This is a genomic window from Schlesneria paludicola DSM 18645, from assembly GCF_000255655.1.
Lineage (GTDB): Bacteria > Planctomycetota > Planctomycetia > Planctomycetales > Planctomycetaceae > Schlesneria > Schlesneria paludicola.
The window spans coordinates 173015-230685 of record NZ_JH636435.1 but is presented as its reverse complement, the minus strand read 5'-3'; the positions used below and the strand labels follow the sequence as shown (position 1 = coordinate 230685).

General features: G+C 55.0%; 42 protein-coding genes and 1 tRNA gene (2 of these 43 running past the window's edge). 18 read left to right on the top strand and 25 right to left on the bottom strand.

Annotated features, from left to right (window positions below):
- A protein-coding gene (locus OSO_RS0118270; RefSeq protein ID WP_010584649.1) for a DUF1553 domain-containing protein crosses the window boundary here: on the top strand, positions 1-614 show its 3' end. 2524 nt of this gene lie to the left of the window's left edge; the window shows 614 of its 3138 coding nt (coding positions 2525-3138); the start codon falls outside the window, past its left edge; its stop codon occupies positions 612-614.
- A gap of 35 nt (positions 615-649) precedes the next feature.
- Here OSO_RS0118270 and plsY read toward each other — a convergent pair whose 3' ends face one another.
- Entirely contained in the window at positions 650-1324 is a 675-nt protein-coding gene (plsY, locus tag OSO_RS44080; RefSeq protein WP_010584648.1) for a glycerol-3-phosphate 1-O-acyltransferase PlsY, read from the bottom strand.
- 550 nt (positions 1325-1874) lie between these two features.
- On the opposite strand from plsY, the gene OSO_RS0118255 reads away from it, so the two are divergent.
- Entirely contained in the window at positions 1875-4466 is a 2592-nt protein-coding gene (locus tag OSO_RS0118255; protein WP_010584646.1) for a PAS domain-containing sensor histidine kinase, read from the top strand.
- A gap of 38 nt (positions 4467-4504) precedes the next feature.
- The gene (locus OSO_RS0118250; RefSeq protein WP_010584645.1) at positions 4505-5218 is read left to right on the top strand and encodes a response regulator; all 714 of its coding nucleotides are present in this window, start codon (positions 4505-4507) and stop codon (positions 5216-5218) included.
- Between the two features lie 48 nt (positions 5219-5266).
- Here OSO_RS0118250 and OSO_RS44075 read toward each other — a convergent pair whose 3' ends face one another.
- The 3 genes from OSO_RS44075 to OSO_RS0118235 form a co-directional block, all read right to left on the bottom strand.
- On the bottom strand, positions 5267-5689 hold the full coding sequence (locus OSO_RS44075; RefSeq protein WP_040592557.1) for a BlaI/MecI/CopY family transcriptional regulator: 423 nt from the start codon (positions 5687-5689) through the stop codon (positions 5267-5269).
- A 152-nt stretch (positions 5690-5841) separates the two neighbouring features.
- Complete coding sequence (locus tag OSO_RS0118240; protein ID WP_010584643.1) at positions 5842-6858, bottom strand: isoaspartyl peptidase/L-asparaginase family protein; 1017 nt, start codon at positions 6856-6858, stop codon at positions 5842-5844.
- 173 nt (positions 6859-7031) lie between these two features.
- On the bottom strand, positions 7032-8321 hold the full coding sequence (locus tag OSO_RS0118235) for an AraC family transcriptional regulator (RefSeq protein WP_010584642.1): 1290 nt from the start codon (positions 8319-8321) through the stop codon (positions 7032-7034).
- Positions 8322-8548: 227 nt separating this feature from the next.
- Here OSO_RS0118235 and OSO_RS0118230 point away from each other — a divergent pair, with 227 nt between their 5' ends.
- From OSO_RS0118230 to OSO_RS50845, 3 genes are all read left to right on the top strand, one after another.
- Positions 8549-9082, top strand: coding sequence for a YceI family protein (locus OSO_RS0118230; protein WP_010584641.1), 534 nt, complete (start codon positions 8549-8551; stop codon positions 9080-9082).
- 198 nt (positions 9083-9280) lie between these two features.
- Positions 9281-10291 (top strand): hypothetical protein, encoded by a 1011-nt coding sequence (locus OSO_RS0118225; protein WP_010584640.1) that lies wholly within the window; start codon positions 9281-9283, stop codon positions 10289-10291.
- A 913-nt stretch (positions 10292-11204) separates the two neighbouring features.
- The gene (locus tag OSO_RS50845) at positions 11205-11351 is read left to right on the top strand and encodes a hypothetical protein (RefSeq protein WP_157605332.1); all 147 of its coding nucleotides are present in this window, start codon (positions 11205-11207) and stop codon (positions 11349-11351) included.
- Between the two features lie 301 nt (positions 11352-11652).
- On the opposite strand, the gene OSO_RS0118200 is transcribed toward OSO_RS50845, so the two are convergent.
- Positions 11653-11725 (bottom strand) — tRNA-Ile (locus OSO_RS0118200).
- 32 nt (positions 11726-11757) lie between these two features.
- On the opposite strand from OSO_RS0118200, the gene OSO_RS50840 reads away from it, so the two are divergent.
- A complete protein-coding gene (locus tag OSO_RS50840; protein ID WP_157605331.1) occupies positions 11758-12222 on the top strand; it encodes a hypothetical protein in 465 nt (154 codons plus the stop codon).
- Positions 12223-12622: 400 nt separating this feature from the next.
- On the opposite strand, the gene OSO_RS0118185 is transcribed toward OSO_RS50840, so the two are convergent.
- Together OSO_RS0118185 and OSO_RS52630 are read right to left on the bottom strand one after the other, a co-directional pair.
- Positions 12623-13057, bottom strand: coding sequence for a hypothetical protein (locus OSO_RS0118185; RefSeq protein ID WP_029247179.1), 435 nt, complete (start codon positions 13055-13057; stop codon positions 12623-12625).
- Positions 13058-13520: 463 nt separating this feature from the next.
- Positions 13521-13661, bottom strand: coding sequence for a transposase family protein (locus OSO_RS52630; protein ID WP_390510910.1), 141 nt, complete (start codon positions 13659-13661; stop codon positions 13521-13523).
- A gap of 1162 nt (positions 13662-14823) precedes the next feature.
- Here OSO_RS52630 and OSO_RS0118175 point away from each other — a divergent pair.
- Positions 14824-15597 (top strand): FkbM family methyltransferase, encoded by a 774-nt coding sequence (locus OSO_RS0118175; RefSeq protein WP_010584633.1) that lies wholly within the window; start codon positions 14824-14826, stop codon positions 15595-15597.
- 250 nt (positions 15598-15847) lie between these two features.
- On the opposite strand, the gene nadB is transcribed toward OSO_RS0118175, so the two are convergent.
- The 4 genes from nadB to OSO_RS0118150 form a co-directional block, all read right to left on the bottom strand.
- Positions 15848-17506: an L-aspartate oxidase gene (gene nadB, locus OSO_RS0118165; protein ID WP_010584632.1), complete on the bottom strand. Its 1659-nt coding sequence runs from the start codon at positions 17504-17506 to the stop codon at positions 15848-15850.
- Positions 17507-17511: 5 nt separating this feature from the next.
- Positions 17512-18753, bottom strand: coding sequence for a hypothetical protein (locus OSO_RS0118160; RefSeq protein ID WP_010584631.1), 1242 nt, complete (start codon positions 18751-18753; stop codon positions 17512-17514).
- A 124-nt stretch (positions 18754-18877) separates the two neighbouring features.
- Positions 18878-20161 carry a metallophosphoesterase family protein gene (locus tag OSO_RS0118155; RefSeq protein ID WP_010584630.1) on the bottom strand — a complete coding sequence of 428 codons (1284 nt, stop codon included), beginning with the start codon at positions 20159-20161 and terminating at the stop codon, positions 18878-18880.
- A gap of 120 nt (positions 20162-20281) precedes the next feature.
- Positions 20282-21823 (bottom strand): UxaA family hydrolase, encoded by a 1542-nt coding sequence (locus OSO_RS0118150; protein ID WP_010584629.1) that lies wholly within the window; start codon positions 21821-21823, stop codon positions 20282-20284.
- Between the two features lie 415 nt (positions 21824-22238).
- Between OSO_RS0118150 and OSO_RS0118140 the strand changes: the two genes are divergently transcribed.
- The 6 genes from OSO_RS0118140 (at position 22239) to OSO_RS0118100 (ending at position 33048) form a co-directional block, all read left to right on the top strand.
- Complete coding sequence (locus OSO_RS0118140) at positions 22239-24137, top strand: ATP-binding cassette domain-containing protein (RefSeq protein WP_010584627.1); 1899 nt, start codon at positions 22239-22241, stop codon at positions 24135-24137.
- 114 nt (positions 24138-24251) lie between these two features.
- Entirely contained in the window at positions 24252-25670 is a 1419-nt protein-coding gene (locus OSO_RS0118130; protein ID WP_010584626.1) for a DUF1501 domain-containing protein, read from the top strand.
- Between the two features lie 378 nt (positions 25671-26048).
- Positions 26049-26717, top strand: coding sequence for an RraA family protein (locus OSO_RS0118120; protein ID WP_010584624.1), 669 nt, complete (start codon positions 26049-26051; stop codon positions 26715-26717).
- Positions 26718-27021: 304 nt separating this feature from the next.
- A complete protein-coding gene (locus tag OSO_RS0118115; protein ID WP_010584623.1) occupies positions 27022-27876 on the top strand; it encodes a right-handed parallel beta-helix repeat-containing protein in 855 nt (284 codons plus the stop codon).
- 556 nt (positions 27877-28432) lie between these two features.
- Entirely contained in the window at positions 28433-28837 is a 405-nt protein-coding gene (locus OSO_RS0118105) for a BlaI/MecI/CopY family transcriptional regulator (protein WP_040592555.1), read from the top strand.
- A 125-nt stretch (positions 28838-28962) separates the two neighbouring features.
- Positions 28963-33048, top strand: coding sequence for a M56 family metallopeptidase (locus tag OSO_RS0118100; RefSeq protein WP_010584620.1), 4086 nt, complete (start codon positions 28963-28965; stop codon positions 33046-33048).
- Between the two features lie 21 nt (positions 33049-33069).
- Here the strand turns inward: OSO_RS0118100 and OSO_RS0118095 are convergent, their stop codons facing one another.
- The 3 genes from OSO_RS0118095 to OSO_RS0118080 all read right to left on the bottom strand — a co-directional run bounded on the left by OSO_RS0118095 (position 33070) and on the right by OSO_RS0118080 (position 35342).
- The gene (locus OSO_RS0118095; RefSeq protein WP_010584619.1) at positions 33070-33999 is read right to left on the bottom strand and encodes an ADP-ribosylglycohydrolase family protein; all 930 of its coding nucleotides are present in this window, start codon (positions 33997-33999) and stop codon (positions 33070-33072) included.
- A gap of 316 nt (positions 34000-34315) precedes the next feature.
- Positions 34316-34732 carry a transcriptional regulator gene (locus OSO_RS0118085; RefSeq protein WP_010584618.1) on the bottom strand — a complete coding sequence of 139 codons (417 nt, stop codon included), beginning with the start codon at positions 34730-34732 and terminating at the stop codon, positions 34316-34318.
- A complete protein-coding gene (locus OSO_RS0118080) occupies positions 34722-35342 on the bottom strand; it encodes a hypothetical protein (protein ID WP_040592554.1) in 621 nt (206 codons plus the stop codon). The genes OSO_RS0118085 and OSO_RS0118080 overlap by 11 nt, the downstream gene beginning before the upstream one ends.
- Positions 35343-36059: 717 nt before the next feature.
- Here OSO_RS0118080 and OSO_RS0118070 point away from each other — a divergent pair.
- On the top strand, positions 36060-37904 hold the full coding sequence (locus OSO_RS0118070) for an OprO/OprP family phosphate-selective porin (RefSeq protein ID WP_157605329.1): 1845 nt from the start codon (positions 36060-36062) through the stop codon (positions 37902-37904).
- A gap of 48 nt (positions 37905-37952) precedes the next feature.
- On the opposite strand, the gene OSO_RS44065 is transcribed toward OSO_RS0118070, so the two are convergent.
- From OSO_RS44065 to OSO_RS0118045, 5 genes are all read right to left on the bottom strand, one after another.
- Entirely contained in the window at positions 37953-38837 is an 885-nt protein-coding gene (locus OSO_RS44065; protein WP_010584614.1) for a bestrophin family protein, read from the bottom strand.
- Between the two features lie 258 nt (positions 38838-39095).
- Positions 39096-39995, bottom strand: coding sequence for an alpha/beta hydrolase (locus OSO_RS48215; protein ID WP_010584613.1), 900 nt, complete (start codon positions 39993-39995; stop codon positions 39096-39098).
- A 142-nt stretch (positions 39996-40137) separates the two neighbouring features.
- Entirely contained in the window at positions 40138-40680 is a 543-nt protein-coding gene (locus tag OSO_RS0118055; protein ID WP_029247172.1) for a GrpB family protein, read from the bottom strand.
- An 86-nt stretch (positions 40681-40766) separates the two neighbouring features.
- On the bottom strand, positions 40767-41969 hold the full coding sequence (locus OSO_RS0118050; RefSeq protein ID WP_010584611.1) for a M20/M25/M40 family metallo-hydrolase: 1203 nt from the start codon (positions 41967-41969) through the stop codon (positions 40767-40769).
- Positions 41970-42370: 401 nt separating this feature from the next.
- Positions 42371-42814 (bottom strand): VOC family protein, encoded by a 444-nt coding sequence (locus OSO_RS0118045; protein ID WP_010584610.1) that lies wholly within the window; start codon positions 42812-42814, stop codon positions 42371-42373.
- 327 nt (positions 42815-43141) lie between these two features.
- Here OSO_RS0118045 and OSO_RS0118040 point away from each other — a divergent pair, with 327 nt between their 5' ends.
- Entirely contained in the window at positions 43142-43495 is a 354-nt protein-coding gene (locus OSO_RS0118040; RefSeq protein ID WP_010584609.1) for a beta/gamma crystallin-related protein, read from the top strand.
- Positions 43496-43591: 96 nt separating this feature from the next.
- Here the strand turns inward: OSO_RS0118040 and OSO_RS0118035 are convergent, their stop codons facing one another.
- From OSO_RS0118035 to OSO_RS48210, 3 genes are all read right to left on the bottom strand, one after another.
- On the bottom strand, positions 43592-44644 hold the full coding sequence (locus tag OSO_RS0118035; RefSeq protein WP_010584608.1) for an LLM class flavin-dependent oxidoreductase: 1053 nt from the start codon (positions 44642-44644) through the stop codon (positions 43592-43594).
- 352 nt (positions 44645-44996) lie between these two features.
- Positions 44997-46580 carry a Na+/H+ antiporter gene (locus tag OSO_RS0118025; protein WP_010584607.1) on the bottom strand — a complete coding sequence of 528 codons (1584 nt, stop codon included), beginning with the start codon at positions 46578-46580 and terminating at the stop codon, positions 44997-44999.
- Positions 46581-46643: 63 nt separating this feature from the next.
- Positions 46644-49316, bottom strand: a complete 2673-nt coding sequence (locus OSO_RS48210; protein WP_162130552.1) for a PAS domain S-box protein — start codon at positions 49314-49316, stop codon at positions 46644-46646.
- 578 nt (positions 49317-49894) lie between these two features.
- Here OSO_RS48210 and OSO_RS0118010 point away from each other — a divergent pair.
- The gene (locus OSO_RS0118010) at positions 49895-51343 is read left to right on the top strand and encodes a sigma-54-dependent transcriptional regulator (RefSeq protein ID WP_010584604.1); all 1449 of its coding nucleotides are present in this window, start codon (positions 49895-49897) and stop codon (positions 51341-51343) included.
- A gap of 194 nt (positions 51344-51537) precedes the next feature.
- Complete coding sequence (locus OSO_RS51735) at positions 51538-51846, top strand: cupin domain-containing protein (RefSeq protein WP_029247168.1); 309 nt, start codon at positions 51538-51540, stop codon at positions 51844-51846.
- Positions 51847-52029: 183 nt separating this feature from the next.
- Here OSO_RS51735 and OSO_RS0117995 read toward each other — a convergent pair whose 3' ends face one another.
- From OSO_RS0117995 to treY, 3 genes are all read right to left on the bottom strand, one after another.
- Positions 52030-53310, bottom strand: a complete 1281-nt coding sequence (locus OSO_RS0117995; protein WP_157605328.1) for a GNAT family N-acetyltransferase — start codon at positions 53308-53310, stop codon at positions 52030-52032.
- A 68-nt stretch (positions 53311-53378) separates the two neighbouring features.
- Positions 53379-54569 carry an MprF family protein gene (locus tag OSO_RS0117990; RefSeq protein ID WP_157605327.1) on the bottom strand — a complete coding sequence of 397 codons (1191 nt, stop codon included), beginning with the start codon at positions 54567-54569 and terminating at the stop codon, positions 53379-53381.
- A gap of 502 nt (positions 54570-55071) precedes the next feature.
- A protein-coding gene (gene treY / locus OSO_RS44045; RefSeq protein WP_083842919.1) for a malto-oligosyltrehalose synthase crosses the window boundary here: on the bottom strand, positions 55072-57671 show its 3' portion. It continues 427 nt past the right edge of the window; only the last 2600 of its 3027 coding nucleotides appear in the window; its start codon lies off the right edge, out of view; the stop codon is at positions 55072-55074.

Below are 57671 nucleotides of genomic sequence, written 5' to 3'. Positions count from 1 at the left end.
GCGCGACGTATCGTCAGAGTTCCAATGTGACCGATGGTGCAGCCGAGGCGACGATCGACGCCGGGAATGTCTACCTGTGGCGAATGAACCGACGTAAGCTTGAGGCAGAGGCAATTCGAGACTCTGCGCTCGCCGTCGCGGGGATGCTGAACCGGAAGATGGGTGGTCCTGCGTTCAAAGATTTCGTCGTCGAAAAGCCAGAGCATTCACCGCATTACGAGTATCAATTGCACGACCCCGAAGACACTCAAATCCATCGCCGGTCGGTTTACAGATTCCTCGTCAGGTCGCAACCCCAGCCCTTTATGTCGACGCTCGACTGTGCCGATCCTTCGATGAGTGTCGACAAGCGGAACGAAACCCTCACAGCGCTTCAAGCACTAGCCCTTCTGAACAATCGACTAATGCTGACGATGGCAAAACATCTGGCCATGCGTGTCGAGTCCGAGAAAAGCTCTCAACACGAGCAGTTGGAGTGGGCATTTGAGCTCTCCTTTGCACGAAAGCCGACGGTCGATGAACAGTCAGAACTGACGGCCTATGCCCAACAGCACGGCCTGATCAGCGCGTGCCGGCTCTTACTTAACTTGAATGAGTTTGTCTTCGTTGACTGAGTTTGCAGGATCGCAAGATCAAGAATCAGCGTCTCTCATTTGACGATCGTCGCCTGAGTTACTGCATCTTGTTGGGAGACCCGCTTTGAGCCGAGCTTCGACTCTTCGCCTCGTAACAATCGACCGATGTTCGCTCGATGGCGGATGATAATCAGCAATGGAATCATGATGGCGAAGATCGACTGGCTCCATGAGGTGGGCCCAAATGGCGCGGGAAGGTGTCGGCAGAGCTCATAGCCACCATAGCCGATGGCTGCGATCATCGAACTGAGGGATACATATCTCCAGATTCCGAGCGTCACGAAAAAGAGTGCTGCCGCCAGCAGGACACCATAGGGGCTGAGGATCATCAGCACGCCCAGCGACGTTGCGACACCTTTGCCTCCGCGAAAGCCCAGCCAGCACGGGAACATGTGCCCGATGATGGTCGCGATCCCGGCGACAACGAATGCGTGGGGGAATTGCGGATCCGATGCCGCGAAAAAGATCGGCGGAAAAAACGCAACAGGCAATAACCCCTTTAATGCATCCAGAAGCAGACAGACAAGCCCCCACCCTTTCCCGAGGACGCGCCAGGCATTTGTCGCCCCAATATTCCCGCTTCCATGATTCCGTAAGTCAATTCCCTTGATTACTTTGCCGATAATCAATCCAAAGGGAACGGAACCTGCCAAATAACTGAGTAATGCCAAGAGAATCATATTGACCATTGCGTTAACGTGCACTTAAATTGAGCAAGCACCTGTCGAGATGTCTATTTTTAACGAACATTCAACCGAGGCAACAACCGGCGTCTGCAGTTCCGGCAATCTTCGCCCCAAGGACACCCCAAGGGACATTGCCTGGATGCTCGACCTGTTCATCACATCCAGGGACTGGGTATGTCGGTTCCACGTGACGCTGATATTACCATGAAGTCAATGCTGCGTCCCTCATCCACGGTGATCGCCCGTGTGAGCGTGCGAGCAATTCATGGGGAATGTTGCGTCCAAGCCATTCGGATGCCTGTCCGCACGAACGTTCTCGTCTCGCATTCAGAATCGATTCGAATTTGCCTCGTATCAGGTGGCGGACTTGCTATTGCGCCGAGCGTCGGCCCAGAATCAGACGATCACGAGGTTCACTGGTGGAGTGACGACTGAATGCGAGACGGCTGAATTGAAGCTGGATTTCGTTTGCGAGCGGTTCAATCAGGCGATCTGATCAACAATCAACAATCGGCGGGGCATTCTTGTGGTTCAATCGCAATTGAAAGTCCTCATGCTGGGCCATCCTGAAAGGGAGACCCAATGCATCGCCGACGCCTTCCGCAGTGCCCGCTATGTCCCTTCAGTGACTCATGTGAGCGCGACCGAGTTGAGAGCCGAGTCGGTTCCCGGGTACGACATCGTCGTCAGCGATTTCGAGTGCGCTCGGTTGCTGAAGGCAAGTTCTTGGCTATTAGACGGTCCTCCGTGGATCGTCGTTGCCGATCAAGGTGGAGAGGCGCTCGAGCAATCCGCGATTCAGGCAGGAGCACAAGAATATCTGGCGCTCAATCAGCTGGGCCGACTTGGACATGTGGTCAAGCGAGTCCTCGAACGCGACCAACTCCGCCGAACGGAACAGCGGACTCGACAGTCCGAATCGGACGCGCGACGAAGTTTGGCACTCGCACTCAAGACGGCCAGGATGGGCGTCTGGGAATGGGAACTTGAAACGAATGTCCTGCATTGGTCTCCGGAATGTCTGGAAATGATTGGTCTCGCGACGTTCGACGCGACGTTCGAAGACTATTACAAATTACTTTCGCCCGTCGATGCGGATCGACTCAAGACGGTGATTGAATCCGCGCTCGCCAAGCGAGAATCCTTCTCGGTGGAAGTGCGGCTGAATCGACCAGACCGGAAAACCTGCTGGCTTTGGAATAGCGGGCAATTTGACGAAGGTCACGCCGGAATCCCTGGTCGGTTCGTGGGAATTGTGCAAGATGTCACCGAGCGGGTCACAGCGCAGCATACTCTTGCGGAAAGTGAATCCCGCCTCAAAGCCGCCCAACGGATGGCTGGGCTCGGCGTCTGGGAATGGGATTTCGATCAAACCATCTGGTGGTCTGAGGAAGTCTACCGAATTGCCGGGTACGATCCCAGGAGTATTGTTCCGACACGCGAAGAGTGCCTGCGAGTTCTTCCAGACGAGGCTCAGTCGTTCATTCGCACTGCAGTTCGCGAGTCGATTGACTCAAACACTTCGTATCGGTTGAAACATCAGATTCGTCGCGCCGATGGCGAGTTACGCTGGCTCGATTCGTTCGGTACCGTTGAACGAGCCTGTGATGGAACGCCGGTCCGCTTGTGGGGAATCTGCAAGGACATCACCGACCAACAACGTGTCGACAATGACCTGCGAGAAAGCGAACAACGTTTTCGCGAAAGCGAAATGCGTTACGCGGCAATTTCTGAAATTACCCGAAGTGTCACGTTTGCCGGTCGCTTCAGTCAACCTGCGATGTTTGAAGTCGAATGGGTACGACCGCGTTACGGAATGCTGAGCGGTTATACAGACGAGGATTTGAAGCGAGACGGCTGGGGGGTCTTGTTTCATCCCGATGATCACGGCAAGGTTCTGCAATTGCTGAACAACGCCAGCCAGGGGCGAATTGATCGCAACGAAGCTCGATTGATTACCAAGTCCGGCAAGCAGCTGATTGTCCTGATGCAGGTCATGCTCTTTGAGCGTGGTCCAGGTGTCGGCGAGGGACTTATCGTCGGTGGAATTCTGGATATCACCGCCATTAAGGCCATTGAAGTCGCACTGCGAACCAGTGAAGAGCGTTTTCAATTGGCATTGCGTGGCGCGAATGAGGGTTTGTGGGATCTTGATCTGGAACGAAAGTGCATTTTTTACTCCCCAAGATGGAAGTCAATTCTCGGCTATCGCGATGAGGAGGTGTCGAATGAATTCGACACCTGGCTGGAACTGGTTCACCCAGAGGACCGGTCATCTGCCCGCGAGCACCTGCGATCATTCCTGAAAAGCACCCAAGAGAATTACGAATCCGAATTTCGCATGCGTCACAAATCGGGCGAGTATCGCGATATTCTTTCACGCGGTTTCGTCAATCGTGATGCGCAAGGTCGGCCAACTCGGATGGTGGGAACGCATCAAGATATTACGGAGCGCAAGCAGGCGGATGAAGAACTGCGTGCCAGCCGCCAGCGGTTAGAAGTCTTGTCGCGGCAATTGATCACGACGCGCGAAGCCGAATTGCGGCACTTGGCCCGTGAATTACACGATGAAATCGGCCAGGGATTGACCGCGACCAAAATGAATCTTCGTGCCATCCAGATGTCGGTCAGTGAACAGCTTAAGAAGCGTTTAGAGGAGAGCGTCTCGCTGATTGATCATACCGTGGATCAGGTGCGCAACCTGTCCCTGAATATGAGGCCGCCGCACCTCGACGATTTGGGGCTAGCGGCGACCCTTCATTGGTATTTGAAGCAGCAGGCAAAGATCGGTGGCTTTGTCGACCATCTATCGGTCACCCCCCCCGATTTGGTTGTCCCTACTGATTTGGCCACCGTTTGTTACCGTATTACTCAAGAAGCCGTGACAAACGCCATGCGCCATGCGGGCGCACGACAAATTGAGATCCAGTTGCGGGAAGCTGACGGAGAATTGACCCTCAAGATCCAAGACGACGGTGCGGGCTTCAATGTGGCTGCGGCACGCGAGCGCGCTGCAGAAGGAAATAGCCTGGGACTGATCAGCATGCAGGAACGAGCCAACCTTGCAGATGGTCAGTTCGAGATCGTTTCAGAACCCGCGAAGGGAACGACCGTTTTTGCTCGATTTCGATTAACACGCTCCTGACCGGCGATAGTAGGCTTCGTGAAGAAAGTGCCACTCTTATGACATCTATCCGGCTGATCGTCGCTGACGATCATGCGCTAATCAGGGCGGGATTTCGGTCGATCCTACAGAGTGTCCCTGAATTTGAAGTCGTCGGTGAAGCAAGCGACGGTTTTCAGGCTCTCGAACTTGTCGCGCGACTGCGGCCCCACGTGCTACTGACCGACATTGCCATGCCCAATATGAATGGGCTGACCGTTGCGGAGCGTGTCTTCAAGGAATTCCCTGAAGTTCGCGTGATTATCGTCTCCATGCATGCCAATGAGGAGTTCGTAGGACAGGCCGTGCGTTCCGGCGCCGCCGGATATCTGCTGAAAGACGCCGATGCCGCGGAGCTGCAATTTGCTATCAATTCGGTAATTCGCGGTGAGTCCTATCTGACGCCAGCGGTCTCGAAACAGATGATGTCCAGTTACATGCAATTAATGGGCGAGACGCAGTCGACGGCGGCGGCGGCGGACCCTCTGACGCCGCGGCAGCGTGAGATTTTGCGGTTGATTACCGAGGGTCAGACGACGAAGGGAATCGCCAGAATCCTCGAAATCAGCGCCAAGACCGTCGAAACCCATCGTTCACAGATCATGGATCGATTGGGAATCCACGACATCCCTGGCCTGGTTCGTTACGCGATGCGACGAGGATTAGTTCCAGGCGAGAAAGGCGAGATTCCGTCCAAAGACGCAGGCCCTCTTGAACGTCCGCCTACGGAATGAGGCTAGGGCAGGCGGGACAATCGATTGCTCGCGTGCATTCAATTCGACTTACTTCGCTTTCCGTTTTGCGGCAGCCTTCTTCGGGCGTTTCGTCGGCTTGGGCATTGATTCATCAACCAGAGCCTTCAGTTCCAGGGCCACTTCCATCGTAAGCGATGTGCGTGCGATGAGCTGCGCGACGAGCGGTACGATGCTTCCTTTGCCGACGGTATCGACCAGAAGCTGCAGTAGGCTGTCACCGGCGACCTGCGGATCGACAAGTGCGCGATACCTCATGGGTCGCTCTTTGGTTCGAGCAGCAACGCCTTTGTCGACCAGACGATTCAATTGGGTCTGAATCGTTGTGTATCCGAGCTGTCCAGGCTGGGTCTGATACGCCTCGCCCAGGGTAAGCGGACCATGCTCCCAGAGCACGCCCATCAACCGGAATTCACCGGCCGAAAGCTTCGGCGTTCGTTTCTTCTTTGCCATAACTGTTCCGGATCGGTTCAACGATTCAAAGCGAGACTCCAACAAGCCAGCGAGACATCGCGCCAACATGATGTATCCGCGGTCATTCGGCCGATGCCGCTACCGCACAAGTGCCTCAAACGAATGTCGAGTCCGAATGTTCGTTGTTGTGATTATTCGTAAATTCGAACCGTGACTGCACCATCGGCTGTAATCCAGCCGCGATAGAGTCCCTCACTATTGCGAGCGGTCGTAAACTGACCGGACTTGTCGAGTACGATCGCAGCGCCCTCTGCATTTAACTCCTTCAATTGCCGATTGATGACATCTTCCGCAGCTTCTTTCGACGACACTTTCTTGTACTTCATCTGCGCCACGATCTCGTGCGAAACCGAAAAGCGAATAAAGAACTCGCCCGTACCCGTACACGAAATGGCGGCCGCTTCGTTGTCTGCGTACGTCCCTGCTCCAATAATAGGCGAGTCGCCAATCCGACCATGCATTTTATTCTGTAATCCACCGGTCGATGTTCCCGCAGCCAAATTTCTTTGAGCATCAATGGCGACTGCTCCGACCGTTCCCAAGTGCGGTTTCGCGATCGCGGGGATCACGGCTTGTCCGTTGTTTCTCGCGGCGGCCTCCTTCTTCCAGATGTCCAGAATGGCTTTCCATTCGTGTTCCGTCCAGAAGTACGAGGGATCGACAATCTCCAACCCTTGCTTGGCGGCGAAGACTTCCGCCCCTTCACCGATCAGCATCACATGCCTTGTCTTCTCCATGACAGCACGCGCGGCAGAGATGGGATTCTTCACCGTCGTGACACTCGCAACGGCTCCGGCCTTTTTTGTTTTCCCATCCATGATCGATGCATCTAGTTCATTGCGGCCCTCGTGCGTGAACACGGCTCCTCGACCTGCGTTTAAGATCGAGTCGTCCTCCATAACTCGAATCGCTGTTTCCACGGCATCTAAGCTGGTTCCTCCAGTATCGAGCTTCGCCTTTCCTGCTTTCAGTGCGGCATTCAAGGCGGCGCGAACCCTCGCTTCAATTTCCGGCGTCATGTCCTTCTTGTCTTCGCCGATCCCCCCGTGAATTCCCAGGACCACGTTTGGGATGACATCATCCCCCGCCGACGCACAGTTACCGAGTGCCAAAATCGCCACCCCAATTGACAAAAGCCAGCGAATCATCAATCACCTCAAACGAAGTTCCCATCCCGGGCCTAACTTACCAACGGGCGCGTCGACAGACGACAGTGCCGATTATAGCGTACCGGGGCATGCCAGATAGCGAGATGAGGCAGAGTTCGAAATCATCAGGGTGTCTCGCAATATTTGCCTTCAGTAACTCTTGACTGTTTTCATCATGAGCCATCCCGTCGGCGGGCCTTTACAAGCAGACGATCGAGCTCCGCCAATTCGCCAGGGCTCAGGTGCCCGAGTTGTCGGCGATGAATATCGATCAACGTGCCATCAATCCCAGCCAAAGTGTCCAGTCCGCGCTGAGTAATCGCGAGTGCTCGACGTTCATTTACGAATTCGAGATAATTCGCACTGGCAATCTCCTCAAAGAGCTCAAGCGGTCTTGCATGTGGTACAACCAAGCGAACGGCCACTTCATCAAGCTCGACAGGCGTGCCGACTCCACGCAAAATTCGCAGAACGTTGTACCACGTGCTGCGGATTCCATGACGCGTGAAGAGTGCCTCGTAGTCTCCCTGAAAAAATGCAGCCGTCTTGAACAGGTTCAGCCCCGTCTCTTGCTCGGGGAAATCAAATGGCAAGCGTTTCTTGAGTTCGAGTTGTAGTGGCGAGCGTGTACGCGAGGAGCCTTCGCGTCGTAACGCACCAGGAGTGCGGCCAAACTCTCGGCGGAACGCCTTTCCGAACGAGACGTCAGAATCGTAACCCGCATCCCTCGCAATCTGCGCCACTGTTGAACCGTCTCGTCGACGAAGGCGTGCCGCCGCGCGGTACAACCGCCACCAGGTCAGATACTCCAGTGGCGGCCGGCCTGTTACAGTCTTGAAGCGAGCCGCAAACGCCGAACGGGAAATCGACAGTCGCTGCGCTAGTTCGGCGACGGTCCACCGATGCGACGGTTGCTGGTGCATCAACTGAAGAGCCGCCGCAACATCAGCGTCGGACAACCCGCGTAGCCAGCCTCGCGATCCATCCTCGACGGATGCGCCGTGAACTCGAAGAGCTTCCACAAAAAGTGCGATCACAAGTCCCGCTGTGACCGACTCCCAGCCCGGTCTGGCCAACGTGACCTCGCGAATGAGATGCTCAAACAACCCCAGTGTCGTCGATTCGGCGGAGGCGGTCAGTCGCAATAGGGACGGTAACTCCAAAATTGTGTGCCCAGACGTCCCGGACAGAAATTGGATGCGTCCCGACACCAGAACAGTTTGGCCGATTTTAGAAGCCTGAATTCGGTGAGACACCCCTTGGTTCACGATTACCAATTCACCACGGCCGAGACTGATCGACTTCGAACCCCACTTCAATCGACACTCGCCCCCCGCGACGGCATAGCAGGTCAGATGGTCCGCAGTCCGAATTTCGGAACGCCAACCCGCTTCCGCTCGGGCCAGTTCATCAACATGTGCCGAGGTCCCCATGATGTTTAGCAAATCCGTCAGCACATCCATTCGAAGCCTTCCTGGACGATTGGACTAGAAATCAATCGCTTTGATCATTCTGAATCCACTTCGATCCGGTTACAACACTGAGCATGTCGAGGATGCTTTGACAGACTTAGAATCTGTAGGACGCACCTCTGAGGTTCGCTCCGATTTCACAGGTCTGGTCGACGTGCTCTCAATCGGTGACACAGTGTGTGCCGACCGATGTCATGACCCGTTTTCAGGAGGTTTTCATGCGTCAGACTTTCGCTGCGTTGATGGTGGCTGTTGGGGCTTGCGGTCTCGTTCAAGCCGAGGAAACGAAATACTCGTTGAATGGTGAGAACACCAAGATTGAATGGACCGGAACGAAAGCCGACGGCAAACATGATGGCGGTTTCAAACAAGTGAAGGGCACAGCCACGTTGTCAGACGGATCGAATCTGAAGTTCGACGTTGAAATTGATTGTGGCTCGTTGTACTCCGACGATCCGAAGCTGACACAACACTTGAAATCGCCCGACCTCTTTTCGGTGAAGGATCACCCAAAGGCCAAATTCAAGAGCACAAAAATTGAAAAGACGTCGGACGGTACTCAGGTGACCGGCGACCTGACGATACTGGGCAAGACGAAGAAGGTGACATTTCCCGCGGAAATCAAAACCGGTGACACCCTGGCCATCAAGGCGGCGTTCAACATCAATCGCCAGGACTTCGGAATGACTTACGGCACCGGAAAGATCAACGATGATGTGGAAGTTCGAGTCGATCTGAAAGCCAAACGCTGATCTGTTCGTGTGGCTGAGACGTTCGTTTTCAAGATTCAAAGACACGATGGCAACGTGAATGCCATCGTGTCTTTCCCCCCTAATTTCGAGGGGCTGCTGACGGTTGCTTGTCAACGGCCAAATCTCCAGAGGGTGTTCCGCTCCAAACGAGCATGTGGAACGCGCCCCGATCTTCGTCTTCAGGTCACGGTGTGAAAAATGTCATCGCTGCCGCCAGTCTCCGAAGTCATCGATGCCTCGCTCAACATTGTTCTTCCGGCGTTCTTGACCACCGCGATCGCCACGGTGTGTGGTTGGAAGATCCTCAACACACGATACGTATACCTGACTGCGGCATTGGCGATCGTTCTGGGACTACTGGCTGCGAATCTTTGTCGCGGTGTGTTTGTCACGCGCTTCGATGCCGAGAAACCGCTGGCGATCGAACAGTGGGGGCGTGGACTTCTGGCTGCTCTCGTCGGTCAACCAGCCCAGCAGGAGTCTGCCGAATCGGAAGACGAAGCGACGGCCAACGGCCCTGATACAGAGATCACCTCCGCGACGACCAAAAGTCCCCGGTCCGGGCGCTATTGGATTCCTGCGGCGATCGGGATTGTTGTTGTCGTCGAATTGCTCGCGAAGTCATTGAAATGCCCGGCACGTTGGCTTCAACTTTCCCGTCTGGCCGCTTCGTTCGTCGCAGCACGACTGTTCGTTCCGGCTGATCTGGCGGTGGAATATCCGTGGGTTTCGTGGCTGGCAGGGGGGATTGTGTTTCTGGGGTGGTGGGTGGCAGATCGCCTGTCCGTTCAGATGCGATCAGGGGTCGCCTCGGTCTGTACCGTTGTGGCCTCCTTCGCCGCAGCAACAATTTTGATTCACGCGCATTCGGCACGGCTCACGGACGCGGCAACGATGCTCATGGCGGCAACTGGCGGCCTGGCGACCGCGGCTCTTTGGCGTGGCGGCCAGACCGCTTCCGCTGCGCCAATCGGCGCCGTTTTCTTGCCAGCAATTCTGCTGGCAGGTTACCACGAAACCTTCAGCGAAGTCCCCACGACCGCGTTCCTTCTTCCTGCCGTCGCGCCATTGAGTGCGGGACTCGCCCTTGCGTTGCCAGGCCCGTGGCGTCAAAGCTGGCGAGGCTTGATCACGATCGCAATCTGCGTCGGCCTTCCGGCCATGGTGTCGGTCGCTCTTGCGATGCGAGCGGAAAGTCTATCGTTCTGACTTGCAATGCATACGAATCAACCTGCGGGCAACGAGTCTTCTGATTCACGTCTTCGAGGCCTGCCGTAAACATTCGACCGCACCGACCGGGCGATATCACAGTCCTGTTGACCTGACAGCCTCTTCAAGCAAGGGGACTAGGAAACGAGTATTCACGACGTCATGGCGTCTTGAACCTGGCCAGAGTCAGCGCCTGTTATTCCAGCAGGCTGCGTCCCTCTCGATGACTCCCGCGGTAGTCATATCGCATCCAGAACAGTCTTCCACGCGATGAAACGAGGCTCTCTCGAATCATCGCGTCATTTGTTAACAGAAATTCGTCGGCAGTACGTTCACTTCTCAGCCATCCGAGCATCTGCGCGCATGCCAGCAACAGCATGACAACGCCTAGTTTGCGTCGCCTTCCCCTGAAGAACTCTCGCATGATTCTGACTCGCAGAAGACTTGTGCCGGTGAACCTCGACAGCGTCGATCACAATCGGTGCCGGATTTTCGCATTGCCGCCCGCAAGTTCCAAACCATGTCGGACACGGGCCGCGCGAACCCACCACTGAGCATGGTCTGCGTCATGCAAACACCCTTGCGAGACTCAGAAAGCGTCTGTTTGAGGGTCACTTGACCCATAGATATTTTCTATGCCTTGACGACGTCAAATCGATTAGGCGGCCTGAATGGAACGCTTCTATAGTCCGCAAAATCCTCATGACGTCAAGTGGCGAAATTGTGACGCGGCGGGTGAGTCTCGTCTCACCATGCAAGCGTGTTTCAATTAGGCACTTGCCGAATTGACGGGAGTGTCTCCACACAAATTTGAACACGCCATGACATCGTGAACACCAAGTGACTGCCCCACCAGATTTCGCAGGTTGTGAGGCGCCAAATAGGCACGATGCCGATCAAGAGGTTGGCTGAAATGAAAAAAGCAAGTAATGACGCGAGCCAGCACGACGAAGTCAATCAAGACGCGGTTAGCCATTTCAGTTGGCTGATTTTCGGCTGGATCGTGATCTACTTCGCAGTCATCATTCCCGCAGTTCGAGCCTGGACGATTCAAATCTAGCCCGCCATCGCGAGGGGACAGAAGCCAGAGTGGCGGCAGGGAAGATGCCAACTGCAATTGATGGCCACCACGGGACAATCCGAGATCCCATCTCAGAATCAGCGAAGGTGCAAACGGCCCGACTCCGTCACCGCGTGAGTGTCCCTCCATGGCACATCATCATCGCGGACGAGATCAAGCAACCTGCTTCTCTGTCGTTTTCGCCTGAACGGTCGTCCGTAAAAACCAATTCAGGATCAGCGTGTGATAGATCGAGGACGGTACAGCACAAACGGGCGGACGCGTCCCTTGCGCAGTAAAATGGGGCTGCTGGGATTCGAACCCAGAACCAAAGGATTATGAGTCCTCTGCTCTGACCGTTGAGCTACAGCCCCATGTGCCTATTTTGTAGAGTATTCGTGAGTTTTTGAAAAAAAGAGCTTTTCATCACGACCACCAATCCGACCACCGAGTCCATTCGCATGGCAAAAAAGCCAAGGTAAAACGGCCTTGCACGGACTTCCCCCTCTACCCTCGCGCCAGTGGACAATGGGCAAAGAAAATAAGAGGAAAGCTCTGCTACTACGGCGTCATCTCTGACTCCGACGCGGCGCTGGAGAAGTATTGCAATGAGCGTGACGACCTGCAAGCGGGTCGCACGCCCAAACCACAGGACGACTACCGTTCAACGGTCAAGCAGCTTTGCGATGCCTTCTACGAATCGAAGGAAAATCGCTTCAAGACCGGTGACATGGCAGCCGTCTATCTTAAGGCGATTTTCGCGGACCGTCTTGAGCGCGTTGTGAACCACATTCGCGCTTGGCTCTGGCCAAAGCCTGCGAAGAAAGCGACGTCCAGGAAGACGACTCCAAAGAAGCGGGTGGCCAATTGACCAGATCAATCGAAAGCATGATCACTGCTGCGGATTTCTCCGCGAGATTCAGGGATGGCTTGCGCTGACCGCGTTCGCACGTCAGGTATCGGTCGAAGAATCTCAGTCCGAATTTCAGTATTATCTTGCAGAATCCACGTTCTCGGCTCTGTGCAATCGTTTCGCAGATTGGCGGGAAGAGCTTGCCCAATGGCGAGGGAGATGGATGACTGACTTTTCGACTTCGTGCGTAATCAAAAATGAGTTGCAGCTGAATTTCAGCCATTGGGTAATTGCATTTGATGCGGAATCAGAGGCATTCAAATTTTCAAGTGGAATGTCTTATTGTGCATCGTGAATGCGTTTCCGCAACCTTGTCATACACTGTGCGGACTTGTGGCTTTCGCCTGCGATCCAGACCTCAGGTCGCCGTGGCGTTCGGTGATTCGCTGAAATTGGCCGGTCGTGACTTCGAAAGAAGCAGCCATGCCGACAGCAGCGTCAGCGGGATGACGAGCAACCAGTAAGAGAGCATCCATTGCTGAGGGTGCAGGGACTCAAGCGACGTCAGGGACGACTCGAACTGTTTCACCAGCGATTCGGATGTGAGGCCACTGCCAATCGTGGGTTGAGCGTTCCAATCCCAAAAGCGTTTTGTATTGGTCGTGTGTGCGTCAGTCGACTGCCATGCGAAGTACCCAAAAGCAGATCCGAAAGCATGCTCACGCCCTGTGGTGTAGATCGCCACTTCGTCGATGACACTCAGACTTCTCACCCACCCCGCCATGACCGCGCACGCCATCAGTAGAGTGACAACGCCAAACTTGCGTTTCCAACCCCTGAAAAACTCTCGCATGTTTTGGCTCGCAAAAGCGTGACGGTTTGTCTGTAGTTTGGCAGGCCCTAGGGTGGGGGGCAAGGGCGGCGGTGATTGGCATTTCACCTGCTTCGGCCACAATAGCGGACCGCACTTGAGCGCGAGTCTCGTCATCGTCTGCGCAATGAGACAGCAGAACTGCGCACTGTGCCAGCACAATGGGTATCGGCCCTCGTGACAATTGGAAATTACGATCAGTACGTTTGAGTACGCTTCAAGCATGCATTCGATGCAGATTTCATCGACTTCGACTGGCCAATGATGTTTGGGCGGAACATCAAGAAGCCCGAAAAGCGACTTCCTTGCTGCAGTATATCGCTGGCGTGTCACTGCTTGATTGAGAATCGCCTAATCCAAGTCCGGTGGATTCGCCATTGCGCCCTGCGGCCCTGTTTCTTTTGAAGGAGTCGCCGCTTTGCGATCAGTGACTGTCCCTCTCTGCTCAGGGCAATCCCAATTGCTTGACTCCATGTTCGGATTCCACTCGCGGAATCCGAACATGGAGGATCGTCGCGAACCGGCAACCGTCCAGATGCCGCCATTGCTGCTCTCGCCGTGTGGCCCTAACAGGGCCGTAATTCATCACACGCTGGACTGCAACGCATCGCCTCGCCTCCGAAAATTCTCCACGAATGCGTCCGCCTGCTGATGCTCCATCCCCAGCGCCACCTTGTGAAAATATTCGCGGGGGCTTCAAATCCAAGGTCTGCAAACACGAATTCTGTCGGCATTGTTCGCCCCTCAAAACACTAGAATCCTCACAACCCCACAAAATTCCCGGATGGGCTAAAAACCTGCAGTTTCACATGGAATCCTCTACGCCCGTTCGTTATGTTAAATCGCGCTCAATTGAGAAGCATCCGGCTTTTCGTAACTACAGGAGCAGTATTATCCTGTGTGACAAAAGCATTTCAAATTGATTGCGCCGCTCGTTGAGCTCTTGCCCCGAAAGCACGGGTTTGGCGATTGGACGACTGAAGACGGAATGTGTTTTGACGGACGAAGTACGTGAGACGCTGGAACGTTGGGTATGACACACCAACAGGAGCCAGTTCTTGGCACTGCGATATCGAGTGGTTTTGATGTGCGGGCATGGCTTGACCCGCACACACGCGTTGTCGAGGAGTTGGGTGTGACAGTGCCAATGGTCGGCAAATTGCGTCAGCGATTTGTTGACCACCGATTGGATGATGTGCACAACCAACCGCGTCCGGGAGCGCCGCGAAGATTCAACGATGCCGATGTTGAACGCGTGATGCCCCGAACCATTGAATCGAAACCACCGCACACCGCGGGTTGGAGTACGCGTGGAATGGCAAAGGCGACCGGCCTGAGCCTGACGGCGGTTTCGCGAATTGGCCGTGCATGTCACTTGCAAGCGCATCGCACGGAAATATTCAATTTATCAACGGCCTCGCTTTTGCTTGACAAAATTCGAGGTGTCTTTGGACTGCACTTGAGTCCACCCAACAAGGCGATTGGTTTGTGTATTGACGAAAAGTGCCAAGTGCAGGCACTGAACCGCTCACAACCGTCGCTGCCGGTGGAACCAAGTCGCCCCGAACACCATAGTCATGACGATGCTCGTCATGGGACGACATCCGCATTCCGCCTCTGTGTCACTGAAATGATGCTTTTCGCCCCGAACTCGACAGGGCGCTTACCGAATCCGTCGGTTGGGGCAACAGTGCTGCAACCAATTACGCCACCATGTGAACTTTCTAAGTAACGATCGAAAACAAATAATGTTGCTGGCTATCAAACATTTTGCTTACGCGTGCGCCTTTCCGGTTTACAGTCTATTCAGTCGCCGCATTCCATTCTGTGCATTTTACCCGACGCTTTCTGGTTGGCGTGTCTGGATGCGAGGCCGGACAATTGATGTCGTCGCGCCCCGCGTCTGGGTCCTTGAATACTTCCGACATTTCATGCCCAAACGGGGAGACACGATCTTCGACGTCGGTGGAGAGCTTGGGTGGGAAACGAAGCAATTTTCGGACCTTGTCGGCAAGTCAGGTAAAGTCTACGTCTTCGAGTGCCTTCCCGAACATCTCGCAGGCTTAAGGAAGATTGCTGAGCAGCGATCCAATATTGAGATCATTGATCGTGCCTGCTGGGACCAGGAAACAGAGTTGACTTTCTTCATCGGGCATACACCGGGGAGCAACACGGCGGTTCCAGATGCGCGCGGTCAGCGCGGCCAAGCTTTGGCAGACGAATCCAAGCAAACATTGGTGGTGCGAGCTGAGACACTTGACGCCATGTGGAAGCGGTTGGGCCAGAAACGCGTCAACTTTTTGAAAATGGACATCGAAGGTGCTGAGCTCGAAGCACTGGTCGGCGCGAAAGAGCTGCTGGATCACGTCGATTATGCGGTCATCGCCGCTTACCATATTCGAGATGGCGTACGAACCGCGGAACGAGTGGCAACCACCCTCAAAGCCGCTGGAATGCACGTTCGGACAGACGAAAACCATCATGTTTACGCGTCGCGAACTCCGTTTCCCGGAGCGAATTGACGATTGCCTGTATCACCAAATGGGCGGCGGCCACTTCCTCAATCGGTTGCTCAGCCCGCCGCCGCCTTCAGCTCCTCCTCCTCCGCTTTCAAAACGGAATCGACTAGCGTCTGCTGTTCGATTCCGCTGCGGAGCGGATCTCAGCAGCCAAGATCAGATTCGTCACCGTGGACAGCGCCATCGAGATCCGCATCCGTATTTGTTCGTCGGAAGCGAGGCCATTCAGGCGTGCTCGGAAAGTCGCCGACGACTAGCTGGGATTGATCAGTGAGGCATGGTTGGCCTGAGCGGGGTCCGTTTGAGGGAAATCACTGCGTGCGTGTGTCCCACGGCTCTCATTTCGCCCAATCGCGGCAGTAATCATCAGCCGTGCGACCAGCAAGAGATTCTGCAATTCCCAACCCTTCGTCGTCGAGAATTCAAACGGGCCGACGTAGCGGTCCCAGAATTCAATCTGTTGTCGAGCAGACTCAAGATCGAACGCATTGCGCTCGATGCCGACCTTACGCCACATCTCACTGTTGAGAGAGTTCAACAGGTCATCCAGCTTCAGGGAACTGTCCTCAAGTGGCACTGTTCCCTCTGTGGGGCTGGGGTCATTGATGCCGGAAATTGCCCCTTCGCGCTGAAGCGGCAATGCGGTGAATTGATCCGCTTCGCCACAGGCCGCGGCCGAGGCGTTCCTCCCGGCACGCAGGCCGAACACCAATCCTTCAAGCAGACTGTTGCTTGCCAGGCGATTCGCCCCATGTAGGCCGCTGGAAGTGACTTCGCCAGCAGCCCACAGACGCGGAACGGACGTCTGTGCGTCTTTGTCGATCGTCACGCCGCCGATCATGTAGTGAGCCCCGGGACGGACGGGAATCAGATCGCGCATCAGGTCGAGACCAAATTGGGCACAGACCTGGCGAATGTGCGGAAATCGCTCCATGACCAATGACTTGGGCAGATGCGTCAAATCGAGATATACGCAGTGGTGCCGGGTCTTTTCCATCTGACGCGTGATCGAGCGGCTGACGATGTCACGAGGCGCAAGTTCCGCCGCGGGGTCATAGTCTGGCATGAATCGATGTCCAAGGCAGTCGCGCAGCAGACCGCCCTCACCACGCGCCGCTTCCGAAATCAAGTGGCGCGAGGAACCGGCGATGTAGAGCACGGTGGGATGAAACTGCATGAACTCCATGTCCCGCAGTTCACACCCGGCGCGAAACGCCATGGCATGTCCATCGGCGGTGGCAATTTCGGGATTTGTGGTCTCGCGATACAGACGCCCCGCCCCGCCGGTGGCCAGGATCGTCTGCTTGGCCCAGACGAATGTCTTTCCGTGGCTGGCGTTCCAAACGAGTGCCCCGCGGCATTCTCCTTCATGAGTCAGCAAATCGATCGTAAAGGTTCTTTCCCAAACATCGATCTGGGGCAATCCACGAACGCGTTCGATCAACGCGCGCATCACTTCCTTGCCAGTCGCATCGCCCAGCGCATGCACCACACGACGGTGGCTGTGCCCACCTTCCTGCGTCAGCGCAATTTCGCCATCGGCCCGATCAAAGTGAGCCCCCATCGTCATCAGTTCGCCGATTCGCTGGGGTGCCTCCCGGACCACCATCTCGACGATGTCCCGATCGCAAAGCCCCTTCCCCGCGGCCAGCGTGTCCGCCACATGATTGGCGAAATGGTCCACGGGATCGAAAACCCCCGCGATTCCGCCCTGCGCATAGGCGCTGTTCGATTCTTTGAGAACATCTTTGGTGGCAAGGACCACGTTCAGCCGCGGATCAATGGCCAACGCGGCACGAATTCCGCTGATACCGGCACCGATAATCAACACATCGGTGAAGAGATGAGGCACGCGCTTCGGATTGAAGCGAACGAGATATCGGCGTTTAGGCCGAACGAGGCTTGGCGGCATAAGGTCTACTTCAATTCCACTTGAATCGTTTTGGTTTCAGCATTCCAACGAACGCTTGCCCCATCGAACTGCTTTTCAATCACGCTGACCAGCGTCGCACCATCAGCAACGGGAGAAAAACGACAACGTGTCTTTCCGTCGTTGGCGATCATTTCATAGTCAACTTCGGTGATTCCGAGCGACGCCACAATCGCGTCTTTCAGCTCGGTCTGCTGCTCATCGCTCAGAGATCGACTGATTTCGACACGTACGGCTCCGTCCGTGCGTGATCGAGCGGACTCTTCCTTCCATTGCTCTGTCGCCATTTGACTTGCAAATCGGAGGGTAAAAATCAGCGGCATCAAGTATCCAGTGAATTCATCGCGATTCATCGCACCTTGCATTCGCCCGAGCATTGCGTCGATCGAATCGAGTTGTTTTAGAGCATCGGGCTTCACTTGCTTGATCCGGTCAGGGAACGTCGACAAACGTGTTTTGAGATCGTCAATGCTGGAAGACCAGCTCGTGGCGATCGATTTGGGAAGCCACTTCCCATCGACTTTGACAAACTTCACCTCTTTGGGTTCGCTTCCTTTTGCTTCGCGGTACAAAATCGTTTCCGTCTCACCATCCGAATTGACCGTGGTGACAGTCACATCGTCGAATCGGGGCAATGGAAATCCTTGAAGCAGATCACTGCCTGCTGACAGAAGATACTTCAGATCAGCCAGCTTGAGCGACTTCAAATCTGCGACCTCGCTGGCCGCGACCGTATGAATTCCTGCCACGATGGATTCCCAATTCTCTTTCAATGAATCCGCCTGCGGTACGATTTTCATCAGGTCCATACTGAAGATCATCGCTTTCTTGTCGCGCATGACGGTCGCGGTTTTCGCGAGCAAGCCGAATGCTTTGGACCATAGTTCCGGGTCCATTTTTTCGGCGAACAGGCGAACGAGATTCTCGACATCGGCTTGATATGCGGCAGGCAGTCCGTCATACACCGTGTCAATTCGACCGGCCTGAAAGGCCGCGAGCGTCTTCAGGAATGCCTCAGCCGCCGATCCTTCCGCCGGAGCCTTTGCGGGTTGTTCGTCGCTCGCCCATTTGTCAGCCGAGGCCGTTGGAGTGACAACTGGAGTGCTGACGTTGGCTGTTGATTTCGCGGCGTGCTCGGCCGTGACAGGAAGGTTCTCTGAACTGGGCTTTCCGCAGCCGAAAGCGACCACAGTTAGAACGAGCGGCATCAAAAAAGAAATTCGGTTCATCGGCTAAGTGGCTCCCCTAAACTCGAGTGCTGGTCTGCGGGTCGCGAGATCTTGCACCCGAATATCGTACGGTCTTTGCGGTCGATCACCATGATGATGGCGTTCCGTTCCAAAAAAGGCGATGTCAACTTTCGCCCTTCAGCCGATCCAAGAGCATCGGCTTGAGATCAGGGATCAGGCTTCGAATCCAGTCAGGCTGGTCTAATCGCAATCCCTCGGCGGACTGCGTCAGTTCACCAGGTAATTTGCGAGCCAGATCTTTCAGTTCGTCGGCCAGTTGTTGAAGGGCTGCGGAATTCTCGGGCAGCTCGTCAAGATAGCGAACCAGTTCTGCAAGTGGCCCATGATCCTCCAGCGAAAGGTGTTGGGCTTGGGGGTAGCTGGTATGGAATTTCACCTGTTCAACCCAGACGCGTCCATCGGATTCTATGGCGCCAAGCGTGCGAATTTCGGCTGTGATCGCCTCGCGGTGACTGCAGACCTCCTGATGGGCCCGAGTGCGGCCTTCCAAGGACACACGCACTCCGAGAGGGAGCTCACCATGGAGCTGGAGGACACGATGAAGTTCGGTCCTTACACGCGAGAGGATTTCTTCCGAATCTTCGGCGTCCGAGCATGAGACCGAGCACACTTCCCACCGGAACACATCGAGAGGGTGAAACGTGAGATTGACCCGCCCCTGCTCGTTGACGGTCGCAAGCAAGCAGCCTCGAGATCCTGATTCGCGGATATGCCTGCCCTGGATGTTTCCCGAATACAGCGCGGGTGCCGCTGTCGTCGACATGGCATCCTCGGGAATTGACGACCGCTTGTGGATATGCCCCAGCGCCCAATAGTCATACCCCTTCGCTCGTAGATCGGCAGGCGTGCACGGGGCATACGTGTCGTGCTCGTCCGAGCCATTCAGGCTGGTGTGCAACAGACCAAGATTGAAACTGTGAGGAATCGGGCCGGGATAGTCGGGGACCATGTTCTTCAGTTCCGCGGCATTCGCGAAACTGCGTCCATGAACGGCAAGCCCAAGGTCCGGAATGTGTCGCGTTTCGGGTTGCTCGTGCGACAGCATCAGACTGTCACCTTCTGGATTCACCGGAAGCCTTAGCTTTTTGGTCATCATACTGGCGGCATCGTGATTTCCCGCGATCAAATAGACGCGGATTCCAGCATCGCGCAGCTTGGCCATCTGTCGGACGAAGAACATCCCCGTATTGAAATCGCGCCAACTGCCGTCGTAGAGATCACCAGCAATCACGACGACATCAACTCGCTCGCGCATGGCCAGCGCAACGAGATTTTCAAGAGCGCGTCGTGTCGCACCGCGAATGAGTTCGACCGGCGCACCTTCATATCGCTCCAGCCCCAATAATGGGCTATCGAGATGAATGTCAGCGGCATGCAGGAACTTCATAAGACTCTTTCGCGCAAGGCGATGGCGGCGATATGTTCTGTCAGATCACGAAAGAAAAACGATCAGCACGACGCCACTCCTGACACGGAATCGCATCGTGCTGAATTGATCCGACTCAGGTCACGTCGTGGGACCGTATGTCCACGGATGAAACTCTTCATCGCCGATCCCCTGTAGTTCGCTTTTGGTCTTTTTGCCACTGGCGACAGCAATTACCTCTTCGAAGATTTCTTTTCCAACGTCTTCCAGTGACGCCCCCTCCAGAATCGTCCCAGCGTTGATGTCCATATCGTCGACCATCCGGTTGTACATCGGGCTGTTCGTGGCAATCTTGATCGTCGGAACGGGCTTACAGCCAAAGCAACTTCCACGTCCCGTCGTGAAGCAAACGACATGCGTTCCGCCCGCGACCAGCCCCGTGACCGACGCCGGATCGTACCCCGGCGTATCCATGATCACGAACCCCTTCTGGTTGATCGCTTCACCATACTTATAAACGCCGCGAAGGGCCGAGGTGCCCCCCTTGGCAATGGCGCCCAGCGATTTTTCGTAGATCGTCGTCAACCCGCCCTTCTTGTTGCCTACGGACGGATTGATGTCGATTCGTTGTCCAAACAGGGCGGTATAGTCGATCCACCAGCGAATCCGTTCCAAAAGGGCTTCGCCCACTTCCTTTGTGACAGACCGACGTGTCAACAAATGCTCGCCACCGTAGATTTCGGGGGTTTCACTCAGGACCGACGTGCCACCGTGTGCGACCAGCATGTCGCTGCAGTATCCCAAGGCGGGATTGGCCGTCGTGCCGCTGTTTCCGTCGCTGCCACCGCACTCAAGTCCCAGCATCAGTTCCGCGAGGGGAATTGGTTCTCGCTGCGCCTTGTTGACTTCCGGAAGCATCTCGCGAATCTGATCGACCGCTCTTGCCACCGTTTTCGCCACGCCGCCTTGCTCTTGAATATTCATCACGAGCGGTTGATTCGGTGAGGGAGAATTGCCAAGTTGCAGCAGTCCACCGTTTTCCATCAGGAACGACGCCTGAGCGGTTTCGCAACCCAGCCCAATGACGATATAGGCCCCGATATTGGGGTGCCGCGCCACGTTCGACAAGACTCGCGTCAGTTGTTGATGATCTTCACCGCCGTACTGGATCGCACAACCGCCCTTGTGAATCAAAGGCACAACACCATCGACGTTGGGAAATGCGGCCAGGATCTCGTTATTGAACTTGTCTGCGGCATATTTGGAAGTGGTCGCCGAGCAGTTCACCGTCGAAACGATACCAATGTAATTTCGCGTTCCGAACTTACCGTTTGGCCGACGGTAACCTTGAAAGGTGCGGCCATGGATTGGTGTCGGCTCTGGGGGAATTTCCGAGCAAAACGCGTAGTCGAGGCTCAACTCGCCCGCTGTCACGTTATGGACGTGAACCCAAGCCCCTTGAGGAATCGGTTGTGACGCAAAACCGATTGTCTGACCAAACTTCTTAATCGGCTGACCCGTTTCGATGGACCGCAGCGAGATCTTGTGTCCCATGTCGATCGCTTCGCGAGAAAACAGTTCGCCCGTTCCCTTGAATTGAAAAGCCGTTCCCAGAGGAGAATGGCGGGAAGCGACTGCAATGTTGTCATCCGCATGCAGGCGAATGAAAGGCGGTGTGGTCATCGTCAGGTTCCAGTGTGTGGGGCTTTTCAGTCTGCAGAAATCCGTGGGACAGTCACCTTGGCACGACGAAGTCCCTGTGTTTTCGAAGTTTGGCAGAGCCATTCCCCATGATTTCAACAGGCGGTTCACTCTGCAGAGACTATTCGGTTCACCGATTTCAATCAATTCAGAACATGTCGATCCCAATTATCACGACTTTCTCGCGATGCTGCGACGTCGAGGGGACCGGCAACTCGGTGAAACTCGCGTTTAAACGGGCAAAGTTGGCCGGAAATTGCTGATTCTGCCACGCCCCACTTTCACGCCGCTGCCCGGCCTGCGATGATCCATACGGCTCTGACTCGCCTGCTGAACGTCAATTGTCGATTGAGACGAGACGGAGCCATCAGACGTATCTGAAAACACGGGGAATTGGATGGCCTTACTGAGTTTGCGAGATATCACGTTCGGGTTCGGCTCGCCGCCGATTCTGGAAGGCGTTGAACTTCACATTGAGCGCGGCGAACGTGTCGGATTACTTGGCCGAAATGGTGCGGGAAAATCGACATTGATGAAGCTGATGATGGGCGAACTGCGGCCCGATCACGGCACGGTCGATCGGCAAGCGGGAGTCCGCGTTGCCCGCCTGATTCAGGAAGTTCCGTCAGGCCGCACGGGGACAATCTTCGACGAAGTGGCCGCGGGACTGGGCCCCGAAGGAATCGCAGTTGCCGCGCAGTATCACCTGCATCATCCCGAAGCCGACCTGAGCGAGGCGGAACGGAAATCGCTTGAGAAAGCCGCAGAATCTCTGAATCACGACATCGGTTGGCAGCTTGAACATCGCATCGAGCAAATGCTGGAACGGATGCAGCTTGATCCCTTGACCCGATTTGACACCCTGTCCTCGGGAATGAAGCGACGTGTGCTGCTCGGACAATCGCTCGTCTCTGATCCCGATATCCTGCTTCTGGACGAACCAACAAACCATCTGGATCTCGATGCGATCCGCTGGCTTGAAGAGTTCCTGATGAAGTTCGGTGGGACCTTTTTGTTCGTGACGCACGATCGCATGTTCCTGCAGCGGCTTGCGAATCGCATCATCGAACTGGATCGCGGGCGACTGTTCGATTGGCCGTGCGACTACGGTACGTTTCTCGAACGTAAAGAGGCCGCGCTGGCGGCTGAAGAACAGCAACAGGCGCTCTTCGACAAGAAACTGGCCGTGGAAGAAGCCTGGATTCGTCGTGGAGTCAAAGCACGCCGCGTCCGAAACGAAGGCCGCGTGCGCGCGCTCAAAAAGCTGCGGGAAGAGCGCAAAGCGCGCCGCGAAAAGGTCGGAACCGTCAAAGTCGAACTGCAAGAAGCCGAGCGATCAGGGGCACTGGTTGTCGACACCAAGGACCTGACCTATGAGATTGGCGGCCGGACGATCATCCGGCAACTCACCACGACAGTCATGCGTGGTGACAAAATCGGGATCATTGGGACCAATGGCGCAGGCAAGACAACGCTGATTCGGCTTTTGCTGGGTGAACTGAATCCGACATCAGGACGAGTCAAACGCGGAACCAATCTTGAAGTGGCTTACTTCGACCAATTGCGGGCCCAATTGGACGAAGAAAAGTCCGTCAAAGACAATGTCTCTGAAGGCAAAGACCAACTGCTGATCAATGGTCAGCAGCGACACATTATCGGCTATCTTGAAGACTTCCTGTTCACGCCCGAGCGTTCACGCGGCCCTGCACGCTATTTGTCCGGTGGCGAACGCAATCGATTGTTGCTGGCCCGACTGTTCTCCAAACCCTCGAATGTCCTCGTTCTCGACGAACCGACGAACGACCTCGACACGGAAACACTCGATCTTTTGGAGGATTTGATTGTCGAGTACCCGGGAACCGTGCTGTTGGTCAGCCACGATCGAACATTTTTGAACAATGTGGTGACGAATACGCTGGTGTTCGAAGGCGACGGTCACGTCCGTGAATACGCGGGAGGTTACGATGACTGGCTAGATCAACGCGCACGTCAAATTGAGATTGTCCCCGAATCCAAGTCAAGAGAGGTCTCGTCACCCAGCGGTAAGCCCGCCACATCGAATGACGGCCCACGTCGTCGGACATTCAAGGAGCAGCAGGAACTGGCGACGCTGACTCGTCGGATTGATGCACTGGAAACCGAGCAACGCAAGCTTCACGATGAAATGGCATCTCCCGACTTCTATCAACAGGACAAGCTGGTGATCGCCAGCGCGACCAAGCGCAGTGGTGAAATCGAAGAGGAACTCATGAATAGCCTGGAGCGTTGGGAGGTGCTCGAAGCACTTGCCGAGTGACGCTGGCGACGAGATGATGGAAAGTCGGATGGTGGACTCACTTCGCCGGAACCTCGAACCCGGCGAACTTGATGCGGGCGAATCAACTTCACAGACGCTTGAGGGGTATCTGCAGTGACCGACTCCATTCCAATCTGGCAGCCACAATCGCGACGAGCGTTTCTCGGGCAGTATGCAGGCGGAATCGGCGGGTTGGCCATTGTGCAGTTGCTCGCGCAGCAGGCGCAAGGTGAGTCATTTCATTCAGGTGAAGTGGCGCGAAGCCGGCCCGCGCGCGCCAAGCGGGTGATCTGCTTGTTCCAGCACGGCGGCCCCAGCCAGATGGATCTGTTCGATCCGAAACCCGAACTCCAAAAATGGCACGGTAAGCCCTATCCGGGGGGCGATCTTGAAGTTCACTTTGACAAGCAGAAAGGCAACGTGCTTGGCAGTCCGTTTTCATTCGCCAAACATGGCGAATGCGGCATGGACTTGTGCGAGCATCTTCCCTACACGGCACGCATTGCCGACGATCTTTGCCTGGTACGCTCGATGTCGACCGAGTCCGTCGATCACGAAGCCGCACTGCGACTGATTCATACAGGAAAGTTCCTGGCGGGAATGCCCGCCTGGGGTTCGTGGGTGCTGTACGCATTGGGCTCCAACAACGAAAACCTTCCGGCGTACGTGGTCTTGGGGGACCCGGGTGGGCTTCCCGTCGATGGAGAAAAGAACTGGTCCTCCGGGTTCCTTCCGGCCGTCTATCAGGGGACACCGTTTCGATCCAGTGCATCGCCCGTCTTCAACTTGCATACCCCAACCGGAATTGGTGCGGGGGCGCGCCGAAATCAGCTCAAACTGCTGGACGAGCTGAATCGCAGGCATCTGCAGAGGCATCCCGAGAATCATGAACTCGCCGCACGCATCGCCAACTTTGAAACGGCGGCACGCATGCAGATGTCGGTCCCTGAAGCACTCGATCTTGCGGGGGAAACACAGGCAACTCGCGAGCTTTATGGTTTGGGGAATCCCGCCACTGAGGAGTATGGAACGCGGTGTCTGCTGGCCCGCCGACTGATCGAGCGAGGCGTACGATTTGTTCAAATATTCATGAGCGGGCAACCATGGGACACGCATAGCAAGAATGCGGAAAGCCTGACGAAGCTCTGTGCCCGCACAGACCAACCAAGCGCCGCGCTCGTGATGGATCTCAAGCAGCGTGGATTGCTCGACGATACGATTGTGATGTGGACCGGAGAATTTGGACGTTTGCCGATTTCCCAAGGTACCGACGGACGCGATCACAATCGACGAGCGTTTTCGCTATGGTTGGCCGGTGGAGGTTTCAAAGCGGGACACATCCACGGCACAACCGATGATTTCGGATATGCATCCGTCACGGATGTTGTCAATGTTCATGACCTGCACGCGACGCTGCTGCACAATCTGGGACTCGATCATCGACAGCTCACGCATCATCACGAAGGGCGCGACGCCAGCTTGACCGATGCCGATGTGACGAAGGCCAATATTGTCAAAGAGCTACTGGCCTGATTCCGGCGTCGATCCCGATTGTGCCTGCCCCGAAATCCATCGCAGGATCACCTTGATTTTCGGCTGTGCGAAGTCTGGCCAAAAGTTGTTCGCCAACCATATCAAAGTGATTGGATTCGTTCGGGCGATGGGGGTAGCATTGAGGACTTGCGGGCCGTTCGTCCAAATCGAACGAGCCCTCACTGATTGGACGTTCAGTCTGTTGGTGGACCCCAGCCGATGATTGCCTTGGATGTTCGCGACGAGTTGGAAGCCGATTCGATAGAGGACTTTTACGGCCCTCTCGAATTCTTCTGATCGCAACCGCCAGGCTCATTGAATTCCGCCATCAGCCGCCCATTTGACGTTGTTTACGCCCGAATAGCTTGAAGGAGTCACATGTCTGAATCACCGGCTTTGACGATCACCCTGGCGATGATGCGTCAGTCCCTGTACAGCGCCGTCGTCAGCGATGCCCTGGATGGGTTGGGCTATAAGCAGCAGTCACCACGATTGTCATTGAAGCCCTTCACAACCTCAGAGTTACTCGTCGGACGCTGCAAGACAACGCTGTGGGTTGACATGGCTCACGTTGACCCCCGCCCCTACGAACTCGAACTGCAGGCGGTTGACGATTGCCAGCCAGACGATGTTCTGATTGCGGCCGCTGGTGGTTCCGTCCGATCGGGGATTTGGGGTGAATTGCTGACAACAGCGGCGCTGAATCGCGGCTGCGTCGGTGCCGTCATCGACGGCGCGATTCGAGACGTCAGCAAGATTCGAGAAATTGGCTTCCCTGTGTTTGCACGAACGACGTGTGTCTACGACAGCTTCAATCGTCAGCGCGTCGTTGATGTCGATGTTCCAGTCGAGATCGATGGCGTTGCCTTTCATCCTGGCGATTTGGTCTTCGCTGATGAAGATGGCGTCGTCGTCGTTCCACAAGCGGTCGAGAACGAGGCGATTCGCCGGGCCTGGGACAAAGTCCACGCAGAGAATGTCGTTCGCGATTCGATTCGCGGGGGACTCAAAGCGGCGGAAGCCTTCGCCAAGTATGGCGTACTGTAATCAACCAATTCAGCGAGGTCATCCTGATACAGTGTGCATCGTTACTGATCGTCATTAAGGAATTTCCGCAAAACCGACTTCCCGCTCGCGGTATTCGCTAGCCATCTTGGTGAAGTCGGGTGATAAACAGGCTCCCGATTCTTATTGATCAATGAGAATCGGGGCCAAGCACTTCTGCATTCCATCAGATCGTTTTTTCCGTGATTGAACTCGCTTCTGGTCGCACCTCGTCTGGTGTCGACTGTACCGCGACATGCTCATTTCGTTTGTACTCACAAGTCTTCTGTCTCGATGCGGAGCTCTCATGTCTGCCTTCTGTCGAATCCTCTTTCTCGTCGGAACCGTTACGCTCTTGAATCTTGCCGAGGCGCGAGAAATCTATGTGGATAACCTTCACGGCCGGAATCTGAATGACGGCTTGATCCCTGACATCACTCAGGCGAAGGCCGGCCCCGTGAGGACGATTTCGCGCGCCTTGGATCTGGCAAAAAGTGCAGATGTGATCGTGCTGAAGAACACAGGCACCCCCTACTATGAATCGATCTCGTTAACCGGATCGCGTCACAGCGGAATTGATACACACCCGTTTGTCATTCAGGGCAATGGCTCGACAATCAGTGGACTTCGCTCGATTCCTCGCGATGGTTGGCGAGAAGTCGGACCGAGTCTATGGAAGCTGACATTCACCCGAAAAGGGTATTATCAAATTTTGAGGAACGGGCGTCTGGTGCCGGAATTCTTGGCGGATGGTGAGCAAGATCCACTGGCAGCACTTCCCCCTGGGCATTGGGTCTCGTGGCGCGGAAGCGTCTATTTTCGCCAAGATCAACCAGCCTATCCCAGCGATCAGGCGTTCGCCTTCTCGGCCGAGCAGACGGGAATTTCGCTGCATCACGTCAACAACGTGCTGATCACCAATGTCACGCTGCAACATTTTCGGTTCGATGGCCTGCATGCGCAGGGACTTTGCAATCAGGTCGAACTGGATAACGTCACCGCGATTGAGAATGGTCGCGCGGGAATCGTCGCCAGTAGTGCTTCAAAACTCCAAATCTTCGGTGGATCGGTCGCTCGCAACGGTCGCCACGAGATCATGGAAATTGGTAGCTCCACCGCGACACAACATCCTGCTTACGAGCTCGCCAAGGAACTGAAGTAAGCAAGAACTGGTGAATTTACTTCGGATTGGGCATTTTCCGGATCATGGCCTTTCTATCTCAGCACCAGATCTCGGCGATTGATCTAGATTCCGAACACTTGGATCTGACAGAGTGCCACCGCGAGGGGCGATTGTCCGAAAACCGAAAAGAGTCCGCACGCTCCTGATCAAACCGCTCAAAAGAAATAGCAGCAGAATTGCGCCCCCGATCAACAGTGGCGGTGCCGTGATTCTGCATTCGAGCCACACGACCTCGTCACTGTCGATACCCCATCCAAACACAGCGGTCACGGCCCCCATGACCCCGATCAGCAAATAGACGAGCGGAATCCAGAACTCCAAGACCGATGGCAGTGACAACGATTTTCGACGTCGCGCCATGGCGGTTGCCTCCTCGACAGTCGGGTCTTCGATTATCGAATTGTCGCCGCACAGATGGGACAGGTACGTGCCGTTCGTCGATGAATCCTCGCAACGCAGTTCTTGACTTGGCGACTTGACTGTTACACTGCGTAGCGTTACATTGCGTAACACTTCAGCCCACTGCGGAGCCATCATGTCAAAGCGAGGAAGAGTGAACGGGGATCTCAGTCCACTGGAAGAAGAGGTCATGGACGTGATCTGGCGGCTGGGAACTGCGCGTGCCGATCAGGTGCGTGAGGCGATGCACGCGAAACACGCATTGACAGACTCGACGATCAGAACGCTCTTACGGCGAATGGAAGCCAAAGGGTTCCTGGAGCACACCACAGAAGGTCGGACATTCATTTATCGGACTTCGGTCAAACCGTCCGATATGGCCAATCAAGCGGTACAGCAAGTCATTGATCGTTTCTGCGAAGGGTCACTTTCCAGTCTGCTCATTGGGATGGCAGGTGATCATCTGATTTCAGCGGATGAACTTCGCGAACTCGCAGCCGAGATCGAACGGGCGGAAAAGAAATCCAAACGTGCGAACTGACGCGCCGCTCAATCGTCGCAAGTCGTCTGAGATTTTCGTGTGCAGACTGAACGAAGGATGTCCGCAGCAATCGTCGGTTTCGACGCGCAATGAATGGGTTGCGATACAGAAGGGCGAGGACTTTCATGATCGAACAACTTTCCATACGCATTGCCTTCCTGCTTTTGGATATCTCGCTCAAGGCGTTCATGGCAGCTGTCCTTGCGATCGCCGCCATTTGTGCGGTTCGGCACCTCTCTGTACATACCCAACACCGAATCTGGACCGTCGTGCTTTTGACATTGGTGTTTCTGCCAATCCCCGGAATCATCGGACTCACTTGGTTCATTCCGTTGTCCATCTGGCCAACGGAAATCCATTCGGAATTCGGAAGTGAACGGGTCGCGACAACGTCGGTCGATCGAAACCGACACGATTCCGCCGAGTTGAACGCGTCGGCCTTGGCACGAGGACGCGAAACGGAATTTCACCGCGATGATGTTCGCGATCGATTCCAGGCGTTTTCCCACCTGCATCCAATTCCATCTGCGGGGGACTCACCTGCCGTAGAAAACGGCGAGTCTGCAATGAGTGCGTCGAATGTGGCGATTGCTGAGCCATCTCCAACGAGACCTGTTGGCGCTGTAAGTTCTTCTGGATTCAATCCGAAGCAGCTCCTCTTCCCGATTGCGGTGATGATTTGGTTGATTGGCGTCGGCGCAATGTTGCTTCGACTGCTAATAGCGATACAGCGAGTACGACGCTTGCTGCGAAGGTCGGCCATTGTCTCTGACCTCTCGCGACTTCGTGAACTGGTGTACGAAACTGATCAGATTGAGAGTCCCGTTGTGGTGGGTTTGTGGCAACCCTTGATTCTGTTGCCACAAACCTGGCGAAGTTGGACCGCGGGAAAATTCCACGCCGTCTTCTCACACGAGTTATCACATCTTCGACGGCGAGACACATTGGTCAGCTTCCTGGCCGAGATTGCGACGATCTTCTATTGGTTTCATCCCGTCAGTTGGCTGACGAAGCAACGACTGAATCAGCTTGCGGAGCTCGCCTGCGACGAGGCGGCGGCCGTGGCACTGGGAAATCGTATCGAGTACGCGCGTTATCTCGTCGAGATTGCTGCGGCGAATCGACACCCATCACGCCTTCAGCTTGGAACGGCCATGGCACGAAGCAGCGAGATCGGACAACGGGTGCGGGTTTTGTTGGATTTGTCGCGGCCGTTGTCGGCGCGGATTTCTGTTGTGTCGCTCGCGTTGGTTCTACTGGCGGGGTTGCCCGCGGCGGGACTGCTCTCCTTCGTTCGGCCGACATCTGCGGCATCTGTAGAACGCCTCGACGTGAATGATGCCGCTCAAGCTCCCGAAGTCGCAGACGCTGCCGAATCAACCGACGCACTGGACCCGAACACTCCACTGACTGCAGCAATTCCGTCCGATACATCAACGACCGAGGATGAAATTCCCATTTTGACGATGCAAGGTTCGGTGCATTTACCTGACGGCTCGTTGGTGAAGGATGCGATCCTGGAGCAAGGCCGAAGTGATGTCTTGAGTGCCAAGATTTCCGAAGGACGGTTTGAGATCAGATTGACGGGAACGAAACTCAACAATCCGTCGATTCTCATTCGGACGTCCGATTGGAAGTGGCAGGCCTCATTAGTGCTCAAGGGGCACACCCTGAGACGCCAATGTCTTTCGGCTCAACGCCTCGTGCTATCGCCGACGCGTGTGATTCAGGTGCATGTCACCGATGGCGTCGAATCGGTTGCAAATGCACATGTGCACTTCAACGCCGGTTCGTTTGACTATTCGGGTACAACCAATGTGAGCGGTATTGCCGAGTTCTTAGTCCCCAAGGATGAGAGCGTTTTTCTGATGTCGGCCTGGACCGACGATCACCGGATCGGTGGAGTTCATGCCGCACGCAATCCGACCCGAGAACAATTCGGTGAACATTTGAAAATTGTGGTGAGTCGTGGCGATCCCGTGCGAGTTCGCGCCGTCGATGCTCAGCAGCGGCCCGTGCCCAATGTCCTTCTTTCATTTGTCGCTGTCGATGGCCAGCACGGCGAGTCGTTTGTGGGGGAAGTTCCCGTCACGTTGCAGAGGACGAATGTAAACGGGGAAGCAACATTCGCCTGGGTTCCCGCGTGGGCGAAGGATCGGATGTATTTTTCCGTCGCTGACCGAAATCACTGGCGCGTGATTGGTGAACGATCGGTAGAGAAGGCGCCTGACGGGGCCTATCAGATCCTGGTGGCGCCATCACGGGCGAGCGAAAGAATCCTCGTGCAAGGGCGGGCTTCGGGAGTGGCGGGAAATCTGTCAGGGCTTTTAGTGGAGTTTTGGAGTTTCGACGGTGAGCAGGAGCATGAATCCGATGTGGTCTATTCGCGTACAAATGCGGAGGGGCGATTCACGGCCCGCGTGTTGCCCGGCAGTCAATACAGCGTGTTCGTGAATGACCGCGAATTGGTGAGTAACATCTGGCATGAAGCCATCGTTCTTTCCAAGGACTCGACAATCCGGCAGCCGGAACTCACGCTGACAAAGGGCGTGCCTGTCGAAATCCAGATCACACAAGGGTCCGATCCCGAACCCATGAAGAATGCCTGGATTCATTTCGAATCGCAGCATCCGTCAAACCAGGGGCGTCGATTTTGGGGAAAGACGGACGAGAATGGGCATTACGCGGCACCTGTTTCTCCAGGAACGCTTACGATCCGCGCATCCGATGGAGACTGGGAAACGACAAGAACGGTCGAGGTCATCGATGGAAAGCCACTCGCCGTCCATCTGCATCGAAAATTGACGACCGGACAACCGATCAGCGGAAAGCTGACCTTGCCTGCGGGCGCGACCGCTGATCTCAATCATGCGAGCGTCAGAATCGCATCAATGGATGGTGAGTCTAAAGATGAAACGACCGTCACAGCCGACGAGCAAGGGCGTTTCACCGCGTCAATCATGGCCACCCGTATTTGCGTTCTCGCCGCTTCCACAGATGAGAGATACTTCGGTTGCGGAATTATGGATGTTTCATCGGACTCGATCGAACTGCTGATGTACCCAACCGTCGACTATCAAGGAATCGTTCTGGATCAAGACCAACAGCCAATGCCGAACGTTGAAGTTCGCATGAATGCACGTCTGACTGATCAGTATCTCAATGCGGAAAAAAAAGCACGCTTTGAACGGCTGTACAAGGACTACTTCGAACGCCGGATGGTGACAACCGACGCGAACGGCGAATTCTCGTTTTCTTCGATTCCGCAGAAGATCGAATTGATGATGCAGTTCACATTACCGGGAGCGAAGAATTCCAATCTCTGGCAGCAACGAATTCTTGAGCCCGACGAGGCGCGCACCCGCGAAGTGTTCCACCTTGAATCCACTTCTAACTCCAAGGAGGTCGTCCCTGTCTCTTTGGAGACGGGAATGTCGCGATTGCTGCAAAACTGTCGCGTGACAGGAATCCACGCTCTCGTGATCGTGTCGGGTGAGGGTGACATTGCCGCGCCGTTCATCAAGAACCACCTTTCGGATCAAGATGGGGTGAGCGACCTTGATTCCTACCTTTCCAAACAGGTGAGCGGTCCCGAGATCCGCCAGCGTCCCGAGGATCTTCAGTTCTTCGAAGCAAAACAATGGCCGCTGCCCAAGAAAGACTCACTGTTTCTGGTGGCTCTTCACGGTCGCGGAGATGAACTCGGACGCATCACAGTCGATCTTCGTGACGACCAGAAGTCAGCGAAAGACGTCGCGCGGTTCCTTAAAGTCCATCTTCCTCCGCAACAGGATGCAAAGGCGGGGCTTGAATCGGCGCTGGCCGAAGCGAAGAAGTCAGGCCGGCGAGTCTGGGCTCGCGTTAGCCAGACGCGCTGCGGACCATGCTTTTCGCTCTCAAGATGGCTAGATGCTCAAAAAGAACTATTGGAGAAGGATTATGTCCTCTACAAGTTTGATGACGTGCGCGATCTGAATGGAGCCGACTTGAGTGTCGCATTGAACTTTGACATGCACGGCGTTCCGTGCCATGCGATCCTGGATTCGGCCGGGAAGGAACTCGTGAACAGCATTGGTCCGCTGGGCAATATCGGTGATCCCGCGGGCAGCGTCGAAGGAAAACGCCACTTGAAATTGATGTTGAAATCGACCGCACAGCGACTTACGGATGCGGACATCGAGGCGTTGCTTCACAGTCTGCCGAATGATTAGTGGGACGTTCGCCACGGTTCGTCATATTTCGTGATTCACAATCCCACCGAGTGCCTGTTCCAACAGATCCATTCGTGCGAGATTCGATCTGAGTGATTCGGGGATATGGGATTCTCCCCAGCAGGCACCGGCCAATTGTCCGCAGACGGCGCCCGTGGTATCGGCATCGTCACCGAGATTGACCGCTTTCAGGACGGCTTCTTCGAATGAGCTGGAATCGTGAAATGCCCAAAGCGCGGCCTCAAGACTTTTGACGACCCAGCCTGAACCACGGATGTCGGGTACCTGCTTCTCTCGAAAGCTTCCTTGCGCGATCTCTTCAATCAGGGGATGCAGCGGCTTAATCTCCTGAAGCTGCTTCAACGATTTCCAATCGGGCGATAGCACCACGTCCCGCTCTTCACCACGAATCAACGCCGCAACGACCGTGGCGAGATAGCGACAGGCAGACAGACACTGTTCGCTGGCATGCGTCGGCAAACTTGATTCCTCGGCAAGCTCTGCGAAATCGGCGAGGCGGTCTGGATACAGATGGCCAAAACGGATCGGCACCGGCGCCAGACGCATGATCGATCCATTCCCACTCGCCTGCTCTGATCGATCACCTGACGTCCGCGCGTCACCAGTGGCAAGAAACTGAGTCAATGCGGTCTGAGTCGTTCCGCCAATATCAAAACATCGTTGATTGACGGAATATTTTCCTTGGGTCCACCATTGGAGATACCGATCCGTTTGATCGTTTAGATCCCATCCCACCCGGGCCAGGCTATCGGCAAGGGCTAACGCCATACTGGTATCATCCGTCCACTCACCTGCCGCGAGTCGATGCGGGCCGCCATTTCGATAGCCGGTTACAGGCTCAAAGCTTCCCGGTGGTTTGAACTCAACTGCGGCTCCCAATGCATCGCCAATGGCCAAGCCAATCAAAGCCCCCCTGCATTGATCTCTCATCTGTCTTCATTCCTTCCATCAGTAGCTCGTGTCCAACAGAAATTCACTTCACGCTCAACGCAAGATGCTCTTGTTCATGTAACCGCTCACAGCCCAAAGAGAGGTGGACAGGCACATTGTCCTTTCCCAGTCAAATTGGAATCCACAGCGCATCGAATGGAGTAATCCTTCCCTTGGTCGCGGGAAAATGAGCCAGTCCCCGGCCTGTGAACGGTTAACCTTGTCCATTCCAGCGTTGACTGCCCGCAGAATCTGCATCAGCCATCGCAACAGCTTTGCATTACAAAGTGAATAGACAAAAAGAAGACTGGTCCGCTCACGCCGGTGCCCAGCCGTTCGATCGCTCTGGCTTATCGGAACTTGGTTGCAATTCGGATTGGGCATCGGTGACGACTTTCTCGAGCACACTGATGTATTCGGCGAATCGCTGTCGTCCCGTCGCCGAAAAGCGATACATCGTCTGAGTACGCGATCCGGAGGTACTCTTCCAGACTTCAATCAAACCGGCCTCACTTAGCACATCCAAATGTCGGCTGAGATTCCCGTCAGTCAACGTGCAAAGCTGCTTCAGGTCGTTAAACAATAGTCCATTCGCATTAGACGCAAGCGAAGCCAGAATTCCAAGCCGTGCTTTTTCGTGTATGACTCGCTCCAGCCCCTCGTACGAGAACCGGCCTTCCGCCGTGGGCGCCGCCTCCGCAATTCTCTTTGCGGGCTTTCGTTTACCGGCCATTGGCTCGCTCCAAGCTCCAATAGAGAATTGCCGCACTCAGGAGCTGACCGCCGCCAAAACTGACTGCCATCTGCCATGCAGCCAAGGCATTTTCACCGCGTCCCCAAAGCAGACAACCACAGCCACACATGACGTAATACAGGCCTGCCCAGATCACGGGGCGAGGCAGCGAGCGTGCCGACGCGAAGACGCCCAGTCCGAAAAGCAACGACCACAGTCCCGGCAGCATCCACGCGACATCGGGCGAACTACGGACGACGCAGAGCGTCAGCAAACCGCCGACCGCGACACACGGCAGGAATTGCTCAACCGCAAGTAACGTTGTCTGGCGAACGAAGCCCGCACCAGTTCGGCGAATCGACCAGATGAGTTCCATCCCAATGACGATCAGGCTGACCGACGCGACGGTGCACCAAAGCAGCAGAAACCGCCCAAGTTCCAGTTCGGGACGAGCGATGCAGTAAGGCTGAACGGACGCCGCGAGCAATCCGAGCATGCCCGAAAAACCGACCGTGATCGGGCGATAGCCACGAAACAACTCTGTCCGTGCCATTTGCAGACGAATATCAGAGATTTGAGATAAGGCGTCGCGAAGCTCCACGGTCCTCATCCTTGCTGGAATCCACCGAATGACTCTACGCTGCAAAGTAACATTGTGGCCAGCGAATTGCAACGGGAACTCGTCAACGAGGGGAACATCCAGAATCGACCGGCAGAGCGACCAACGATCTTTGAATCGTGGACGAGTGTCGGATTTCCACTCGTCATCGAGGCCGATGGACACGGAATTGCAGAACAACGTTGCTCGTCAATCGGACAGGCATCGTCGTTCCGAAAACCACTGAGGAATTGTCGATCGAGTGTCTCGATTAACCTGCTGCGATGGATTTTTTTTGGACTATGACACACCCCACTGGAACAAACTTCTTCGAAAGAACCCTCCCTTACGAAAACGGGAGCATCCTGGGTCAACTCTTATCAGGCAAGGCTGAGGGGATTTCGGAACAGTCAAAGTCACGAGAACAAATCCAATGGAACCTGACGATTCGGCCTTTGCCGCACTGTGTACCAGTTCCGTTTTCGTAAGGTTTCGACGTGAACTTGTAACGAAGATACGGACAGAACACCTTGAGCCTACGATAGTCTTACAAGCCTGAGACGTTGTGGTCATCCCGGTTCGTGCGCTGATGACACCTGAGCCGAATGAACCTATGCAGCGTTAGGTGTTGGCCCGCTCGTAGACGACGTACGAGGCCGGTAAACCCAAGTCTTCACGAGATCGGCAATGACTGCCGGTTACCGAATCGGAAGTGAATGGATGCACAATATGCCGGCGATCTCTCAGCTCACGTCTTCAATTCATCGTTTCGGTGTCGCTTCGTCGCTCTCTGCACTTCTCGCCGGTGTGATGTGTTTGCTGCCTGCGTCCTCTTGCCTGGCAGATGATCCGATTCAAGCGCTGCAGCAACGGCTCGACAAGCTCGAACAAGACAATCGTGAATTGCGGTCGGCGCTCAGTAAGCGTTCCTCAGACGGATTCATACCACTCCTGACCGAAACGCCGCCATCTCCCGACGAACTGGAAGATGACGATCAACAGGCGTCCGATGATCAATCCGAGATGGGTAGTCTGGTCGACGGCTATATTCGCCGGATGACCGAACAGTCTCGGGCGATGGAAGAGATGCAGAACCAGAAGATTTCAACACTCGAAAGCAAACTCGCTGGCGTGCTGAACAAGCCCGCCCCCAAAGGGACGGCAGCGAACGGCAACTTTGGGAATACCGGCCTGCTGTTCACCTCTAATGACGGCAACTTCAAAACCCATTTCGGCGGAACCGCTCAGCTGGATTTCATCGCCCCGGAGTCGCAGGCGAGCAATATCGTCGTGCCCAACGGAGCCGGAACGCCGCTGACACAAGACTCGACAAACTTTCGACGCTTGCGAATGCGAGCGGACGGAACGATGTATGGGACGATCGACTGGGTGTCTGAATTTGATTTCGCCGGCTTCGTTCAGAACACATCTCAAGCCAACGCAAACCTGGCAGACAACGGCCTGCGAAGCATCGGAACGTTGAACGGTGGAGTCCAGGGGGGAAACTCGTTGAATGTGATTCAGCCGACGACAGTCTGGATGACGTTCAAAGAGATCCCCATTCTCGGAAATGTCCGTGTCGGCAATCAACAGGACTGGTTCAGCATCGAGCATATCACGAGCGCACGATACCTCGACTTCATGGAACGCGCGCCCATCATGGATGCGTTCAGCGGACCAAACAACAACGGCTACACGCCAGGGGTGTCGTTCTTTAACAATACTCCTGACAAAAACGCCGGCCTGCAAATGGGGGTCTACAAGAACAACGCGTATGACTCCGGCTATTCTTACAGCATCGGAAACGCGTTTACCTATGGTGGTCGCGTCATCTGGACACCCTATTACGACGAGTGTTCGGAGGGCCGATATCTGGTGCATACCGGCTTTGGCGCTCAATATCGTACATTCGACACCGACCTGGCACTCAATCAGAACGGCCAAAACGTTCGTCTCCGCTCGCGTGGAGACCTGCGAATCGCATCCGCGACCGTGACGCCAAACTTCACCGATACGGGTAACTTCTTCGCCACTGGCCAGTCGTTGATCGATCCCGAACTCGCGGTCGTCTGGGGGCCTTGGACGTTCCAGGCCGAGTACACCGCAGGTTGGTTCAACGGAGCCCGCTCGACGCAGCTTGCGGGCGGGATTCCACTCGACAACGTCTTCATGCAAGGCGGTTATGTCGAAGGTCTGTACTTTTTGACGGGTGAAAACAAGGTCTACAATCGTCAGACGGGATTGTTTGGACAGGTCATCCCGAAGAACAATGTTAACTTTTCGGAGTGCAAGTACGGGGCCTGGCAAGTGGGGGCCCGTTATGACTGGATGGACATGAATTCGGGACTGATTGCTGGCGGACGGAATCAGAACGGGACGTTGGGATTGAACTGGTTCTTGAACCCGAACATTCGCTTCCAGTTCAATACGGTCTTTAGCTACATCGATAACTCGGCAAATCCAACCATCCCCGGACCTGTTGGTTCTGCAGCGACGGGGGCCTTGCAAGGCGCAAAATTCACGGGTGAAGGTCTGATCGTCACGGTCGGCACACGAATGGACATCAGTTTCTGACCGACGCCAACTGTAGCAGTGATTCCAAATTCCCTTTCACTGAGAAGTTCAATCCTGCTTGGCGGGCGGAAGAAGTTCCCTGAGATTGTCCTCAATCGTCTGACAGATTTGTCCGAGTGGCAAATGGTTGACCTGTGAGAGCGCGAACGGGTTCTGCAGTTCGGTCCCAATTTCGTCGAGCGCGAGTAGGGGAAATCCGACAAACGCCGTGACGAAGGGCGTCATCCAGGTCACCTTCTGGATAATCCCGAACGGAAGCGTCACAAGGAAGAGCACCAGAAATTGCCTGATGATCGTGTTGTAGGCCCGTGGAATCGGCGTCTTGACGATGCGCTCGCAGCCACCCATGTAATCCAGAAGCGAAACGCGATCCCGCTCCATTTGCATCAGAATGGCATCGGGCAATTGCCCTGATTCTGAACCTTCACGCAGTAGGCGAGCGAGATGCATTGCGATCATCTGTGGCGGATGCGGTGACCGAGGCACTTCCGCAGCGAGCGGGCCTCGAAGCAATCGCATCGCTTCCGGAAGTTCATGCTCGCCTCGCAAATGACGGCGCGTCGCATGAGCGAAGAGCGTGATCCAGCAGATGATTTCTGCTTTCCACACGGGATCAGTTCCGTACGCCGCAGCCGCCGTGGCCATACTGCGACACTGATTCGTGATACCGCCCCAGAGTTTTCTGGCTTCCCACCAGCGGTCGTACCCTGAGTTTGTTCGCAGGACAAGAAACACGCCCAGCACGGCGCCAGCCATTTCATACGGCGCAATTCCAATGTCCATTGTCACGGGAGTGAAACGATCTAACACATAGACGGCAATTCCGACTCCGACGAAGGGCAGAAGAGATTTAAGGACATGACGAACATATTTGTGCGAAAGCGGATCCCGCGGAAAGACATCAAACCAAAAGCTCGATTCAGGAATTGGCACCTAGGCCCCTTTTTGTTTGTGGAGGAATTTCTAATCCGTCATTCGACTGAGCAAATCTGGGACCAGAATCATCACGCATCCATGTCTTCACAGAGAATGCGGCATCGTCTCCGCCGAATGAAATGCAATGGACTGAAGGACTCGCCATAGTCTATCTCGCAAGTTACACGTCCAGCGAAACTTCGTCACGGCAGAACGTCTGGTCATTCCTTGACAAGACGTGTCGCGTGGCGCGGCGTTCGTCATCTAACGATGTGGCTACTGCTCCTCAGTAAGTGCAGCGCAGAGCCGGTGGAATTCGCGTCGCAGTTCGGCCATAGGGATGTCGTTGTGTGATGCGCCAGAGACTTCAATGAATCGGGAGTTTGGTGATCGGCGGGCAAGCTCACGCCCTTGAGCTACGGGGATCATCTTGTCCGCCGTACCGTGAAACACAACGATTGGCGAGGTGACGCGAGAGATTCTCTCTGCCGACGGCCAGCGATCGAGGAGAAGGTATTGAAACGGGAAAAGCGGATAGTGCCACGCGACAACATCAGCCATACTTGTGAATGTCGAATTGAGAATGATCGCAGCCGGCGCAGGGGCGACTGGCGACTCGTTGGACCACAACGACAAAGCGACTCCACCGCCTAAAGACTCTCCAAAAATCACAATTCGGCGTGGATCATAGTTCAGTCTTGAACAGGCAAAGTCCCAAACGAGTCGTGCATCCGCGCTCAGTGTCGATGCATTCGGGCGGCCTGTACTGTCGCCATATCCTCGGTAGTCGAAAATGAGGATATCGAATCCCGTTGCAGCAACTTCCCGAAGGTCCCCGAGACGTTCGAATCGATTTGCGGAATTGCCGGGAAAATAAATCAGCAGCGGCGCGTGGGTCGATTCGGAGGCTACGGGTGTCTTTTGAATCAGCCATCCATTCAGTGTGCAGCCGTCCGCTGTGTAAAGTCGGACATCGCGACCAAACCCTGTATCCAGCCCGACGTCGAGAACTTTGAGACTCGAAGCGACTGTCGGCCGATACATCAATCGACGTTGAAAGGTCGCGAAAAGGACCGTGACCGCAAGATAGGGAATGAATCCATAGAGAAGGACTGCGCGCACCAAGGTCCGGCGCCACAACTGAGGAAGGCTGCGGGATACCTTGCTCGATTCCATTCTGGATCTCCGCCGAAATTGCGAGAGAAAAGGGAGAGCACTACAGGACATGCCTGAAGAATGCTTTCGTGATGCTCTCAACTCTACGACGTGTGTTCCATGTCGGCGTCACCACTCGCGTGGATACCAGCTTCCGAGACAACTACAAAGATGCGTCAGGTTTCATGCGCCCCATCGCGATTGACTCGATTTGTTTGATCCATGCGTTTTTGCAGTCTCCGTAGGCGTGCGAATCGTTCGGATGAAGCTGTTGGCAACGGATTTTCTCTGCGTTATAGGCCTGGGCCACATCCGGTTGTTGGCGAAGGAAGTCACGGAACGCCAGATGACGGTCAATCTCGGGAGAGCCGACAGCGTAGCAATGAAGTTGGACGATTCTGCGCCCGGTGTCGGGATGATTCTTCGTGCAGTAGCGACGCGATGGCAGCCCAAGTTCACCCCACCACTCGTATCCCAGCTTTTCCAAGGCATCCTGATGCTGGTCGAGTTCGGACACGCTACGGACCACTGGGATCAGATCGAGAATTGGCTTGGCAGAGAGTCCCGGAATCGCCGTCGAGCCAATGTGATGGACAGTGATCAGGATCGGACCGAGAGTTTCGGTCAGCCGAGTCTTTTCGTCATCGGCCACGATCCTCCATCGTGGGTCGTACGCCACTAACTCAACTTTGATAGGAGGAGGCATATCTCGAATCCAGATGTCGACGAGCGATCTAATGCGGGTTGGCCAACCGTTGGCTTGGCCTGTTCTGAAAGGGCGGGCCGACAAGATTATCCCAGATCGCCGCTGGCCAGAAGCATGGCGATCTGGCAACCCTGCAAGAAACTTGGGACGTGCAGCCATTCGTTCACCGTGTGGATGTCTCGCTGACCACAGCCGAGTGTCACGGTGGGGAAGCCGTGTGCCGTCATCCAGTTTGCGTCCAGCCCACCATTTCCGACGCACAGTTCGGGAGTCAAGCCGATGTGTGCGACCGCGGATTCGGCCAGCGAAACAACTGGTTCTTGCGGATCCAACCGGAATGATTCGTATTTCAAGTCGGATCTGAACGTGACTTTTCCTGTCTTTCCATCGGCCGACTTCACGGATTTCGCAGCTTTGGCGAATGCTTTTTGATACGCATCGACAATTTTCTTTCGGAAGACGGGGTCATGACTGCGCGCTTCAGCCCTGAGTGTCAGACTTGGAGTGACCACATTGGTCGCTTCGCCCGCATGAACGATACCCACGTTGCTCGTTCCTCGGTGTTTCCCCTTTTCGATCAGACCGTGCCAGCCATTTTCGGTCAGGTCGGCAATCGCCAGTGACGCGATGGTGATCGCATTGATCCCACGCTCGGGATGGACACCGGCATGACTTGCCAGACCCTCGATCTCAATTTCGATCGCGTAGTCACCGGTGGCTCCGACACTGACAAAACGAGGATCGCCGCCATCCCAGTTGAAACAGAACTTCGGCGATCCGAGCTTACTGGCTTGGACGAACCGCGCCCCATAAAGGCCGATTTCTTCCTGAACGGCGAAGAATAACGTGAGCGGCGGATGGGGAAGATTCAGACGCAATAGTTCTAATATCGCCGTGAGGACCACAGCGACACCCGCACGATCGTCGCCCCCCAGGCCGGTCGATGCATTCGCCGATCGAATGATGTCTCTATCCAGTACTGGCTGGCATCCAACGCAGATCGGAACGGTATCGAGATGTGCCATCAGCAATCGCCGTGGTCCACGCTGCGTCCCGGGGAGTTTGACAATCAAGTTGCCAACCTCGCCTCCGCCAGGAATTCGCCGATTGGCATTGTCTGTCGTGATATTCGACGGTGACACGCCCGCGGCGAGAAGCTTGGAGACAATCAACTCGACGATGTTCCCTTCCTGCTTGCTTCGCCCTGGAATCGCCATCAGTTCCATGACCAGCTTGATTGCCGCGGCACTGTCAAACTTCGAGACCCAACTCATTGCGTCGCCCGCCATGCAGCAACCCCTCGTCTAGCTCTTGAATCGATCGTGATATCATTCAGAGATTTAAAATATCAAAATCGAGACAAGAACGCTGTCGTCGACGAGTTCGAAATCTGAGCAGTCCCGTGCGGAGAGCGAAAAGACACTCATCGGGAAGTCTTTGAGTTCAACCGCGTGATCGTGATCATCGTCCCACCAATGTTCACTGCGATCCGAAGATTCCCCGCAAGAGTTTGTCGAACGGCTGTGTTCACAGCCCTAGGAATTGAATGGCAGAAATTCCCTCTCTTCAGAGCCCGTCAAAACAGGAGTGCGGCAGACACATTATTTTTCGCGCCGGCATGGCATTGTTGAGCCGATGCCGTCGCCCGTCTCCCTTGATTCAACGGGCACTTTGAACGAGGACAGGATCATTAAATCGGTAGAAGTTCGCCGTTGATGATCCAAGGCACTCCGAACTTGTCGATCAGCATGCCAAATTTCTTGGCCCAAAAAGTTGGGCTGAAGGGCATCGTCACTTGTCCACCGTCCGCCAGCTTGTTGAAGATCGCCTCGGCTTCGTCGACATGGTTGAAGTTCAGAGTGATGCTCACGCCCTTGATGCCATCATAAGGGAGGTGTGCCGGACAGTCTCCTGCGTATAAAAGGCTGCCACCGGGAAGTTCCAACTGGGCGTTCATAATCCGATTCGCAAATTCTTTGGGAATCTGGTCGGCCATGGGCGTCTCGGCTCCTGACATCATGACCTTGATCTTCCCGCCGAGCAACTTTTCATAGAACCGCATCGCCTCCGCACAGGTGCCATTGAATGAAAGATACGGAATTGGTTGCAGGTTCGTGGTTTGCGACGCGGGCATGTTTCGTCTCCCATGGAATCGGAATATTGATATCGAGTGAGCATCTTCCCACACACCTGATAGTCGAACGAGATTTTCGGATTTCGACAACCGCGAGTTTTTTTCTGCGCAAGGTCGGCGTACGTCGTCGGACTTCGCCGATCTTCGATTCGTCACTATGGTATTGTATTCAGCAATTGGATAGGACGCTTTGTTGTTGATACGGTCAGCACTCGATGTGGCAGAATCTAAGCAACTTCAAGTCTGTGAAAATCGGACAGATCTCGTTGGCCGGATTGACAACGACAACGCCTTGTTTCTCATCACGTATTGATAAAAAGAGCAGCAATGTCAGGTCAGCCATGCACGGAACAGAAGTGGCACGAGGCACCGAGTGGTACCGCCACCGCGAGTCAGCACGGTCAGTTCGAACGTCCATCGAACCCAGACGCATTGCCTGAACTCGTCGTCTATCAAGATTACGACTATGGTGGTCCCTCGCTGAGGACAAATCTCAATTTCAAGCGACTTCCCAAAGAGTTCAACGACTCCATTTCATCGATCGTGATCGCCCGGGGAACTTGGCGTTTCTACCGAGATGCCAACTATACCGGGGACTATTGGGATTTGAACGTCGGGTACTATCCCAGGATTGGGACGGTCAGCGATGTGATTTCGTCGTTCCAGTGCATCAAATACTAGTTGAGCGGCGAACTTGAATTGACGTTGTTGTTGAACGCGCCGCAAGCAGACCATCGATCCTGCGGGGCAATCTCCGCAAGGCGTGAATGAGTACCGTCACACGGATGGTGCTGCTGTCGCGGCATTGTTCGGACGGGTGGAAGACGCGGACACTTTCAGCAATTCAGCGACCAGTTCGAACGAGTGCAGCCTGGCGGCGTGGTCTTCGATCGGTCCCACGAGAATCAGTTCATCGGCATCTGTGGCCTCAACGATGTCGGCAAGGCGCCTCTGCACCTTGGCCAATGATCCAACCGCAGAATAGCGCGTCATCCGCTCGACCTGCTCGCGTTCAAGAGCGTTCCAGCGACCGCTCATCGAATCAACTGCCGGTGGAAGCAGGCCCGGAGTGCCGCGGACCAGATTCAGGAACGCCTGTTGCAGCGTCGTAAACAACCGTAGCGCTTCCGCATCGGAATCCGCCGCGACGACATTCACGGCGACGGCGGCATAAGGCCTGTCTAACGTCGATGATGGCTGAAATCGCTCTCGATAAAGCGCCAGTGCCGGATGCAGAAACTCGGGAGCGAAGTGGGATGCGAAAGCGAATGGCAGGCCACGTTCGGCGGCGAGTCTGGCGCCGAAATCGCTCGATCCTAGCAGCCAGACAGGAACTTCGAGTCCCTCACCGGGAACCGCATGAACTCCTGTGCCGGGGCCACCCGGCTGAAAGTAGCTCATCAGTTCGCTCAGGTCCTGCGGAAACGTGTCGCCATTTCGGCCATTAAACCCTCGTAACGCGCGCGCGGTTCGCTGATCGCCGCCGGGAGCTCTCCCCAGACCCAAGTCGATTCGGCCGGGAAACATCGACGCCAAGGTACCGAACTGCTCGGCGATCACCAGCGGGGCATGATTTGGCAGCATGATTCCGCCGGACCCCACCCGAATCCGAGTTGTTCCAGCCGCGACATACCCGATCACAACCGCCGTGGCCGCGCTCGCAATCCCGGGCAGACTATGATGCTCGGCCAGCCAGTATCTGTGATATCCCAAACGCTCGGCATGCTGCGCCAGATCTAGTGTATTTCGAAACGATTCCGCAGCCGTGCCACCTTGTCGAATCGGGGCAAGATCGAGAATTGAGAATGGAATTTGCGAGAGCGACTTCATGATTGCTGTCCATCGGACAAAAGGATTGACGACGTAGATCCGGGCGGGTGGCACAGTCACTCTGTCCTGACAGGTTCACGAACATCGTCTGCAAGTTCGTTGACGTGCTCGCAATGCGTTCATCAATCTGTCAATTCAGGTTTGATGCCCCACTCGTTTACCCCCGATATGCAAATGCGATCGAGGAGTTTGCATTCAAAGAATGACGCAAGCGGCATCCGCGTCGCGGCTCTCTGATGCGAGTGGCATCCGACATGATTATTGTAGCACTCCCGATGATTTCGACTGCTGGAGACGACGTTTTGCACGGCGGTCGAGCGCCACTAACACGCGTCCCCCAACGAATCACCTGCTACGACGACAATTGGATTTCTTCAAAATCGAGAGACCGTTCGATTCGCCGCAGCACGGTGTTGCTGATGCGTCCCTGATCTCGCAATTCAATGAGCGTCTCGCGTTTGGCCTTAAGGATGGCAAGTCGAAGTGACGTGGCCGAAGCGATGATCTGAGCCGGGCTGTTTTCAGTGACAGCTTTGCTGCTCGTTTGAAGGTGCGTCAAACGGTTCTCATATGTCCGTTGCAGATGTCGCGTCAGGTCGCGCAGATCGTCACTAGCTGGCTGTGCCTGTTCAAGAACACGAAGTGCCGCTTGAACGGTCGCAATGTTGGCAAACCTGCTTTCTTCTGCCTCTGCATCATCAATTGAGACGGTCAACCATCGAATCAAGACGGGTAATGTGGCCCCCTGCAGCAGCAGCGTCACCAGAATCACCACAAAGCTTAGATATAGGATCAGCGCCCGATCAGGGAACGGCGTCAGACGATCGGCGAGCAACAGTGGGATCCCCAGGGCGGCAGCCAGCGAGTCGACGCCACGGGCCCCTGACCAACCAATAATCAGTGCATTCTTCCAACTTCCTTGAAATGAAGGCATCCCAAGTACACGACGAACGAGCAACCGAACAGCAAAAGCGGCACCGATCCAGAGAAGTCGGAGCAGAATCACACCAGCAGAGATGAGCACGGCCAGGCCGACCAGTATCGTGGTCGAGTAGGGAGCCAGTTCGGCCAGAATGGGACGTAATTCGAGCCCAATCAGGACAAACGCCAATCCCTCAAGTATGAAATTCAAACCAGCCCAGAATGAGAACGATCCTTGTCGCGTTTCCGGCTCAAGAATTCGAGACAGTGATCGCCCGACCCATAGACCGGCGGTCACGGTGGCAAGAACGCCCGACGCCTGAAGGGCCTCACCCGTCAAGTAGGCGGCGAACGACGTCAGTAGCGAGATGGCCGCATTGATCGCGGGATCATGAACCCGCCGGCGACTCCAGATGGCCAGTTGACCAATCAGCAATCCCGCGGCGACACCGGCGACAGAGTCCCAGGTAAATTCTGCAAGCGTACCCGCAAAGGAGAAGGAATGATGCAAGACGGCGCGAACGGCAATCTTATAGGCGACGAAAGCAATCACATCGTTGAATAGACTCTCTCCATCCAGAATCCTGGCCACGCTATGCGGAATCGGGGTTCGACGAATAATGGCGTTGACCGCGATCATATCGGTCGGCGCGACAACCGCTGCCAGTACGAACGCGCTCGACCAGGCAAATTGAGGCATGGCGAGATGGACCAGCCCTGCAATTCCAAATAACGTCACCAGAACCAGTCCGATCGAGAGCATTGAGATCGGAAACCAACTCGTCCGAAAGTCCATCAGCGCCACTTGCGACGCGGGCAGATAGACGAGCGGAGGAATGAAGACCAGAAGCACAACTTCCGGATCAAGATGGATCAGGGGGATCCCCGGCAGAAAGCTGACTAGCAGTCCGCCAAGCACCAGGACAATCGGATACGCCACACCGACTCGCTGAGCGACGGCCGCAAGCACCGTGGCAACAAAAATCAGCCCAATTACAACTTCAACCGGATTCATCAGCACACAGCCCACTAGTCCATTCGCGTTCGACAGGCAGTCGATTCGACAGCAGGACCGACGTCAAGTGTCGACAAGACGCGATCGTGATTGAAGATCCTGCACGGAGAGCGATTGCACTTGATGCAGTAACGTCTCACAGCATGCATTCAGTTGAGAAACCGTTCGTTGACACTCGGCAAGATCGCCGGCGACCGCTGTGTCTTCAATCTGTAGAGCCAAGTTTCCGGCCTTCCGCGAGAATGTCCGCAAAGCACTCGCGGATTTGTGTGCTGCCTCACGCAGAGAGGCGAGGTCCCGTGCCGTTGACCATTCCTGCAATTCACGAAGTTGCGAGGGAACATTTTCCAGGAACGAGTGAACCAGCAATTGCAGGACTTCATCACTGCCGCCGCAAACCGAGAGGACCATCTTGCTGTCGATCAGATCTTCCTGTGACGCCTGCGCGTTTGCCGAAGTTGTGACCACGCGTTGGATCGCCGCGGCCAGATCGTTGGGCCGAATGGGCTTCGCCAACACCGCGTCCATTCCCGCCGCCAGGCACTGCTGCGTTGCTTGCTGAGTCGACATCGCAGTGAGTGCGATCACCGGCAGCCGCCCGCGCGATGGATCGTGACTTTCCCATTGACGTAACTCACGAATGACCATGAATCCGTCCTTGATGGGCATGTGAATATCGAGCAACAGCAAATCAAACGATTGCGACAGGGCCAATGCCAGTGTTTGCTCGCCGTCGGGAACGATCTGAAACTGATGCTGGCTTTGTCTCAGCAGGACATCAATGAGCTGCGCGTTGAACCGGTTGTCTTCGGCGACCAGAATCTTGAGTGACGGAACACCAATCGATGCGCGGCCGTTGCCAGATGGCTTGAGACCGTGATCCATGCGTTGCGACGTCTCGACGTGAACAGGTTCGGATGGTTTGACAAACGTCAATCTGAATTGAAATGTGCTTCCCTTGTGAACGACACTTTCGAGTTCAATCTCGCCGCCCATGGCTCGGACGAGTCGAGATGCAATGGTCAAACCAAGTCCCGTACCACCGTATTTTCGCGTTGTTGAGGCATCCTCTTGCTCGAAGGCGTTGAAGATCGATTGCTGCTTTTCAGCAGCGATTCCGATTCCGGTGTCCCGAACGAGAAATTTGAGCGTCGCATCACGGGGAGTGGATCGTTCCAGAATCAGTTGAAGTACGACCTCGCCTTTCGGCGTGAATTTGATGGCGTTCATGGCGAGATTGATCAAGATTTGCCTGAGCCGTCCGGCATCGGCCAGCAACGATTCGGGTATGGCCTCAGCGATGTCGCACCTCAAATGCAACCCCTGGGCCCGAGCCTTGAACTCAAGGATCTGCACCACTTCCATCGTGATTTGTCGCGGCGAGCACAGGGTGGGATCCAGCTCGAGTTTTCCCGCCGCGATTTTGGAGAAATCCAGCAGGTCATTGATGATATCGAGCAAGTTGCCCCCTGCGGCCTTCACGACTTCCAGTAGATTGCGCTGACTGGCGTTGAGGTTTGAGTCAAGCACCAGATCCGTCATCCCGAGAATCGCGTTCATCGGGGTTCGAATCTCGTGGCTGACATTCGCAAGGAATTCATCCTTGGCCCGATTCGCTGATTCGGCGGCCTCTTTCGCGAGCCGTGACGTCCGCTCAGCCTCTTTCACTTCAGTGATATCGGTGGCCGAGCCAATCCAACGCAATAACCGGCCGTCGTCGTCCCGAACCGGTACGGCCTGAACCTTGAACCAACGCTCAACTCCATCGGAACGAAGCAGTCGATGCTCTAGATCGTAGTTCGCGGCTTGAGAAACCGCGGATTTCCATCGTTCGACAACAAGTGCCAATTCATCCGCAGGGATGACGCTATGCCAACCGGCATTGACCAGTTCGGCGGTTGTTTTGCCCGAAAAACTCAGGAACTGCGGGCTGTAATAGTCCGTTGTCCCATCCGGTTTGGCCGTCCAGATTAATTGCGGCAGCATTTGAGTCAGGCTTCGCCAGCGCTGTTCGCTTTCGCGAATCGTGCGTTCGGCCGCTTTGCGATCGGTCATATCTCGATAATTCGCAATTAGGACCAGCAACCCGGCTTCATCGAGCAGAATCTGTCCGATGGCTTCGATATCGCGCCAGCCGCCCTTCGCGTGTCGCATGCGAAGTTCGGCTTTGACGGGGAGTTCAGGACGTTTCAGGATCGATTCAAAGAATTCCCGCTGAGCAGGTCTGTCATCCGGGTGGACGGTCGAGTCTGCGAAGACATTTTTTCCAATCCGCTCTTCAGGGAGGTATCCAAGGATGCGGGTCAGTGACGGGGTTTGATACAGGATCGTTCCATCAGGAGCAAAAATCCCGATGATGTCCGAAGATTGCTGCATCAAGTGCGTGAAGCGTTCTTCTGTCTTGCGTAGCGTCATCTGCGCGTGACGCTGCTGCTCGAGAATCAGCCGACGTTGATACGCACGATGTAGCGCTTCACTCAGAGCGCTGATGACGATCCCGGTTCCCACAAAGAGCAAGAGAGCGACCGTATCGGCCGCAGCAAGATGATCGATTTTGAGCAGGTTGTCGACCAACAGGAAGTTGGTCACGACGGCACTGACAACGGTAATAATGAGGCCGGGCCAGATTCCTCCAAAATGGGCGGCAAGAATCACAGCCGGAAGAAACGTGCTGTAAAGCCCCCGTTCACCAAGTGCATCTTGCATCCGCCAGCGAACGAGGATGGTCACCAACATGAGTGGCACGGCGGACCCAAAGGCGCGCCACCACGATCGCGCCCCCCACATTTCGGGACGTACCGGAACTGTCAGCTCGCTGGGGGCGGCTGCGGGCTGAAAACGAATTGGTTGGATTGAAGTCAATTATGCGCCGTACTTTGTCATAATTGGTCGTGCAATGGGTCGCTGGAGGTTCCAGGCGATTCCCCAATCGAGCTCCCTGAACTTGTTGCGAAGGCATTCTGGCGAACTTTGACCGGGAACTCTCGTCTAAAGACTCGTGCTTCGCAGCCGTTCGTTGTTCCAAAATCATCACACGAAGCAGAACGCGTCTGCCATTTGTTATCAAGTAGATCAACGAATCGACATTTGATTAGCGAATTTTGCGCCCGAAATCCTTCAATTGCGATCCCGGCTTCTTCCAATCGGTTGCCTGAACAGAGTGTAATAGCGACTCGTGGAGACCTAAACCTGAATTGCCATGTCGATGAACTCGTCACGAGCTGGCCAACACCTTTCTAGGTGAACCTGACTCGACAGACTGGACGCCAAACTAGCCCTGCGACGTAACAAGAGTGACTGGAGTTTCCGCCGAAATGCCGCACCTTCTGTTGATCGACGATGACCAGGCCATTCTGCCGCAGCAGGTGCGTGCGGCATTTTCTGGCCCCACACATACCGTCGAAATTGCCTGCTCAGGGGCTGCGGGTCTTGCGAAGTTTGCGGCGCGGACACCCGATGCGGTCCTGCTGGACTTAAGGCTGCCAGATCAATCGGGTCTTGACGTCTACATGAAGATTCGTTCGATCGACCGACGCGTTCCCGTCGTGTTTGTCACGATGACCCAGGGGGCCGACAACGCCATCGAAGCGATGAAACTGGGCGCGTTTGACTACCTATTCAAGCCAGTCGACTTGAAACAACTCCAACAGGTGGTGAGCGACGCATTCGTCGTATCGGCAAAAATGCGCGAGCCGGCGATTGTTGCCGATACGACGGATGATCCCCCTGTCGACGGCGCGCTGGTTGGAAATTGCTCGCTCATGCGAGAGGTCTATAAGTCGATTGGAAGAGTCAGCGCGCAGAATGTGCCGGTTCTGATATCCGGCGAAAGCGGCACTGGCAAGGAATTGGTCGCGCGGGCCATTTATCAGCACAGCGATCGCAATGAGGGCCCGTTTTTGGCTCTGAATTGTGCCGCAATACCTGAACAATTGCTCGAAAGCGAGTTGTTCGGTCATGAGAAGGGCGCATTCACTGGAGCCGATCGACGCCGAATCGGAAAGTTCGAACAGGTCAATGGCGGAACCCTGTTTCTCGATGAGATTGGTGACATGCCACTGGGGTTGCAGGCCAAGATGCTGCGCGTCATTCAGGAGCAGCAGTTTGAGCGCGTCGGGGGCAATGAAACCATTCGGACAGATGTCCGGCTGATCGCCGCGACGCACCGAGACCTGAAGACCTGGTCGAACGACGGGCGATATCGTGCCGATCTCTATTATCGCCTCAGTGTCTTCATGATCGAACTGCCCGCACTGCGTGACCGCGAGAACGATTTGGAACTGCTCGTTCGTCATTTTGTGAAGCGAATGAATCCCGAACTCGCGCGTGAGATCAGACATATCGATTCGCAAACGCTGGAGATCCTGCGGGCGTACAATTGGCCAGGCAATATCCGCGAACTGCAGAGCGTGCTCAAGCAGGCCATGCTGCATTCTTCGGGTGACGTCCTCCTGCCGTCGTTTCTCCCGAAGCTTGACGCGATTGAGGAATCGTCAAATCACGATACTGACAACGCGTCCTCTGTGAATTTTGAAAAAATCATTGCGAGTCTGCTTCGCCCCGATGCGGCTGACATCTACGACATCGTCCATCGTCAACTGGATCTCATCCTGCTAAAGCAGGTCCTGGATTTCACCGACGGGAACCAGCATCAGGCAGCAAAAATTCTTGGTATCTCGCGGCAAACATTGCGTGTTCGAATGCGAGAACTGGGTCTCTCCGTAACCCAGTCGGTCGAGCAGAATGAAGCTGCTGACGTTTGAATTCGCGGTTTGTGTGGATTCATTCTGTAAAGTACTCAATCCATTTTCACATTTGTGTATCGCGTCAAAACGCCTTTCGAACGACGGCGCGCGGCACAGCTCGAGCCACTTTCCAATCTCCACGACAATCACCGGCGTGTTTCTTGAACTCGAACCAAGAGGATTGCGAGAGCTTCATTGGCATCCCACGTCCGATGAATGGGCAATACGTCGTACAGGGCGAGATCAGCGTCTCGATGTTCGTTTCGCACAGCCGGTATCGTACGGAGGTCATGCACAAGGGAGATGTGGGTTACATTCCCCAGGGGTACGGACACTCGATCGAGAATGTTGGCAAGGAAACATGCAAGGTGCTGATCGGTTTCAATACGGGGGTCTATCAGACCATCGACCTGTCACAGTGGATCGCCGGTAATCCGGCGGACGTGCTGGCAACGAACTTTAGTAAGCCGGCGCAACTGTTTGACAAATTTCCAAAGTCTGACGTCTTTATCTCGAAGTAGCCCGACAAACACACGTGACGAGCGCGCCGTCCCGCTCACTCTGGCGAAGGATTGTTCACCGAAGTTAATCATCGGCTCGGTGCTCTTAACAGCCTGAGGATAAGGATCTCTCTGTTTCTTGTCGATAGCGAAGCATGTACGCCGAATCGACTTCGTCGACGATCATGCTGCTATCGAACGTGGCTAATCGTCGCGCGCAGGTTGTGCGCCGTCGACGTGCGTTGTCGCATGTTCGGGACTATCCGAGATGGGCCGCGGCGGAAACAATTGATTGAAGAATCGGCCGATGACCCAATTCATCCAACGCTGGCTGCCCCGTACGTAAATGGACCGGCGCGATTGTATGGCGCCAAACTTTGCACGCTTCACATCTTCTGAATTCTGGCCAATCTCTGCGATTGCAACCCCATGATGTGCGGCGTTCTCAATACCACGCAACGACAGATTGAAATACAGGTGGGTGTCGTGATTAATTGTCTCGTCGAAGCCCATGTACAGCCCGTAGTATTCGTCGCCACTCACCAGTCCCATGGAGAAGCCTTTGACTTCATTCCCATCGAGGGCAAACGAATATTCGCAGCAGTCAGGCAGCTGACGCGCCATCTCAAGAAAGAAGGCGCGGGGCAAATGCTCAAACTTTGTGGTCGATCGTTCGAGGACCGATTCGTAAAGTGCATATGTCTTCGGCGACATCAACTTTTCGATCATCACAAAGTCGGATGTCGTAATAAATTGCATGCCGCTTCCGGCGAACTTTCGAAGCGATCGTTTGACCGCATTCCGACTGTTTCGCCCCAAGCGCCCGAGATACTCTTCGAACGAGCCTCCGTTCAGGGAAATCAAATGAGTTGGCAGGCTGTCGGCATTTCGATAACCGAGAGAGACCAGTGGTTGCAGTCGGGGGAGTTCATGGTCCGCGAATTCCTTGAAGACGATGATTTTGGCTCGATCCTGCTTTGCCAACCGCGAGAGGGTCTCGTCGAGCTTGGCCAGGATCACGGCGGTTTCAACGCCTTCTACGAATCGGAGACTGCTTTGACAGGCCGAGAGCGGCAATCCGCAGAAAAGAATTCGATAGGTAACCAATGACGGCGAGATTCGGGCAAGACCATTCAGAAGCCACTTCGACCAGGGATCATTCGCCAGAACACCAATATCGATTTCAAATGTACACAGGACGGCAATGGCGATTGGCTGCTGGGATTCGTCGCGATAGAGGACATAACGAAATCGACAAGAGTCGGTCATGCTGGTCTCGATTGCCTTCAGCAATCGCAGGTCCATGAAAATATCGTCTGCATGACGGACGGAATCCCAGCCCTCACGATCAACATCGTCTACGCACGTCCAAAAGTGCTCTGTCACCGACTGCGGCACCGAGTTCGCTCCCACGGAATGCGTCTCGCAGAGCGTTGCGCACGCAAGGTCTGAATCTGATTGCGTCGTCCGAGTGATATGTTTCACCAAATCTTCTCCGTCGAGCGACTTCGTGCGGGCGCGTGACGATGACCGAGATCCCAACCACCATCATATCATCGTCGGTTCAAGGATCGCGAAATCGCTCGTTTTACGACCTTCCATGGGTTCACCGCAAAAAGTCCTGAGACTTGTGCGAATGCCCAAAGCGATCCGATGGTCGTTTTGGGCGTAACGCATACGTAGCGGTTTTCGTATCGAGGTCGAAAGCGGCTTTTAAAATGCCGCATTCCTTCCACGTCCATTGTAATGTTCAACCAGGCCCCAATGGTCATTCCCCACCGTATTAAGGCACTGTCGCCGCTCAGTTTATTCGCGCAGTTCGCCGCGGGATCAAGGCAGAACGCCACCCTCTGGACGCCCTCGTTCTGAAATTGTGTCATCGCGTGATGAAAGAGGAAGGCCATCGTTCCACGTACGGCATCTTTCCTGCGACGATACAGTTCCGTCGACCACGCCATACCATTCTGAATCGGGTTACAAACGAGAAATCCTTCGATCCGGTCCTGAGAATTCTCATTCCGGGCGATAAACACGCGTCGCAGGCCAATCCGGTGGTCACGAATCTGTCCTTCAAAGAAGCCCATTTCCGCCTGAGGCTTCAATGACAAGCACTCCGCCGACACCTCTAGCATTTCAGCAAAAATTCGATTCCATTGCTGTGTTGGTAATTGCTCTGGAATGATCTCACTGACCTGAAGCCCATGGCGCGTACAATAGTTGACCTGTCTGCGGACCCACTCGTACTCTTTCCCCTTCCAGGTCACATTGCCAAGATCCAGCAGCGGTTCCTCACCCCATTTTGTGATTTGAAAACCGTGGCGGCGAAAATGGACCAGTTCTGCGTCGCTGATATTGTGAAACGCCGCCGCGAATTTGCGATGCGCAAGAAACTCCATGAACTCGGCCAGTAACGCAGATTTCTGCTCATCGGGAGCAATGAGCCCGCCACCTACGAGAATGTGACGCCCTCGACGCACATACGAAATCAGGCCAGATCGGTTGCTCGACCAAAACTCTTCACGACCGGGTTCTGTGGCGAGGTACGAATCGAAGTAGGTGCCGTACCGGTAGACGTGAAGTTCACGACTATGCTCAAGTTCATGTTTTTGTCGTACAGAACCACGCCCGATTTCTAACGAAACCGTAACTTCTTCCGTGTCGATGTGAACAAGTCGTTTGGGGGTAACAACCGCATCCAATGCGTCAGGCTTCGTTGCGATTTGTTCCACGCCCAATGACATCATGACATCTCCCCGATCATTGAAGTGTAGTTTCTCCAACTCGTACGCAATTGTCGGACCGAATCGATGTCGCCGTTTCACCTCACTGTCCCCACCCTCCGATGCAAACGATACGAATCGAACCGTCATGACAGTACGGTCACATGACGGGCAGACATTTCTTCGAGCAGTCGGATTCCGTTGGCGAAATCCCATCCAACCGAGCCGCATTGGTTGGTAACTGGCTGATCAACATGGAGCGGCTTACTCCAGTGACCTGTCGGCCGGTGTGACGGCGTTTATCTCGCTCGATCACGACTGAACCGTAAAACCATCTGCCGGAATTTCCTGTATGAACAGCTCTCGTTCCCTTTATCTTCGATCGCATTCTGGACGTCAACAGAAATTAACATCTCGTCATGGGCGCTTTACGCATGTGTCATAGTATTAGCACGATTGAAGCCACGCCGTAAGGAGATCAAACGGGCGCAAACTGAACGTGTGCTATGGGGCGGCGAAGTTTTTCTTAAGGATAATCCAGATCAATGGCGTGAGAGACGCAAATAGCGAACGACAGTTCCGCGAAGAGAACCTTCGCTGAAACACGGTTGTCAGCCATTGAGATCGGCCGATTCGTCACCGCATTGTGCCAAACGCGGTTCCTCAACAGTTCCGGGAATATGACATCCGCATCCAGTTCAAGCTGCATCTGATTCTGAGAGAACATCTGTCGACTGATCAGTCTCGGCACAACTGTCGCGATTGCGGCCTGCTGATCGTGAACCACAAACGCAAAAACACTCTTTGCATCGTTGCCAGCTACCTCAAGCGGCGCATAGCCTCCCGACTGAAAAAGTGACGCGTACGTTCGCCGCAAGCGAAGCGCAATCGACGAGACGAGAAGTTTGGCATTCGACGAGGCCAGTTCTTTTCGCAAAAGGGGCATTTGGACATTAGGCGGCGTTGAAAGCAGTCGATCGCAATCGTCGAGCGAACGACTGAGTGCGTCGTAATCGACGGGCCGGCGGCTATCGGGATCGACCAAACAATCATTCCACGATTCGCACCCCTGATACGTATCCGGAACACCAGGTGCCAGGCAGCGAATTAACGTCTGAGACAGCGAATTCAATTCGCCGAGTGGCCGAATCTCCCTTTGAAACGTCTCCATATCTGCCAGGAACTCCGCCGATCGTTTCGAATCGAGAATCGCCGCCACGAAGCTGCAGACAGCCTCTTCATATTTGGATTCGGGCAAGATCCAGCTTGAATGAACTTTCGCTTCACGCATGGCCTTCACGAGATACGCTTGAAGGCGTTTCACGAAGTCATCGTCGACACAGTATGAGCGTGGCCAGCATCCAACAAACGTCTGATAGATGAAGTACTCTTCATTGTCATCGGGGGCGAACAGCCCCTCTTCGATCTCAGTCTTGTGAGGCCGATTCATTTGTCGCCAACGCCGAATTCGCTGATCCCACTCGGCCGGCATCTGCGAGAGAACGTTGATGCGAGCCCGAACGTCTTCGCCTCGCTTGGTGTCGTGTGTTGAAAGCGGCGAAAGCGCGTTGGGAGATGTGGCGGCACGAGACTCGAGAAATGCGTGCAAGCGACTCTCCTGTCCACAGGCTCGCGCGGGATCTCCACCGACTTCGTTCAATGACACGAGACGATTGAACTCGTACAGCGCGGTGTCTTCTACGCCTTTAGCCATCACGGGTGACGTCAGTTGCTGAAACTTCCTGGCAAAATCTCGTTGATGTTTAACGTAATCCTCGGCAGCCGACGGCGAGTAGGGGCATCGCAGCAGCAGCGTATCAACCAGGAATTCAAAGATCTCTTTGCCGAGCAATGGGTTCATGCGTCGCGCACGCTGCGCCGCGCGGAGAATCATCAACTGGTCAGTGGGGCTCGCCGCGTCCGAAACATAAGTTCGATACACAGGGAAGCAGGCGATCATCTCTTCCAGTGCCTGCCTTAGACCATTCAGGGTGAAATCACGGGACCACCATTCCAGTTGAGCCAGATCGTCGAGTCTATGCGCCAGCACATGAAGTTCGCTCGCCATTGTCGAACGTAAAACCTGCAGCTTTCCCTCATAGCAAATCTGCTCGAACGAGTCCGTCTGCTGCGTGAAGCGTCGATAGACAATCGAGAGTTCTTCCTCGGTATCAGAATCGACAAACAACGCGTTGACTTCATTCAGAAATTCATATCCCGTCGTCCCATGGCATGCCCATCCCGGTGGAACAACCTCACGCGGGCCGAGAATCTTCTCAACAACGACATAGAGTCCTGGTGGCGATACCGAGTCTTGATCGAGACATGCCTTCGTAAGCTGCTGTTCAATCGCGAACCAAGTCCCTCCACCCGTGCGATCCTCATCGGCCTCCCAGATCTCTTGAGCACATTCGATGACGTACTTCTGCTGCACTCGAGCAAGATACTCCTGTGGGTCAAGCAGTCCATCGATATGATCGACCCGCAGTCCGGTGATCATGCCTTTCTTTAGCCATTCGAGTGGTTTCGCATGGATGGCATCAAACACATCAGAACGCTCAGTGGCCAACCCTGCCAAATCATTGACATCGAAAAAACGACGATAGTTGATCTCATCCAATGCGACTCGCCAGAAGCTCGGACGATACGGTTGTGCATCAAGGAGCTGAATCAGTCGGATCAAAGAGTCTGAATTCTCAGCGACGTTCGAGAGTTCGCTCACGACCCGCTGGATCTGCACTTGAATGTAACTGGATCGACAAACGAGATCCGCCAGTCGGCGTTTGATGACCGCGCCTTCGGCCAGCGCCTCTCGAATGTGTTCCGCATTGAGATCGTCTCGTGCCGGCAGATGACGAACGGCGGTGAGGATGCTTTGCAATTCCAAAGCCGAATCGTCATCGGATGGAAGCGTCTCGCGCAGCGCCACCAGTGCGGGTTCCAGCAAGGGCGTGTAGGTTCGAGGATCGACTGGAAGTCGCGTCTGATCAACAGTGATCCCAAATCGACCGTCCTCCAAGATGACCTTGATTCGTCCGGCCTGAATCACCTTTCCGTATGGCTCATCCAGAATCGGCAACAAAACCTTGCCCCGCATCCGCTCACGAGGATGATTTCTCCACGCGA

Excerpts from the sequence above, each read along its gene's own strand:
- plsY (WP_010584648.1), bottom strand. The coding sequence starts at position 1,324 with ATGGTCAATATGATTCTCTTGGCATTACTCAGTTATTTGGCAGGTTCC.
- OSO_RS0118255 (WP_010584646.1), top strand. The coding sequence starts at position 1,875 with ATGCTGGGCCATCCTGAAAGGGAGACCCAATGCATCGCCGACGCCTTC.
- OSO_RS0118250 (WP_010584645.1), top strand. The coding sequence starts at position 4,505 with ATGACATCTATCCGGCTGATCGTCGCTGACGATCATGCGCTAATCAGG.
- OSO_RS44075 (WP_040592557.1), bottom strand. The coding sequence starts at position 5,689 with ATGGCAAAGAAGAAACGAACGCCGAAGCTTTCGGCCGGTGAATTCCGG.
- OSO_RS0118240 (WP_010584643.1), bottom strand. The coding sequence starts at position 6,858 with ATGATTCGCTGGCTTTTGTCAATTGGGGTGGCGATTTTGGCACTCGGT.
- OSO_RS0118235 (WP_010584642.1), bottom strand. The coding sequence starts at position 8,321 with ATGGATGTGCTGACGGATTTGCTAAACATCATGGGGACCTCGGCACAT.
- OSO_RS0118230 (WP_010584641.1), top strand. The coding sequence starts at position 8,549 with ATGCGTCAGACTTTCGCTGCGTTGATGGTGGCTGTTGGGGCTTGCGGT.
- OSO_RS0118225 (WP_010584640.1), top strand. The coding sequence starts at position 9,281 with ATGTCATCGCTGCCGCCAGTCTCCGAAGTCATCGATGCCTCGCTCAAC.
- OSO_RS50845 (WP_157605332.1), top strand. The coding sequence starts at position 11,205 with ATGAAAAAAGCAAGTAATGACGCGAGCCAGCACGACGAAGTCAATCAA.
- OSO_RS0118185 (WP_029247179.1), bottom strand. The coding sequence starts at position 13,057 with ATGCGAGAGTTTTTCAGGGGTTGGAAACGCAAGTTTGGCGTTGTCACT.
- OSO_RS52630 (WP_390510910.1), bottom strand. The coding sequence starts at position 13,661 with ATGAATTACGGCCCTGTTAGGGCCACACGGCGAGAGCAGCAATGGCGG.
- OSO_RS0118175 (WP_010584633.1), top strand. The coding sequence starts at position 14,824 with ATGTTGCTGGCTATCAAACATTTTGCTTACGCGTGCGCCTTTCCGGTT.
- nadB (WP_010584632.1), bottom strand. The coding sequence starts at position 17,506 with ATGCCGCCAAGCCTCGTTCGGCCTAAACGCCGATATCTCGTTCGCTTC.
- OSO_RS0118160 (WP_010584631.1), bottom strand. The coding sequence starts at position 18,753 with ATGAACCGAATTTCTTTTTTGATGCCGCTCGTTCTAACTGTGGTCGCT.
- OSO_RS0118155 (WP_010584630.1), bottom strand. The coding sequence starts at position 20,161 with ATGAAGTTCCTGCATGCCGCTGACATTCATCTCGATAGCCCATTATTG.
- OSO_RS0118150 (WP_010584629.1), bottom strand. The coding sequence starts at position 21,823 with ATGACCACACCGCCTTTCATTCGCCTGCATGCGGATGACAACATTGCA.
- OSO_RS0118140 (WP_010584627.1), top strand. The coding sequence starts at position 22,239 with ATGGCCTTACTGAGTTTGCGAGATATCACGTTCGGGTTCGGCTCGCCG.
- OSO_RS0118120 (WP_010584624.1), top strand. The coding sequence starts at position 26,049 with ATGTCTGAATCACCGGCTTTGACGATCACCCTGGCGATGATGCGTCAG.
- OSO_RS0118115 (WP_010584623.1), top strand. The coding sequence starts at position 27,022 with ATGTCTGCCTTCTGTCGAATCCTCTTTCTCGTCGGAACCGTTACGCTC.
- OSO_RS0118105 (WP_040592555.1), top strand. The coding sequence starts at position 28,433 with ATGTCAAAGCGAGGAAGAGTGAACGGGGATCTCAGTCCACTGGAAGAA.
- OSO_RS0118100 (WP_010584620.1), top strand. The coding sequence starts at position 28,963 with ATGATCGAACAACTTTCCATACGCATTGCCTTCCTGCTTTTGGATATC.
- OSO_RS0118095 (WP_010584619.1), bottom strand. The coding sequence starts at position 33,999 with ATGAGAGATCAATGCAGGGGGGCTTTGATTGGCTTGGCCATTGGCGAT.
- OSO_RS0118085 (WP_010584618.1), bottom strand. The coding sequence starts at position 34,732 with ATGGCCGGTAAACGAAAGCCCGCAAAGAGAATTGCGGAGGCGGCGCCC.
- OSO_RS0118080 (WP_040592554.1), bottom strand. The coding sequence starts at position 35,342 with ATGAGGACCGTGGAGCTTCGCGACGCCTTATCTCAAATCTCTGATATT.
- OSO_RS0118070 (WP_157605329.1), top strand. The coding sequence starts at position 36,060 with ATGCCGGCGATCTCTCAGCTCACGTCTTCAATTCATCGTTTCGGTGTC.
- OSO_RS48215 (WP_010584613.1), bottom strand. The coding sequence starts at position 39,995 with ATGGAATCGAGCAAGGTATCCCGCAGCCTTCCTCAGTTGTGGCGCCGG.
- OSO_RS0118055 (WP_029247172.1), bottom strand. The coding sequence starts at position 40,680 with ATGCCTCCTCCTATCAAAGTTGAGTTAGTGGCGTACGACCCACGATGG.
- OSO_RS0118050 (WP_010584611.1), bottom strand. The coding sequence starts at position 41,969 with ATGGCGGGCGACGCAATGAGTTGGGTCTCGAAGTTTGACAGTGCCGCG.
- OSO_RS0118045 (WP_010584610.1), bottom strand. The coding sequence starts at position 42,814 with ATGCCCGCGTCGCAAACCACGAACCTGCAACCAATTCCGTATCTTTCA.
- OSO_RS0118040 (WP_010584609.1), top strand. The coding sequence starts at position 43,142 with ATGTCAGGTCAGCCATGCACGGAACAGAAGTGGCACGAGGCACCGAGT.
- OSO_RS0118035 (WP_010584608.1), bottom strand. The coding sequence starts at position 44,644 with ATGAAGTCGCTCTCGCAAATTCCATTCTCAATTCTCGATCTTGCCCCG.
- OSO_RS0118025 (WP_010584607.1), bottom strand. The coding sequence starts at position 46,580 with ATGAATCCGGTTGAAGTTGTAATTGGGCTGATTTTTGTTGCCACGGTG.
- OSO_RS48210 (WP_162130552.1), bottom strand. The coding sequence starts at position 49,316 with ATGTTGGTGACCATCCTCGTTCGCTGGCGGATGCAAGATGCACTTGGT.
- OSO_RS0118010 (WP_010584604.1), top strand. The coding sequence starts at position 49,895 with ATGCCGCACCTTCTGTTGATCGACGATGACCAGGCCATTCTGCCGCAG.
- OSO_RS51735 (WP_029247168.1), top strand. The coding sequence starts at position 51,538 with ATGAATGGGCAATACGTCGTACAGGGCGAGATCAGCGTCTCGATGTTC.
- OSO_RS0117990 (WP_157605327.1), bottom strand. The coding sequence starts at position 54,569 with ATGATGTCATTGGGCGTGGAACAAATCGCAACGAAGCCTGACGCATTG.